55 protein-coding genes and 1 pseudogene (2 of these 56 running past the window's edge) are annotated in these 56344 nt (G+C 62.3%); 34 read left to right on the top strand and 22 right to left on the bottom strand.

Translation table 11 applies throughout. From position 1 onward, the window contains the following. The 4 genes from ACT3TS_RS08490 to ACT3TS_RS08475 all read left to right on the top strand — a co-directional run. Positions 1-677, top strand: partial view of an MFS transporter gene (locus ACT3TS_RS08490; RefSeq protein ID WP_444531074.1) — the 3' portion only. It extends 562 nt beyond the left edge of the window; 677 of the gene's 1239 nt are visible here — the last part of the coding sequence; its start codon lies off the left edge, out of view; its stop codon occupies positions 675-677. Continuing rightward, on the top strand, positions 670-1464 hold the full coding sequence (locus tag ACT3TS_RS08485; RefSeq protein ID WP_444531073.1) for an ABC transporter ATP-binding protein: 795 nt from the start codon (positions 670-672) through the stop codon (positions 1462-1464). Before ACT3TS_RS08490 ends, ACT3TS_RS08485 begins: the two co-directional genes overlap by 8 nt. Positions 1465-1807: 343 nt before the next feature. After that, positions 1808-2020, top strand: a complete 213-nt coding sequence (locus ACT3TS_RS08480) for a type II toxin-antitoxin system VapB family antitoxin (protein WP_444531072.1) — start codon at positions 1808-1810, stop codon at positions 2018-2020. Further along, positions 2017-2496, top strand: a complete 480-nt coding sequence (locus ACT3TS_RS08475; protein WP_444531071.1) for a PIN domain-containing protein — start codon at positions 2017-2019, stop codon at positions 2494-2496. Before ACT3TS_RS08480 ends, ACT3TS_RS08475 begins: the two co-directional genes overlap by 4 nt. Positions 2497-2690: 194 nt before the next feature. On the opposite strand, the gene ACT3TS_RS08470 is transcribed toward ACT3TS_RS08475, so the two are convergent. The 6 genes and pseudogenes from ACT3TS_RS08470 to ACT3TS_RS08445 form a co-directional block, all read right to left on the bottom strand. Beyond that, positions 2691-3761: an IS110 family transposase gene (locus ACT3TS_RS08470; RefSeq protein ID WP_444531070.1), complete on the bottom strand. Its 1071-nt coding sequence runs from the start codon at positions 3759-3761 to the stop codon at positions 2691-2693. Between the two features lie 305 nt (positions 3762-4066). Then, positions 4067-5232 (bottom strand): annotated as a pseudogene (locus ACT3TS_RS08465) (DDE-type integrase/transposase/recombinase); the annotation flags it as partial. 340 nt (positions 5233-5572) lie between these two features. After that, complete coding sequence (locus ACT3TS_RS08460; RefSeq protein ID WP_444531069.1) at positions 5573-6340, bottom strand: SCO1664 family protein; 768 nt, start codon at positions 6338-6340, stop codon at positions 5573-5575. After that, on the bottom strand, positions 6340-6903 hold the full coding sequence (locus ACT3TS_RS08455) for a DUF3090 domain-containing protein (RefSeq protein ID WP_444531068.1): 564 nt from the start codon (positions 6901-6903) through the stop codon (positions 6340-6342). The genes ACT3TS_RS08460 and ACT3TS_RS08455 overlap by 1 nt, the downstream gene beginning before the upstream one ends. A 24-nt stretch (positions 6904-6927) precedes the next feature. After that, complete coding sequence (locus tag ACT3TS_RS08450) at positions 6928-7620, bottom strand: histidine phosphatase family protein (RefSeq protein ID WP_444531067.1); 693 nt, start codon at positions 7618-7620, stop codon at positions 6928-6930. 503 nt (positions 7621-8123) lie between these two features. Further along, positions 8124-8813, bottom strand: coding sequence for a hypothetical protein (locus tag ACT3TS_RS08445; protein WP_444531066.1), 690 nt, complete (start codon positions 8811-8813; stop codon positions 8124-8126). 406 nt (positions 8814-9219) lie between these two features. On the opposite strand from ACT3TS_RS08445, the gene ACT3TS_RS08440 reads away from it, so the two are divergent. Beyond that, entirely contained in the window at positions 9220-12333 is a 3114-nt protein-coding gene (locus ACT3TS_RS08440; protein WP_444531065.1) for an AAA domain-containing protein, read from the top strand. Between the two features lie 171 nt (positions 12334-12504). On the opposite strand, the gene ACT3TS_RS08435 is transcribed toward ACT3TS_RS08440, so the two are convergent. Beyond that, positions 12505-12894, bottom strand: a complete 390-nt coding sequence (locus tag ACT3TS_RS08435) for a ribonuclease inhibitor (protein ID WP_444531078.1) — start codon at positions 12892-12894, stop codon at positions 12505-12507. Positions 12895-13016: 122 nt separating this feature from the next. On the opposite strand from ACT3TS_RS08435, the gene ACT3TS_RS08430 reads away from it, so the two are divergent. Together ACT3TS_RS08430 and ACT3TS_RS08425 are read left to right on the top strand one after the other, a co-directional pair. Then, complete coding sequence (locus tag ACT3TS_RS08430; RefSeq protein ID WP_444531064.1) at positions 13017-13940, top strand: alpha/beta hydrolase fold domain-containing protein; 924 nt, start codon at positions 13017-13019, stop codon at positions 13938-13940. 151 nt (positions 13941-14091) lie between these two features. Beyond that, positions 14092-14979, top strand: a complete 888-nt coding sequence (locus ACT3TS_RS08425; RefSeq protein ID WP_444531063.1) for a DUF808 domain-containing protein — start codon at positions 14092-14094, stop codon at positions 14977-14979. A 90-nt stretch (positions 14980-15069) separates the two neighbouring features. On the opposite strand, the gene ACT3TS_RS08420 is transcribed toward ACT3TS_RS08425, so the two are convergent. Continuing rightward, complete coding sequence (locus ACT3TS_RS08420; protein ID WP_444531062.1) at positions 15070-17181, bottom strand: FAD-dependent oxidoreductase; 2112 nt, start codon at positions 17179-17181, stop codon at positions 15070-15072. Between the two features lie 88 nt (positions 17182-17269). Further along, positions 17270-17674: a VOC family protein gene (locus ACT3TS_RS08415; RefSeq protein WP_444531061.1), complete on the bottom strand. Its 405-nt coding sequence runs from the start codon at positions 17672-17674 to the stop codon at positions 17270-17272. A 102-nt stretch (positions 17675-17776) separates the two neighbouring features. Between ACT3TS_RS08415 and ACT3TS_RS08410 the strand changes: the two genes are divergently transcribed. The 15 genes from ACT3TS_RS08410 (at position 17777) to ACT3TS_RS08340 (ending at position 34378) form a co-directional block, all read left to right on the top strand. Then, positions 17777-18313, top strand: a complete 537-nt coding sequence (locus tag ACT3TS_RS08410; protein WP_444531060.1) for a DinB family protein — start codon at positions 17777-17779, stop codon at positions 18311-18313. 286 nt (positions 18314-18599) lie between these two features. After that, positions 18600-20420, top strand: coding sequence for an ABC transporter substrate-binding protein (locus tag ACT3TS_RS08405; RefSeq protein WP_444531059.1), 1821 nt, complete (start codon positions 18600-18602; stop codon positions 20418-20420). 50 nt (positions 20421-20470) lie between these two features. Continuing rightward, positions 20471-21133 carry a hypothetical protein gene (locus ACT3TS_RS08400; RefSeq protein ID WP_444531058.1) on the top strand — a complete coding sequence of 221 codons (663 nt, stop codon included), beginning with the start codon at positions 20471-20473 and terminating at the stop codon, positions 21131-21133. A 34-nt stretch (positions 21134-21167) separates the two neighbouring features. Further along, positions 21168-21293, top strand: coding sequence for a hypothetical protein (locus ACT3TS_RS08395; protein WP_444531057.1), 126 nt, complete (start codon positions 21168-21170; stop codon positions 21291-21293). A gap of 45 nt (positions 21294-21338) precedes the next feature. Next, a complete protein-coding gene (locus tag ACT3TS_RS08390; RefSeq protein ID WP_444531056.1) occupies positions 21339-22298 on the top strand; it encodes an ABC transporter ATP-binding protein in 960 nt (319 codons plus the stop codon). Next, positions 22295-23050 (top strand): ABC transporter permease, encoded by a 756-nt coding sequence (locus ACT3TS_RS08385; protein WP_444531055.1) that lies wholly within the window; start codon positions 22295-22297, stop codon positions 23048-23050. The genes ACT3TS_RS08390 and ACT3TS_RS08385 overlap by 4 nt, the downstream gene beginning before the upstream one ends. After that, positions 22987-24135 carry a sensor histidine kinase gene (locus ACT3TS_RS08380; protein WP_444531054.1) on the top strand — a complete coding sequence of 383 codons (1149 nt, stop codon included), beginning with the start codon at positions 22987-22989 and terminating at the stop codon, positions 24133-24135. The genes ACT3TS_RS08385 and ACT3TS_RS08380 overlap by 64 nt, the downstream gene beginning before the upstream one ends. After that, the gene (locus ACT3TS_RS08375; protein ID WP_444531053.1) at positions 24129-24761 is read left to right on the top strand and encodes a response regulator transcription factor; all 633 of its coding nucleotides are present in this window, start codon (positions 24129-24131) and stop codon (positions 24759-24761) included. Before ACT3TS_RS08380 ends, ACT3TS_RS08375 begins: the two co-directional genes overlap by 7 nt. 315 nt (positions 24762-25076) lie before the next feature. After that, entirely contained in the window at positions 25077-26993 is a 1917-nt protein-coding gene (typA, locus tag ACT3TS_RS08370; protein ID WP_444531052.1) for a translational GTPase TypA, read from the top strand. A gap of 308 nt (positions 26994-27301) precedes the next feature. Beyond that, complete coding sequence (locus tag ACT3TS_RS08365) at positions 27302-28945, top strand: peptide ABC transporter substrate-binding protein (RefSeq protein WP_444531051.1); 1644 nt, start codon at positions 27302-27304, stop codon at positions 28943-28945. 213 nt (positions 28946-29158) lie between these two features. Beyond that, the gene (locus ACT3TS_RS08360; protein ID WP_444531050.1) at positions 29159-30085 is read left to right on the top strand and encodes an ABC transporter permease; all 927 of its coding nucleotides are present in this window, start codon (positions 29159-29161) and stop codon (positions 30083-30085) included. Then, positions 30078-31091: an ABC transporter permease gene (locus tag ACT3TS_RS08355; protein WP_444531049.1), complete on the top strand. Its 1014-nt coding sequence runs from the start codon at positions 30078-30080 to the stop codon at positions 31089-31091. Before ACT3TS_RS08360 ends, ACT3TS_RS08355 begins: the two co-directional genes overlap by 8 nt. Positions 31092-31097: 6 nt before the next feature. Further along, positions 31098-32879 (top strand): ABC transporter ATP-binding protein, encoded by a 1782-nt coding sequence (locus ACT3TS_RS08350; protein ID WP_444531048.1) that lies wholly within the window; start codon positions 31098-31100, stop codon positions 32877-32879. Between the two features lie 138 nt (positions 32880-33017). Then, entirely contained in the window at positions 33018-33953 is a 936-nt protein-coding gene (locus ACT3TS_RS08345) for a PIG-L family deacetylase (RefSeq protein ID WP_444531047.1), read from the top strand. Further along, positions 33950-34378, top strand: coding sequence for a hypothetical protein (locus ACT3TS_RS08340; protein ID WP_444531046.1), 429 nt, complete (start codon positions 33950-33952; stop codon positions 34376-34378). Before ACT3TS_RS08345 ends, ACT3TS_RS08340 begins: the two co-directional genes overlap by 4 nt. 72 nt (positions 34379-34450) lie before the next feature. On the opposite strand, the gene ACT3TS_RS08335 is transcribed toward ACT3TS_RS08340, so the two are convergent. After that, positions 34451-34684 carry a putative acetyltransferase gene (locus tag ACT3TS_RS08335; RefSeq protein ID WP_444531045.1) on the bottom strand — a complete coding sequence of 78 codons (234 nt, stop codon included), beginning with the start codon at positions 34682-34684 and terminating at the stop codon, positions 34451-34453. 106 nt (positions 34685-34790) lie between these two features. Between ACT3TS_RS08335 and fdxA the strand changes: the two genes are divergently transcribed. From fdxA to ACT3TS_RS08305, 6 genes are all read left to right on the top strand, one after another. After that, positions 34791-35114, top strand: coding sequence for a ferredoxin (gene fdxA, locus ACT3TS_RS08330; protein WP_444531044.1), 324 nt, complete (start codon positions 34791-34793; stop codon positions 35112-35114). Between the two features lie 10 nt (positions 35115-35124). Beyond that, on the top strand, positions 35125-36285 hold the full coding sequence (gene dapC, locus ACT3TS_RS08325; protein ID WP_444531043.1) for a succinyldiaminopimelate transaminase: 1161 nt from the start codon (positions 35125-35127) through the stop codon (positions 36283-36285). 214 nt (positions 36286-36499) lie between these two features. Next, positions 36500-37783 carry a citrate synthase gene (locus tag ACT3TS_RS08320; RefSeq protein ID WP_444531042.1) on the top strand — a complete coding sequence of 428 codons (1284 nt, stop codon included), beginning with the start codon at positions 36500-36502 and terminating at the stop codon, positions 37781-37783. Between the two features lie 167 nt (positions 37784-37950). Continuing rightward, a complete protein-coding gene (locus ACT3TS_RS08315; RefSeq protein ID WP_444531041.1) occupies positions 37951-38142 on the top strand; it encodes a hypothetical protein in 192 nt (63 codons plus the stop codon). Positions 38143-38223: 81 nt separating this feature from the next. Continuing rightward, complete coding sequence (locus ACT3TS_RS08310; RefSeq protein ID WP_444531040.1) at positions 38224-38847, top strand: TetR/AcrR family transcriptional regulator; 624 nt, start codon at positions 38224-38226, stop codon at positions 38845-38847. Positions 38848-39026: 179 nt separating this feature from the next. After that, positions 39027-39638, top strand: coding sequence for a hypothetical protein (locus ACT3TS_RS08305; RefSeq protein WP_444531039.1), 612 nt, complete (start codon positions 39027-39029; stop codon positions 39636-39638). 16 nt (positions 39639-39654) lie between these two features. Here the strand turns inward: ACT3TS_RS08305 and ACT3TS_RS08300 are convergent, their stop codons facing one another. The 6 genes from ACT3TS_RS08300 to ACT3TS_RS08275 form a co-directional block, all read right to left on the bottom strand. Next, complete coding sequence (locus ACT3TS_RS08300) at positions 39655-40545, bottom strand: hypothetical protein (RefSeq protein WP_444531038.1); 891 nt, start codon at positions 40543-40545, stop codon at positions 39655-39657. Between the two features lie 81 nt (positions 40546-40626). Continuing rightward, positions 40627-41616 carry a 2,3,4,5-tetrahydropyridine-2,6-dicarboxylate N-succinyltransferase gene (gene dapD, locus ACT3TS_RS08295; protein ID WP_444531037.1) on the bottom strand — a complete coding sequence of 330 codons (990 nt, stop codon included), beginning with the start codon at positions 41614-41616 and terminating at the stop codon, positions 40627-40629. 99 nt (positions 41617-41715) lie between these two features. Next, a complete protein-coding gene (locus tag ACT3TS_RS08290) occupies positions 41716-43314 on the bottom strand; it encodes a molybdopterin-dependent oxidoreductase (RefSeq protein ID WP_444531036.1) in 1599 nt (532 codons plus the stop codon). A gap of 107 nt (positions 43315-43421) precedes the next feature. After that, positions 43422-44237: an anti-sigma factor gene (locus ACT3TS_RS08285; RefSeq protein ID WP_444531035.1), complete on the bottom strand. Its 816-nt coding sequence runs from the start codon at positions 44235-44237 to the stop codon at positions 43422-43424. Continuing rightward, the gene (gene sigK, locus ACT3TS_RS08280; RefSeq protein ID WP_444531034.1) at positions 44237-44818 is read right to left on the bottom strand and encodes an ECF RNA polymerase sigma factor SigK; all 582 of its coding nucleotides are present in this window, start codon (positions 44816-44818) and stop codon (positions 44237-44239) included. The genes ACT3TS_RS08285 and sigK overlap by 1 nt, the downstream gene beginning before the upstream one ends. An 82-nt stretch (positions 44819-44900) precedes the next feature. Further along, entirely contained in the window at positions 44901-45593 is a 693-nt protein-coding gene (locus ACT3TS_RS08275) for a fasciclin domain-containing protein (protein ID WP_444531033.1), read from the bottom strand. A gap of 172 nt (positions 45594-45765) precedes the next feature. On the opposite strand from ACT3TS_RS08275, the gene dapE reads away from it, so the two are divergent. Then, positions 45766-46929, top strand: a complete 1164-nt coding sequence (gene dapE / locus ACT3TS_RS08270) for a succinyl-diaminopimelate desuccinylase (RefSeq protein WP_444531032.1) — start codon at positions 45766-45768, stop codon at positions 46927-46929. Positions 46930-47058: 129 nt separating this feature from the next. Here the strand turns inward: dapE and ACT3TS_RS08265 are convergent, their stop codons facing one another. The 5 genes from ACT3TS_RS08265 to ACT3TS_RS08245 all read right to left on the bottom strand — a co-directional run bounded on the left by ACT3TS_RS08265 (position 47059) and on the right by ACT3TS_RS08245 (position 51989). Beyond that, on the bottom strand, positions 47059-47901 hold the full coding sequence (locus ACT3TS_RS08265; protein ID WP_444531031.1) for an amino acid ABC transporter permease: 843 nt from the start codon (positions 47899-47901) through the stop codon (positions 47059-47061). Then, complete coding sequence (locus tag ACT3TS_RS08260; protein ID WP_444531030.1) at positions 47898-48548, bottom strand: amino acid ABC transporter permease; 651 nt, start codon at positions 48546-48548, stop codon at positions 47898-47900. The genes ACT3TS_RS08265 and ACT3TS_RS08260 overlap by 4 nt, the downstream gene beginning before the upstream one ends. 90 nt (positions 48549-48638) lie before the next feature. Then, positions 48639-49481, bottom strand: a complete 843-nt coding sequence (locus ACT3TS_RS08255; RefSeq protein ID WP_444531077.1) for a glutamate ABC transporter substrate-binding protein — start codon at positions 49479-49481, stop codon at positions 48639-48641. A 129-nt stretch (positions 49482-49610) separates the two neighbouring features. Then, positions 49611-50369 carry an amino acid ABC transporter ATP-binding protein gene (locus ACT3TS_RS08250; RefSeq protein WP_444531029.1) on the bottom strand — a complete coding sequence of 253 codons (759 nt, stop codon included), beginning with the start codon at positions 50367-50369 and terminating at the stop codon, positions 49611-49613. A gap of 1263 nt (positions 50370-51632) precedes the next feature. Continuing rightward, positions 51633-51989, bottom strand: coding sequence for a hypothetical protein (locus ACT3TS_RS08245; RefSeq protein WP_444531028.1), 357 nt, complete (start codon positions 51987-51989; stop codon positions 51633-51635). A 575-nt stretch (positions 51990-52564) separates the two neighbouring features. Between ACT3TS_RS08245 and ACT3TS_RS08240 the strand changes: the two genes are divergently transcribed. The 5 genes from ACT3TS_RS08240 to ACT3TS_RS08220 all read left to right on the top strand — a co-directional run bounded on the left by ACT3TS_RS08240 (position 52565) and on the right by ACT3TS_RS08220 (position 56033). Continuing rightward, positions 52565-53341, top strand: a complete 777-nt coding sequence (locus ACT3TS_RS08240; protein ID WP_444531027.1) for a TIGR00730 family Rossman fold protein — start codon at positions 52565-52567, stop codon at positions 53339-53341. A 60-nt stretch (positions 53342-53401) separates the two neighbouring features. Beyond that, a complete protein-coding gene (locus ACT3TS_RS08235; RefSeq protein WP_444531026.1) occupies positions 53402-53863 on the top strand; it encodes a DivIVA domain-containing protein in 462 nt (153 codons plus the stop codon). Beyond that, the gene (locus ACT3TS_RS08230) at positions 53811-54452 is read left to right on the top strand and encodes a DNA-3-methyladenine glycosylase I (RefSeq protein WP_444531025.1); all 642 of its coding nucleotides are present in this window, start codon (positions 53811-53813) and stop codon (positions 54450-54452) included. Before ACT3TS_RS08235 ends, ACT3TS_RS08230 begins: the two co-directional genes overlap by 53 nt. 7 nt (positions 54453-54459) lie before the next feature. Then, entirely contained in the window at positions 54460-55713 is a 1254-nt protein-coding gene (locus ACT3TS_RS08225) for a hypothetical protein (RefSeq protein ID WP_444531024.1), read from the top strand. Positions 55714-55865: 152 nt separating this feature from the next. Beyond that, entirely contained in the window at positions 55866-56033 is a 168-nt protein-coding gene (locus tag ACT3TS_RS08220) for a DUF3117 domain-containing protein (RefSeq protein ID WP_444531023.1), read from the top strand. Positions 56034-56193: 160 nt separating this feature from the next. Here ACT3TS_RS08220 and ACT3TS_RS08215 read toward each other — a convergent pair whose 3' ends face one another. After that, positions 56194-56344, bottom strand: the 3' end of a protein-coding gene (locus ACT3TS_RS08215) for an O-methyltransferase (RefSeq protein WP_444531022.1). Its footprint extends 482 nt past the window's final position; only the last 151 of its 633 coding nucleotides appear in the window; the start codon falls outside the window, past its right edge; it ends in the stop codon at positions 56194-56196.

The raw sequence follows: 56344 nt of genomic DNA, 5'->3' as shown, positions 1-56344 counted from the left end.
ACCTGTTCTCACGGACGGTACCCATCGAGCGAGCCACCGCAGCGGCCAGGACTTCCATTCCGGACGACTGGAGTGCTTTCATGTGGCTCACCGCGGTACTGGCCACCTGGTCGGTCGCCTACGTGGGTACGTCCACCTTCATCTCCCTGTACTCGATACAGCGGTTCGACGTGGCCCCAGGCTTCGCATCGATCGCGCTGTCTGTGTTCCCGGCGGCCGGCGCGGTGGGAACCCTCGCCGGAGGCTGGCTGGCCGACCGCTTCGGAAGGCTGCGCGTCGTCCGGACCGGATACCTGCTCGCGGCTGTCTCGACCATCGCGATCGTGCTCGCGCCGTCACCGGCGGTGGTCATCGTCGCGACGGCGGTCCTGGGCGCGAGCCTGTTCCTGCCGTTCGCTGCGCAGATCACATTGTCACACTCCTACTTGCCGAACAGAATCGGCATGGCCAGCGGCGTCACCTTGGGGCTTACCCTCTCGCTCGGAGGGTTGGTCAGCCCACTGCTGGGATCCATCGCGGACCAAACGAACATCCAGACGGTCTTCATAATCGTCGCTGCCCTCCTCGTGGTCGGCTTCGGGCTCTCGTTCTTCCTCAAGGAACGTCGGAGCTTATCTGCTGAGAGCCTTGAGCCGCAGGGCGAGACCCTTGAACTGGTAGAGAGTACTCATGGCTGACCGCGAGATCCTGCGCCTCGAAGGCGTTGACTTTGTGCGGGATTCCCTGCAGATCCTCAGCGACATCCACCTGACAGTACACGCGGGGGAGCGATGGGCGCTGATCGGGCCGAATGGAGCCGGAAAGAGCACCATTCTGAGCATGTGCGGCGCGGTGAAGCATCCCACCCGTGGCAGCGTCCACGTGCTCGGGCGCAAGCTTGGTCGCGTAGACATCCGAGAACTGCGTGAATCCATCGGACACGTTAATCCGCGCCACCCGCTCAACTCGCCGCTCACCGTCCGGCAGGTCATTCTCACTGGTGCAACGGGCACGACTGAGCTCATGCCGCGATGGGTTCCTGATGCGGCCATCCAAGCTCGTGCCGACGAGCTGATCGAGATGCTCGGACTTAATGGTCTTGAAACGGCGACCTGGTCGACGATGTCGCAGGGCGAACGTGGACGCGCTCTCATCGCACGCGCACTGTTGCCTGACCCTCCACTCCTGCTACTGGACGAGCCCTCCACGGGACTCGACGTAGCCGCGCGCGAGTTGTTCCTCACCACCGTCGACGAGCTGCACAGGGCTCGACCAGACCTCGCCACCATCCTGGTGACGCACCATCTCGAAGAGCTACCCACGACGACGACCCACGCGATGCTGATCAAGGACGGACAGGGATATGCATCGGGCCCGGCCCGAGAGGTGCTGACGACCGAGCTGGTAAGCGAATGCTTCGACCACCCGATCGAGGTCGAGCATCGTTCTGGTCGCTGGCAGGCTCGCGCGCTCGCGAGGAGCTGAATGATCCGGAGGTGCATGGGGGCCGACTCTGCGCAGCCAGAGGTTGCTCCGTGCCGGAACGCGGTGGAATTTAGATTTAATGTTTAGAACCGTTTCGGTCCAGATCGTAGGAAATACCCGGAATGCTTTGGCATCCGGGTATTTCTGTCCCTGCGATTGAGCGTAGCTCAACCAATGTTCCAAGAATGACGTAGATCAGCGGCAGTCCTCTCCCTGGAGCTCAAATGTAAGTGGCCTCCATCTTCTCGGGCGGGGTATTTTGTCTCGCATCGCTGTCTGCTCGAAGCAGTGACGCCCAGATTCCATTGTTATATAATCAGTTATATGGAGAAGGGAGTCCATTATGGCAGTCACAAGTGTCGACCTGGACCTGAAGTTGATCGAGCGTGCAAGGGTGCTCACCGGTGAGAGATCGAACCGCGCCGTCCTCGATCTCGCATTGCGCCGCCTTATCGCCTCGAAGCAAAAGGGTGTGATGGTTGACGGGATCTCCGCTTTGAAAGACCTGGAATCCGAACTTGGCGCGCCGGTTGTTGCTCCGGCCCAGGCCTCGTGACCGACTACCTGGTCGACAACTCCGTCTGGGCCCGGCTCGCGTCTGGTGATGCCCTCATCACTGCGAGACTGCGGCACATTGAGCGAGCACCGTCGGACCTCTTCGTAACCTGTCCTCCGCAGGTTCTGGAGTTCTGTCACAGCGCCCGGACTCCCGGTGAATACACACAGTACCGGGAGCAGATCTCTCTGGGATTCCCGTTGGAACATGCGCCCGACGAATCGCTGGTGCTCGACATTCAGAGCGCTCTGTGGAATTCGGGCCTTGTTCGTGCAGCGGGCTCGCTCGATATTCTCATCGCAGGTTACGCGATCGTGAACGAGGCGACTGTGCTGGCCGCAGACCATGATTTCGGCCATATTGCTGCAGTGAGCGATCTGAAATACGAGTACGTCGCGCCTCGGAATTTTTCAAGTCGGATGGTACCAACGGGAGTTAGGCGGCTTCTTTTTCTGTGTTTTCCCTGGGTTTGTTGATCCACGCCGGGCCGGGTAGATCGAGGATTTTAGGGTCTGTGTTTTGGGCGAAGCGAATCGGGTTTTTTGCTCGTGCCGCGGCGAGTGTTTCGGAGCGTTGCTTGGCTATGGCGCCGGCGAGCCCGTAGTGGACGTTGGCGGGTGTGTGGAAGCCAATCCCGGAGTGCTGGTGGTCGTGGACCCTTCTATGTTTGTCAAGCCGTGTTCAGGTCCTCGTTTTTTGAGTTGAAGATTCGGTAGACCCGCCGGGCGAGGTAACGTTTGAGACAGCGGCGAATTTCCTTGGTTGTTCGCCCTTCGACCTCTCGTTTCTGTACATATTTGCGAGTTTCCTCGTCATGGGTCATGCGCGTAACGGCGACGATATGCAGGGCCTTGTTCAGGCTCCTGTCACCGCCTCGGTTAAGCCGGTGCCGGACAGTGTTGCCTGAGGATGCCGGGATCGGGTTCACCCCGGCAAGGGACGCGAACGCCGCTTCCGAAGTGACTCGACCTTCGTGGGACCACACTGTCAGGCAAATGGCAGCAGTGACAGGTCCGAAGCCCTTCACGTCCAGGAGCGGGGCGGCTTTGCTGATCTTGACCAGCTCGGTAATCTTCTTGCTGTTATTGGCCAAGTCGGTATCGAGGTCAACAACGCGTTTGGCCAGGCTGAGCGCTTCCGCACGGGCGACAGAAAGCGAGAGTTCCTCCTCGCGGGCACGCCACCGGGACACCTCAATAATCTTCGCCCCGGTCAAGGCCTTGCGGGCGTCCAGACCGAGGCTGCTGACGCGCAGCAGCGCAGTCAGCGCATTCACTGCTCTGGTGCGTTCACCGGTCATGGCCTCCCGGGCAGTAACCAGGACTCGTAGCGCTGCCCGGACCCCTTCATCCAGCCGCGGCCGGCGCAAGTGCGACTGTTCCAAAGCGAGTACGGCCCGCCCGATCCGTTGCGCATCGAGGGTGTCGGACTTGCCGACTCCGTGGTTGGCGCGTGCGTTCATCCGTGCAGCCTCGGCGACCGGATAGCCCTCGGCTGCCACGGCGCCTGCGAGTATCGCCCCGTAGGAAGCGGCTCCTTCGATCGCCCAGAGAGTATCGAGGTCCGCGCCGGTACGCCGGGCCACCCACGCGATGGCACGGTTGATACCGGCACCTGTGGTTGGGAAGTCCTGTGTGTCCACCAGCTCGCCGGTGATGGCGGTGATGATGGCGTAGACATGGTTACGGGCATGGGTGTCAACCCCTACGACAAACGGGTGAGAATGCGCGACTATAGACATAGCGGTACCTGCATCTTTCCTCTTTGACGGGCATATGGTCAGGGCCGTTGTCGGCCGGTACCAGCCCGGGTAGAGGTCACTTCGGAACAACACTGTGACGAGCCACGCCCCACGGGGCGGACAACCTTCTGATCAAGTCACCGAGGTGGGCCGAGCAGGTGCCGGCCGAGCACCCCAAAGGATGGACAGGTCCCACAAAAGGCATCCAAGCGGAGCCAGTCAGTAGCTGAGTCACATCCACGGGGCGGAACGGCTAGTACCTACTCTGCCAGCTAGTCCCAGACCAGCTACAACCAATACTCACAGTTGTACCAGTCCGTGAACTCGCTGATGAAGGTCCTGGCATCGTGGAGTGAGGCGAAGCGTTCGGGAAATGTTGGCCCGAATTTCATGGTCTTGAACAAACTTTCGCTGTACGGATTATCGTTGCTGACACGGGGTCGGGAATGGGACTGGGTAACTTCTAAATCAGAGAGCAGCGCGGCAACGGTTTTCGATGTCATGGACGTCCCTCTGTCGGCGTGAAGCACGTGCGGGATGCCGTGGATACCAAACATTTCCTTCATCATTTCCACAGCGAGTTCACCGCTCTCGGTGGCGTGCACGTGAGCGCCAACGATGAACCTCGAATTGATATCCACAGCCATGTAGCAGTCGTAGTATTTACCCTTGATCGGTCCGGCCAGTTTCGTAATATCCCACGTGATCACGTGACCTGGCGCGGTGGCCACCAGCTCAGGCACGGCGCGGGGCGGATGCTTGGCCAGACGGCGGCGTTCCTTGACCTGCTGGTTCTCCTCCAGCACGCGGTACATCGTTGATACAGAGCCCAAATAGAGGCCTGCATCCAGGAGCTTGGCATAGACCTGCTGGGGTGGCAGATCGACGAACGCCGGCGAGTTCACCGCGGCCAGGATCTCGGCACGTTCCGCGGGGCTGAGCTTGTTCGGCGGGACCACCGGTTCCCAGTCCCGCGGCGGGGCCGGCTTCCTGTTCATGGTCGTCCGCGAGACACCGGCCAGGACGGCGGCGTCTCGCTGAGGAACACCCACTACGAGGAGTTCCTTGTAGGCGGCCATCAACGCTTCCCGGGCTTCGCCCCGCCCTCGTCCCTCTCGGAGAGATCCTCCAAGAGAGCGTGAAGTTTTCCCAGCACACCCAGAGCTGCCTCGGATGTTTTCAACCGGCCCTGCGTCACCTCTAACTGGCGACGCAAACGCGCAATCTCGGCCTGGTCCTTGGACAGCTTGCCGATGGAATCCCCGGCCTTCTTGCCCTCCAGGACACCGGCATCACGGAGGCGACGCCACTCGGTCATCTGCGAGGAATACAAGCCCTCACGGCGCAGGAACGCACCACCTTCATTGGAGAGAACAGCGGCCTCGTACTGGGCCAACAACTCAAGCTTCTGCGCGGGGGTGTACGACCTACGACGGGTCGGGCCACCGGCACGCGGTCCGGAACTACTCATGCCACCATCATGGCCTACCGAAGACAAAACTGGACTAGACATTATTACTGGTTTCCTGGTTCTCGCCCCACGCAATCAAACGGAGTTGCTCTTTCCCCGTGGTACCGTCCCAGCCTGACACGTAGGGCCTTGGCCGTGACGTCGGCGATATCGCTGCAGCCATACAAGCATGATGCCTCTCTGTGTCAGAACGTGGTGGAGTTCCGCTTCGGCGTCTGAATCCCGGGTCAGGGCCAGGTTGGCTGCCACAGGTTCGCCGAGCTGCTGGCGATCAGCAGGCAGCCATGTGCAGGAGATGGCTCAACATGACACAGACGTCGAGCCAGTAGCCGTAATTCCCTCAGAACAACGGCCAGGGCACCGCCGGCATCTCACCGCTCGGATCCGGAAACCGCCCGGCCAAGCGCAATTGGGTACAGCGCGCGGCGAGCGATGCGATTTCTTCGGCGCTGAGCAAGTCCGCCAGGTTTCGGCGCAGCTCACCCTGCAGTCCTTCGATGACACGATCAAGGCCAGCCTCTTCGTCGGAGGTCAGAACGTCTCCCCGCCATCCCCACAGCACCGTGCGCAGCTTGTGGTCACGGTGAAAGGTGAGCCCATGGTCCACGCCGTGCCGGTGTCCGTTCGTCATTGCAAGAATGTGGTCGCCCTTGCGGTCGGCGTTGTTGACGACGACGTCGAACACCGCCATGCGTCTGAGCGCCGTCGAGTCTTCGTGAACGAGGGCGACCATCCGGCCGTTCTCATCCTGCCCTTGAAGAACCTGTTTCCAGCCCGTCTCCGGCATCTGGTCCGTCGCGACGAGGGTCACGGCATCTTGGGTGGGATCCTGTTCCTGCCAGAGCTGCACCATTCCTTCGCCTAGCGGACCGTCGCGCAGCCAGGTGTGGGGCACGACGCCCCAGCCGAAGGTCTGCGAAACCAGATAGGCGGCCACCTCCCGGTGGGCCAGCGTTCCCTGGGGAAAATCCCACAGCGGACTTTCGCCGGCTATCGGCTTATAGACGACGGCCACATCGCCGATGCTGCCAAGAAATGTAGCGTTTGAAGCCGTCGTGATACGGCCGGTGAGTGTCAGCTCGGCGGTCACTAGGTCCGGTGTTGGCATCAGGCCTCTGGAAGAGTGCAGATGTGCCCGTCCGCGTCTATGGGGTAACCACAGAGAGGGCACGTCGGACGCCCGGCGCCCACGATCTCGCGGGTGCGCTTGGCGAATGCACGGGCGGTGCCGACCGGCATTCGAACCAGCAGCATTTCGGTCTCGTCGGCGCTCTCCTCATCAAGCGATTCGTCATCGTCGTCATCGTCGTCAGCATCGACAGCGGTGATGGGGTGGGCTTCAATGACGACCTGGGCCGTGGTTGGATCCCAGCCCAGGCTCATGGCGCCGGCGCGAAACTGCTCCTGGACGGCCTCGAGCTGGTCATTGTCGACAAGTTCGATGGGAGTACCCGTGGGAACGCTGAAGCGGTTGCCCTCGACGGTCATGAGTTGATCGAGAATTTCGTCGATATTCTCCGCGAGCAGAGCCGATTGCTGCTTCTCCAGGGCAATACTCACGATCTGCGTCCCTGTGCGCACCTGCAGGTAGAACGTGCGTGCCCCCGGAAGGCCAATGGTGCCAACGACGACCCGGTCGGGCCAGGAAAACTCGTGAACTAGTGTAGGCATGTCAATATTCTAGGCCCATGAGCTTCATGGCGTCTTTGACCCTGCCCCGCCGCCCACCGGCGCATCGCCAGAGTGGATGTGGTTCGACAGCCACGACAGATCGCCCGCGTCGGTATTGGTCGCGTAGACGCTTGGCCGACTGGCGCCATAGCGCACGATCGATACGGAGGCCGGGCCCACGTTAATACGCTGGAACAGGTCAAGGTGCATGCCGAGCGCGTCGGCGAGGACTGCCTTTATGATGTCACCGTGGCTCACCGCCACCCAAACGGCCCCTGGCCCGTACTCGGCTTCGAAGGCTGCATCGTGGCGTCGAATTGCTGCCACTGACCGAGACTGCATCGCTGCCATGGATTCGCCGCCGGGGAAGACGACGGCGGACGGTTGCGACTGCACAACGGGCCACAATTCCTCGGTCGCGAGATCACTGAGCATGCGGCCCTGCCACTGGCCGTAATCACACTCGGTGAGATCAGGTTCGACCGGCGCGTTTGGAGCGCCAGTCTGGCGATCGAGGATGAACTGGGCAGTCTGCTGACAACGCTCAAGGGGGCTCGACACCACCCCAACCAAGGGCACGGCCGCGAGCCGGTCTCCGGTCAGGGCCGCCTGGTCCCGCCCAATCTGGTCCAGGCTGACGCCGGCAGCCCGACCGGCCAGCAGTCCAGTCGCATTGGCTGTGGTGCGGCCGTGCCGCACGAGAATAACTGTTGCCATCCGCCCAGCCTAGTCACCCGCCGTCGACGAACCCTGCCCCGAAGCCGAGTGTCACCAACCTGATGTCCAATCTGAGCTAACCGGTTCAGATGTGGCTGCTTTAGGGGCGCCCAGAAGGCTATGGCATCTTGGGGTGTTTAGATTCTCGTGGGTTATCTGCTCGATCGGCCTGTTCCGGAATGAATGCCCGGCTACACAGGTCTGAGCCGATGGGGTTTATGATGTTGGCCTTTAGCGTCGATACGAGGGCATGAGCGGGACTCCCTGCAGAACAAGCTGAAAGCGGTTGAGGAGGAACCCTTTTTGGTTCCTGGAGCATGTTTTTACTCATTTGATTAATTACATGTGTAGTCCAACCGCTCGCGTCAGCGGATGCGTGTAGTCGTTCCTCACATCCATCAGCAAGGGTCTTTTGATGGGATTGAGCCCTGGTTAAAGTGTGACTTTGACAGCCCTGAATTTCACATGTTACGAAATACAGCCCGTGATGTTTAGTGCCATCACTACCTGTTCGACTGTTGAAGTATCCCCAAACTGGGCATTGGGGGTAAGCGCTCAAAGCGTGGGGGGACCGGCCAATCTGGAAATTGGTCTGACGTGCCACCAAATGCCGTGATGGTCTGATTGACGAGATCACAGCCCGCCTGAAGGAAGCCTTCCACGCCCAACATTCGCAATGAGTGCCCTTTTCTTATAGGCCAGAGAGCGCCCGACTCGTTAGTCGTCGTCAACGGGTCTGCGCCGTGGCCGAGGCGATCGCGCAGGGACTTCATATCGGATAAATAACACCGAATCTTCTCAGTTCCTTGGTAGGTGCGCCATTCGCAAAAGCTGCTGTTTTCTGCGGACTCTGTTGGGATCAGCGTTCTAACTTCCCAGTCTTTAGTGAAGAGCTTTACGTTGTGGACCGTCGTGAATTTATTTTGAATTTTGCCAATGTTTAGGGGTAGCGTGCGCGTGTTCGCTGAGTCATTGAGGGCCTCTTTGAAAAACCCTTCCAGCGGTGCATACACAAGCAGAAATGCACCCCACCGGAGTGAGTGCTGGCGCTTGCCCTGCAATGTTCCCCCATCAGGGAGCTTCGCATCGCGGAGTTCACTGTGCAGCGAGATCATGTCTGCAGGAATCTTCAGAAGCTTGGAAGTTTCGTTGCCAGCATCTATCACTCGGTCAAGGTGTGCGTTGACGTTCATGGTCCAATTCTGCCTGATCGCGCGAAGAAATCTGTTCGGACGCTCCGAGACATCTAATGGTGAGTCGACAGGTCATCTGAGGATCATTTTGGTATCTCTACAATGAGGTTGCAATCTCGTGCTGGCCGCTTGGTGCGAAGTGAGCCCAAACGGGCACCCCGCCCGGGCCGGCTCAAGATCAACGGAGAACTCAGGCGACAAATGTTGATTGCGGTTGAAAACATTCACACGTTGCGTCGTTCCACACCCCGGGGTGCCTGTCCACTGCTCAACCCGCTGCCGCCATTGGTCGGTTCAAAAGTGCATCTGACGGCCACTGTGTCACATCCGTCAGATGAGCGCTGCAGCCGGAGGGCTCCGGTAGTGTGACTGGCATCGGGGAACCAGCAATAACGAGGAGTTCGACATGGCGGACGCACACCAGATAACGGACTATTTTTCGCGGGTTCTCAGGCGCGGGCAGCTGGAAGAAGTGACTTTTAAGGACGATTCCCTCTTCGTGACGGCACAGCGTACACAGCTCACCACGGGCTCCATAAGTGTTGAAGATGCTTCGAAACTATTTGCCAACCACGACAAGGAAGCCAGCAGACGCAGCACTGCGCCGGGCGAGGATAAGCCGATCTCTGTGGTGGTGTCCCTGGTTTCGCTGAATCAAATGCCTCCCCGGGGCGGGACAATCCAAAACGGGCTGCTGCTCCTCGCTGCAAAGCTGTTTCGTGATGGTCATCTCGAACCTGAGTTGGAGACCGCCTCCTCTCCGTGGATACCGTCTGAGCGTCTGGTTTCGCCCTCGGTCAGCGGCAGCAGAGTCATGGTTGGTTCACTCACTGACTTCTGGCATTACTCGCGTTCCGAGCTCAGCGCGGGTGTATCCCAAACGGAGTCATTTGCTGAGGCAATGGAGCTGGGCACGCGGCTGTTCGAGGAGGTAGCGGCGGAGTCCCTTGAAGAGTACACACTGAAACAGCATGAGCGCGGCGAGTCGATCGAATACGAGCTGTGCCATATCCAAGAGCTCGACCGAATCAATGCAGTGGGCGGGCTTCTGGATGTCTACGATTTCCTGGGCCGGGAAAAGAAGCTGCCGGCCACTGTGGAGCGGATGGCCACCGGGTGGCTTGGCGCCAGGCCGCTCGAGACGCAAATCCACGAGGGCGATGGGCTGTATGAGGCTGCGAAGAAATCGTGTGGGTCTATGAGTGACGGATTTCCGTTGACAGATTCGCAGCGTCGCTCGGTGCATGCTTTCCTCGACGAATCCGGAAGTGAGATCACGGCCGTAAGCGGCCCTCCCGGCACGGGCAAGACGACGATGCTGCAAGCGATTGTGGCCAATCTTTATACTCGCCGCGCGTTGGAAGAGGACGCTCCGCCTGTCATCGTGGGCACCTCCACCAACAACCAGGCCGTAACCAATATCATCGCCTCGTTCGCCTCGGTGACGAAGGACGAGCCCGGACCGCTGGACTTCCGCTGGTTGCCTCAGGAGCGAAACGGTAGTGCATCCACTGATGAATCGTTGCGCTCGCTGGCGGTTTACTGCCCTGCGATGGGGAAAGCGGCCGAGGCGAAAACCAAGTACCTGATCGAGCAGAAGGACAAGAGCCACACGTACGCCGCCTACAGCAGTGAGTCCTACCTGGCGGGGGCGAAGGACCGCTTCGTAATCAGCGCACATGCCTACTTCGGGCGAGTCACCGACATTCCTCAGCTGCAGCAGTGGATCCATGACGCGCTGACGGAGCTGGACGGGCACCGCCTCGAACTAATCGAGACCATGAGCTCCGAGGGGCGGTCGAACGCCTATATTTCCCTCTGCAGCAACGTCGAGGACTCTGCGTATCTAAAGTCGATCAGCCAAGTAGCCGAACTCAAGGACTGCGAGAGCCTCGAACAGCTTGATCGGATGCTCGACGTGACCCTGCGGTATGCGGAATTCTGGTTGGCCGTGCACTATTTTGAAGCGCAATGGCTGCTCATCGATGACTTCATCGAAGCCGAAAACCGGTGGAAGACTACCTCGAACGTCATGGAGCGGTACTGGTGGCAGGCGGCGGCCCTTACGCCCTGCTTCGTGATGACCGTTTATCAGGTGCCGAAATACTTCAAGCTCTACTCGAAACCGGGGGAACCGAGCCGCTTCGACACCGGTCGCATCGATCTGCTGATCGTCGACGAAGCCGGCCAAGTGGATACTCCGCTGGGCTTGCCGAGCTTCGCACTCGCCTCCCGTGCGCTGGTGGTCGGCGACGAAAAGCAGCTGTCGCCAGTGTGGTCCATCGACGAGCAGACCGATAGCGAAGTAGCTCAGAGCGCCGGCATCTCGTCCAACGAATGGTCCGAGGACCTGCAAATGCGCGGTGTCGCGTGCTCGGCACAGTCAAGTCTGATGCGGGCGGCCAGCCACGCCTCGAGTTGGAGCTATGGAACGGGGGCGCCAGGACTGTTCCTCGCGGAGCACTTCCGGTGCCACCCGAACATCATCGAATTCTGCAACGCGCTGCTGTACGACGGGCTGTTGCATGCCAAACGTCCCGCCAGCTCATCAAGGCTCGACGGCGTGTCCCCCGCCTTTCTGTGGGTGGACGTGCCTGGATCAAATGACTCCCGGCAGGGTTCCAGCCGGAGGAATCAGCAGGAGGCCGAAGCTGTCGCTGCGTGGATCGTGGAGAACTACGCGCACTTCTTCGACATCTACCATTCCCAGGAGCCCGATCCGAACAAGCGGGTCGCTGAGGATGCCCTGATCGGCGTCGTGACGCCGTTCAGCGCCCAAGCCGGTTTGATCACCCAGGAACTGGAGAAAGCTGTGCGGGCAGCGGATGGGGCTGCGAGTCTGCCGGACCGGCTGTGGAAGAAGGTGACTGTGGGAACGGCACACCGATTGCAGGGGGCGGAGCGACCGATCGTCCTGTTCTCTGCCGCGTACGGGCAGAACAGCCCGCAGTCGGGGTTCATTGATGCGAATCCGGAGCTGATGAACGTGGCCGTCTCTCGTGCGAAGGATCTCTTCATCGTGTTCGCCGCTGCGAACCGGTGGAACAACGGAGCCGTATTTGGCCCGATGTCCAATTTCGCGCAGCGAACAGATGCGGTCTTCGCTCATCGTGAGCCCTGCACCGTCAGCCTGGAGAAAGGCAGTGTGGAGGAAGAAGGAATCCCTGCGCCTCCCACCGGGTCCGTGGATGAACCAGCCGTCGTGACAGCTTCGATAAAGACGGTGGAGCCCGGTGCCGCTGCGACGTCGTTGAGCATGGTGCTAAAGGGCTGGCGCGAGGCTGGTGAGCTTCGTGCGGAGGATGCCGACATGAACGCCCGGGCCCTGAATGCCCGGCTCGGTGAGGTAGGTGTCCTTGTCGGCGAGCCAGGCGCGTGGGAGCCATCGACGCTGGCCCGAGCTCTGGGCGTCGTGGTGGAGCAACGGCACAACGCACAGGGTGAGCAGTACGAGTCCATCAAGTACAAGTCCCAGATGCGGGGCTTGCTGCTTGGTCTCTACCGCGACGGGAAGATGTGAGTACGGCTTACCGCCCGCAGAGCCTCCCGGAAGAGAGCCTGTAGCGTCAGCTCTTCTGATTCACGCTGAGGCTCCGCCGCTCGATGGAGCAGAGGTTTCGGCTTCCTCCTCAGGAACGCGGGCGGGCTGGGAATGCCTTGGCGGCGGAATCACCCCGTGGCAGTCGCCGGATCAGCGCAGCTCGAGCTCGATGAGCGGGTGATCCGCAAAGACCTCCAGAATGAGCTCGAAATACGTCTTTCCGGCTCCGTTCCGCAGCTCGTCGAGATCCGACTGGATGCGTTGCTGATTAAAGGAAGTCGGTTGTGCCAACTTGTTCTGCAGCCACCGCTGTGTCTCGTCGAACCCGAGCGCATCACGGCTGAGGGCATGGTTGGTCCAGACAAACACAGCAGGATCACCATCCCGGATCTCACTGTCAACCCGGTAGAGGACGTCGTTTAACCCATCCAGGCTCGAGCCAAGACGCCAGTCCTCCTCGGCCATCAGCTCTCGGTTGAACTGCTCGTACAGGTCCGGGATGCCGTGCACCTCGGCGCCGTTGATTCGGTACTGCTTCATCACTCGGACTCCTTCCCTTCCCTGCTCATGACAATAAACCACGATGCGCACTTGCCCAGCACCGCATGGCAGCGCGCTGTATCCTGACCAAAATGCACTGCCGAGCGGCCGAGAGGAATCCCTTGCCGATACGTGTTCCCGAACCCCTGATTCCCGTGTTCCTGAAAGTGACCCGCGCCAACCGGGCGTTTGTGAGCGAGGCGGGCGCACAGCAGCGAATTCGCGAGCGCGCTTTGCGCCCTGAACCCTACGGTCCGCCGACGCGTCTGGAAGGTGTGAGTGTTGACCGCCGGTTGCCGAATCCACTCGGCTGGCCCGTGTATGACGTGGTGCCGGCGGACAGGGCCCAGCATGGCGAGGGGCAGGCGTCCGTGGTCGTGTATGTCCATGGCGGGGGCTGGGTCAATGAGATCCGCATCCAGCACTGGCAACTGACCGCTCGCGTGGCGCGGGAGTCACGGCAACGCGTCGTGGTGCCCATTTATCCACTCGTGCCCTTTGGGACGGCGCGCGAGGTGAGGGACGGCGTCGTCGAACTTGTCAGGGCAGAACTCGACGCCGGCAACGAGGTGCGGCTGGCAGGTGACTCGGCCGGCGGCCAGATTGCGCTCTCGGTGGCCCTGGAGCTTCGCAACCTGGGTATTGTGCTTCCCTCCACCCTGCTGCTTTCGCCAGCACTGGACCTGACCTGGAAGAACCCGCGGATCGACGCCGTGCAGCCCAGCGACCCATGGCTGGGGCGCCCCGGAGGGCGGGTGCTGGCGGAGGCTTGGCGGGGTGCCGACCCCATTGAAAGCCCCGTGGTCAGTCCGCTGTTCGGGGACATGGCCGGGCTTGGGCCGCTGACCGTCCTCACCGGCACCCGGGACATCCTGAACCCCGACGCGCAACTCCTGCGAACCAAGGTGCGAGCGGCCGGAGGCCAGATGGCGTGGCACGAGGCCGAAGGGCAATTGCATGTGTATGCGCTCCTTCCCACCGCGGCCGGGAAACAGGGCATGCGAACCATTGTGCAAAGCTTGCAGCCCACTGACGCCCTGCCATGATCCCCGGGCAGCCCGCCCGAATGCAGCAGCCCGCCTGCCCGGCTGCAGTGGCAATGTCGTCAGGCTTCGCCGGCACAGTCTAGGATGTTTTTTGCTTGGCTTTCGCTGAGGCGCCTTAACTACACTGACCGCAAGACCCAAGGAGCGCACCATGTCTGTTGGCCTGCTTGCCATCGTTGACGACATCCTGACCGCCGCGCTGAAGGCCTCTGCCAAATCGGCCGGCGTGGTCATCGATGACGCCGCCGTCACCCCGCAGTATGTTGCCGGGCTGACCCCCGCCCGCGAACTCCCGGTGGTGGCCAAGATCGCCCGCGGCTCGCTCATCAATAAATTTGTTTTCATCATTCCGTTGGCGCTGCTCCTGACCGCGTTTGCGCCGTGGGTGCTGCCGTACCTGCTGATTGTCGGCGGTGTTTATCTGTGCTTCGAAGGTGCAGAGAAGGTGGCCGAATGGTTTGGCCACGTTCATGCCCACAAGGAGGACGGGGCACGCGATGAGAAGGCGCTCGTTGCTGGTGCCGTGCGAACAGACTTGATTCTCTCCACCGAGATCATGCTCATCTCCCTGTCCAACCTCGACCCCGGGATGGGCTTCTGGATGCGGCTCGGTGCCCTCGTGGTGATCGCGCTGGTGATGACGGCGCTGGTTTATGGCGCGGTTGCGCTGTTGGTCAAGCTCGACGACGTCGGCATCAAGATGGAGTCCAGCGACAAGAGCGGCACGCGCAAATTCGGCACGGTAGTAGTCCGTTCCATGCCAACTGTTTTCCGTGTCATCGGCATTATCGGGACCGTGGCCATGCTCTGGGTTGGTGGCCACCTGGCCATCCTGAACCTGGGGGAGGTGGGCTGGCACTGGCCCGCTGACCTGTTGCACGGCGTGGAACACGCCATCGAACCGCTCGGTGCTGTTCTTACCTGGTTCGGCGGCACCCTGTTGTCAGCCGTGGCAGGACTCCTGATCGGCCTGATCGCCGTCGGCGTCATGCTTGCAGTCCAAAAGATGCGGCCAGGTCGGGAGCACGCAGAAGCGTAAGCTCGCCCGGCTCAGCTGAACAAGGCTCGACGGCGGCACCCGGCCAGGGTGCCGCCGTCGAGCTTTACCGGGTTAGGGCACTGTGACGGGCTACAGCTCGGTGACAACGTCCCACGAAGAGTGGATGGCACCGTGGATGTAATTCACTGCGCCGGCATCGCCAACCACGTCACAGCTGATGCCTGCTTCCTTGAGCGTCTCGGCCAGGGGAGCGGCCGCCGTCGTTCCGTCTGCATAGACCACCATGGCCGCCGGGGCGGAGAAGCTCTCCTCACCCTCGGTCCACTCGACCGACTTGGGCGTGATGCGCGTGATGGCAACGTTGCGGTGGATCTTCACCCCGTGGTCAAGGGAATCCTTCACAGCAGTCCAGCGCCGCGGCATGGCCAAGGGCAGGCCGAGCTGCTGCTTCTCATGCAGGAGCGTAACGTTGCGGCCGCGCTCTGCCAGGAACTCGGCGAGCTCCAAGCCAACCAAGGATCCGCCGATGACGACGACGTTCTTGCCCATGGGCAGCCAGTACTTGGTGAATTGACGGACGAACTCGGGGCTCTTGGTCAAGCCGGAGAGGCGTCCCATTTTACCAAGGTTGCTGAGGACGAAGCCAGCCTCCTGCGCGGTCGCCGTCCCGAGCATCATGGCCCGCAACGTGTCGCCGGTCTGCACGTTCGGCAAATCGCCGCCGGGAAAGTCCGGCTTGGGGCGGACAGCGCCGGTAGCCACAATGACGTGGTCGGCGTTCAACGCCCGGATCGTCTCGAGCGTGGCCGGCGTGTTCAGCTTGACCGCGATGCGCAGGCGCTTGATCTCGGCCTTGAACCAGCGCAGCAGGCGCTCGTTGTCAGGGGTGGTCATCGTGGAGAACCACATGGTCCCGCCCAAACGATCGGACTTGTCGATCACGGTGACCCGGTGGCCACGTTCGGTCAGGACGCGGGCACTCTCCAGGCCGGCGGGGCCGGCGCCAACCACCACCACGTGCTTGGAGGCGGAGGCCGGCTTGAGGGGGAGAAGCGCCTCGTTTCCCAGGGCAGGGTTGACGGCGCAGAACGGGGTGTCATCGAAGAAGTTCTCGGCAACGCACAGGTAGCAGTTGATGCAGGGGCGCACCTGGTCTGCCTTGCCCGCGCGGAGCTTGTTCGGCAACTCGGGATCCGCGAGCAGTTGGCGTCCCATGGCGGCGAAATCGACCTTGCCTTCGGCAATGGCCTTTTCGGAGATGTCCGGGAGCATGCGGCCGACGGCGATCACCGGGATCGTAAGGTGCTTCTTGATCTCCGCGGCGTTCTCCAGGTAAGCGCCCACCTTGCTGGGCAGCGGACCGTCCGTGAAATTGTCGAACGGGTTCCGCCCCCACCCGGTCACGTGGATCGCATCGGCGCCTGCCTGCTCGAACAGCGCGGAAGCCTCAATGGCCTCCTCGAGCGTGAGGCCGCCTTCCTGCCCGTATTCCTCGCCAGAGACGCGAACCAGGATGGCCAGGTTGTCGCCGACCCGCTCCTTGACGGCCTCGATGACCTCGCATGCCAGGCGTGCACGGTTGGCCAGCGTGCCGCCGTATTCGTCAGTGCGTTTGTTGTCCCGCTGGTTCAGGAACACCCCGAGGATGTAGCCGTGGGCCACATGGATCTCGATGGCGTCGCAGTCGGCCTTGGCGATGCGTTCGGCGGCGTCGGCCCAATCGGAGATGAGCCCGGAAATGTCATCGTCGGTCATTTCCTTGTACGTTGCCTGCTTCCCGGCGGTGGCTGCACCCATCCGGCGCAGCTCATCCGGGGTGCTGTCTGCCAGTGCTGACATGTTGTAGCTGTAGTCCGGCTTGTTGGGCGCCAGAACCGGGCGATCATTGGCGACGTCCACGCGGGCCACCTTGCCGTGGTGCGTGGACTGGATGCACAGCTTGCTGCCTGCCGCGTGGATGGCATCCGCCAGTGCCTTGAGCCCCGGGATGAACTTGTCGTCGGAGAGGCCCGGCTCCTTCATGGACGCCGCGCCAAACGGGAAGGCGATGGCGCACGCGCCGGTGATGATGAGGCCCGCCCCGCCGGCGGCGCGGGCCACGTAGTGGTCAATCTCGGACTGTTCGATCTCGCCGTGTTCCGAGACGTTCATGTCCATGGCCGGCAGGACGATGCGGTTTGACGTTTGCAGGGGACCGATGAGTCCGGGGCTCATCAGATGCGGGAATGTCTTTGTGTTCATAACTCAATAGTACTGTCTTGGCGACACTATTGTTTTACGGGCGGTCGCCGCATTCAACCGCGCACCTTCTCCGAGGCGGAAAACAGCTTCACCCCGCGGGCGTGGCCGGACCGCCTTCCGCGGTGGACCGGCCACGGAGGACGCAGAATTCGTTGCCTTCGGGATCTGCCATCACCACCCAGGTGGCGTCACCGCCCTGCCCGATATCCATCCGGGTGGCGCCCAGGGCCTCCAGACGGGCAACCTCTGCCGCCTGGTCGTCCGGGCGCAGGTCCAGGTGCAGCCGGTTTTTCACGGCCTTGTCCTCGGGCACCCGCAAAAACAAGATGTCCGGGAGAACCCCGGCTTCGGCGCTGCCGGGCGGCGGCAGCAGCGCCACCTCATCATCGTCGTCGTCCTCTTCGATCCGCCAGCCCAGCACCTCCGCCCAGAACTGCGCCATTTCGACAGGCATGGTGGAATCAATGGACAGATTTTCGATGCGCAAGACCATCCAGCCATTCTTCCCCCAACCGCGCCGATTTGAACAGGGCCCGGCCGGAATTGGGCGGCGAAATCAAGGCGCAGCCGGGCAAGGTGTGGAACTGTTGAGCCCATGGACACTGCCGAAGATCGCACGCCTGACCTTTCCGACAACCGCACCGGCCCGCCCTTCATGGCGGGGGAGCGGGAGTCGCTCGAAGCGTGGCTGGAGTTTTACCGCGAAACCCTGCCCCTGAAGGTCGGCGGACTGACGGCGGGACAGCTGTGCCAGGCCGCCGTGCCGCCGTCCCCCATGACGATCGCGGGGATCGTCCGGCACCTGACCGACGTCGAACGCTATTGGTTTTCCAACGTTGTGGCGGGGACCGATGAAGCGGCCCGGTACCGCTCGGAGGACCCCGATGCGGACTTCACCGAATACGACGTGTCCACAGCCCTTGCCGACGTGGCCGCCTACTCCCTGGAACTCGAACGCGTCCGCACGCACGCAGCCGGTGTGAGCGATCTCAACGCGCCGCTGCCCGGTCTTCGGCACGGCCGCCAGCTGAACCTGCGCTGGGTTTACACGCACATGCTGGAGGAGTACGCCCGGCATCTGGGGCATGCGGACCTGCTGCGCGAGCGCATCGACGGCAGCACCGGTTACTAATATCCGGGACTCTTGCAGGCCCTGAAGCACGACGCCGGACCCGCCGGCTGCCGCTGCAGGTCCGGCTCGCGCTGGTCGTCACCACCGCCTGCTGCCGCTGCAGTGCCGTGGCGCCGTCGCCCGCCACCGGCCGCGAGGGAAAGCTCACGTTCACAGCGAACCCCCATGGTCGGGACGGGGCCCGGCCGGATGGCTGCGGTACTGTAGCAGGCAGAACGATTCCCGGGACTGCGCGACGCCATTGACGTCCCGGATGACATGTTGAAGCGACGAACCTGGAGGTGGAATGCGGCCCGGACGCATTTCCAAAGTACTGGCTGCGGCCGCAGCACTGGCACTGGCCCTGACGGCCTGCACCAGCACCACACCGTCCCCCGACGAGACGGAGACGTCCACCGCAGCTGCAGCAGGCGGGAATGTCACGGTCCTCGAAGCTGCCCCGTTTACCTCGTTCAACGCCATGAGCGTCACCGGCGCCACGCAGACAAACACCCGGGTCGAATCCGCCACGCACTCGGGCTTCAACTCCGTTGGCAGTGACTTGAAGATTGTGAAGAACGAGAAATTTGGCAAGTATGAAAAGGTCAAGGACAAGCCGCTGACCATCAAATACACCATCAACAGCGGTGTGCAATGGTCTGACGGTGCGCCGGTGACCGCGGATGACCTGTTCCTGGAATGGGCCGCGGCGTCTGGTTATTTCAACGATTCAACGCTGGACAAGAACTTCGCTGTCACCACTGGGACCGCATATTTTCATGCGGCAGGGGACCACACCGGCCTGGCCCAGACGGAACTTCCCGTCATCAGTGATGACAGGACGTCCCTGACACTGACCTACACAACCCCGTTTTCCGACTGGGAAACCGCGCTTGGATCCACTGTCGGCATTCCCGCCCACATTGTGGCTGTTCGTTCGGGACTTGCGGACGCCGCTGCGCTGACCTCGCTGCTGCAGGACGTGCCGAAGGGGGATCCTGAAAAGCCTGTTTCCGCCAATCCAACGCTGCGCAAGGTGTCCGATTTTTGGAACACCGGCTTTGACACCAAAAGCATGCCCGATCCGTCCCTGGCCCTGTCCAACGGTCCATACCTGGTCAAGGGGATGACCGCCGGGAAGGAACTGGTCCTGACGCGCAACGCGGATTACGTGTGGGGCCAGGCACCCAAGCTTGACACCCTGACTGTGCACTACGAGAAGGATCCGGACAAGCAGGTGGCCGCCCTTGAGGCTGGAACGGCCGACGTCGTCTCCCCGGCCGTGACGCCTGAACGACGCAGCACCCTGGCGGGCCTGGAGCCCGAGGGTGTCCAGATCCAGCAGGGCCAGGGGCTGGGCTTTGACCAGGTGGTCTTGAACTTCAAGGGTGTCCTCTCGCCCCCGGATCTCCGTGAAGCTTTTCTGCACACAGTTCCCCGGCAGGCCATCGTTGACCAGGTTGCCAAGCCCCTTGACCCCGAGGCGCAGTTGCTGAACTCGTTCATGTTCCATCCGGCGCAGGTCCCGTACAAGGAATCTGCCGGCAGCAACGGCATCACCGAATTTTCCGCAGCCACGCCGGAGACGCCCGCAGCAGAGAATCCCGGCATGGACAAGGCCAAGGAACTGCTCGACGGCGCCCGGCCCACCGTGCGGATCCTGTACAACAAGGATGATCCGGACCGGGTCCTGGAGTATTCCTTGATTGCGGAGTCGGCCACCGCCGCTGGGTTCACCGTCACCGACGCCGGCCGCAACGCAGACCAGTGGCTTGACGCGCTGAAGGACGGTGCCTTCGACGTGGCCCTGTATGGCTGGACCGGCAACCCGACCGGTTCGGTCCAGGTGCCGCAGGTCTTTAAGACCGGGGCGGCCTCCAACCTCAACAACTTCTCCAACACCGTGGCGGACCAGCTCACCGAACAACTGGCGGTGGAGCCGGACGACGCCAAGCAAAATGCGTTGAAGATGCAGATCGACAAGCTGGTCATTGAAGCCGGTTACGGACTGCCGTTGTTCCAGCGAACGGCTCTCAGTGCCACGGGAAAACACGCCGCAGGGGTGGAATATTCGCCACTGGACATTGGCCCGTGGCACAGCGTTGCCCAGTGGTCGTACGTCAAATAGTCGCCCTGTCAGAGGTCGCACGAACCATCAACGTGAGGAATCCGAGAACCGTGAGCCCCGAAACAATCCCCGAAACAATCCCCGAAAGCGCCCTGCGCATCACCAGCCACGAAATTCTGGCTCTGCTCTCCTTCAACCCCGGCCCGGGGGCGGAGCTGAGCCGCAGCGTGCTGGCATTGGCCGATCTGCCGCAGGACAGCGACCTCGTGCGCGCAGGATTGACCACATTGCATATTCGGGACATGGCCGAAGCAGACGGTGACAGCATCAACCTACTTGACGGTGCGCTTGTGCTGTCGGTCATCGTCTCGACAGCAACCCAGTGGCTTGAGGTCACCCGGTTTGGCGCCAGTTCCTCCCTGCCCGTCCATGTGGTTGATTCCCCGCACGGAAAAGCAGCCATCTTTGCCCGCCCGCTGAGCCAGTATTTGTGCGTGCCGCTGCGTCCTGACATTGACGTCCTTGATTTCATGGCGCAAACAGTCAACAGCGCGGTCGCGGACGCCGAAGGCATGGCCGGCGGTCTGGTCGTTGTCCGGCAGCACCGCCAGGGTGCGGACATCACGGCAGTGAACGTCAAAGTCAACGCCGACGGCACCCGGGAATTGGCGGCCCCACCCGTGCAAAAGGACGGTCAGCTCACAGTCACCGAGATCCCTGTCGGCGAACAGCCGGGGGACTTGATTCGAGGACAGTTCTCCGCTTCCGCGTAGGCCGGGATCCTTGAAGCCGGCAGCATGGGTGACCATGGGGTCAACAACCGCGGTGTGCCTTGCTATCCACTTCGTGGGCGGCAGGAGTCCCGAGCTGCCTGCCGCCGTCGTACTCAAGAGCATGCTTGGCGATGTGGGCTCCGCCGCGGAACACCCATGACATTTTGCACTTCAGGTCTCCTGCCGGGTCGAGCAGACTGGAAGCATGCAAACCAAGACAAACAAATATTTGGCGGGCACCCCAACGTCGGAAGCAGCTCCCGCGCTGAAACTTGAGGCGGTCCGCAAGAGCTTCCGCACCGCCCAGGGGCCGCTGGAAGCTGTCGCCGGGATCGACCTGAGCGTGGGCACGGGTGAGATCGTGGCCTTTCTCGGACCCAACGGTGCCGGAAAAACCACCACGATCGACATGATGCTGGGGCTGACCGCGCCCACTTCCGGAACCGTCCGCGTGTTCGGCAAAAGTCCGCGCACAGCGGTTGAGGCCGGGGACGTCTCGGCCGTGCTGCAAACCGGAGGGTTGCTGCGGGATCTCACCGTGCGTGAAACCGTGACAGCCATCGCCGCCCTGCACGGGGCCCGGGAGCGGATCGATTCGGTCATGGAACGCACCGACATTACCGCGCTTGCCAAGCGAAAGGTTTCCAAATGTTCCGGCGGTGAACAGCAGCGGCTCAAATTTGCCCTGGCGCTGCTGCCCGATCCGCGCCTGCTGATCCTGGATGAACCAACCGCGGGCATGGACGTTGCGGCCCGGCACGCATTTTGGGACACCATGCGCCAGGACGCGTTGGAGGGACGCACGGTGCTGTTCGCCACCCATTACTTGGAAGAAGCACAGGACTTTGCCGAGCGCACAGTGCTCATCGGCTCCGGCAGGGTGCTGGTTGACGGGCCCACCGCGAAGCTTCGGGAAGCTACCGGCGGACGGGTTGTCAGTGCCACGCTCCCGGCAGGCCTGCCAACCGACCATGCGGTGGCAGCCCTCAAGGCATTGGACAAGATCACCTCGGTGCGGCTCACGGGGCAGCGGATCTTTGCGACGGGTCCCGGCTCAGATGCCGCTGCACGGCTGCTGCTGGGTGAACTGGCAGCCACCGACTTGGAAATCGTGGCCCCAACCTTGGACGCTGCCTTCATGGAATTGACCGGAGAGAGCTCATGAACCCCACCTATGTGCGCATTGAACTGTTCCGCCAAACCCGCGACGTCGGGAACCTCATGTTCACCATCGGCCTGCCAGCGGTGATGTACCTCCTCTTTGGGAACATGTTCGGCAGCGGGGACCAGCCCGCCGGGAGCGGCAATGTGAAGTTTTACATCATGGCCTCCATGGCGGCTTATGGGGCGGCCGTGGCCACCACGGCGATTGCCGGCACGGCCGCCACCGAATCGCTGTTGGGCTGGGGCCGGCAGATCGCCTTGACACCGATGAAACCGACAGGGTTCATCGCGGCCAAGGTCAGCGTGGCGATCATTGTTGCTGCTGTCGCGGCAGCGGTGGTGTTTGTGGTCGGGGCGGCCACCGGCGCCCAGGCCGACAGCTGGCTGATCTGGGCACTGAGCTACCTCATTGCCGTTGCCGGATCGGTCGTCTTCGCGCTCTACGGCATGGGTGTGGGGATGGGGTTCAAGTCAGAGACAGCCATCAGCGTGGCCAGCGGCACCATGGTGTTCTTCGCGTTCTTCGGCAATGTGTTCCTGCCATTGAGTGGGACCCTGCTGGAGATTGCCCGGTTTACGCCGATGTACGGGTTTGCGGGGCTGGTGCGCTGGCCCCTCCTGCAAGGGGAAGCTGTCAACCCCGGGGATCCCGCCGATTCAATCTGGATGCTGTTGGCTAACCTTGTTGTATGGGCACTCCTCTTCGCGGCACTGGCACTGTGGGCACTGCGGCGCTCGCAGGCCCGGCGGTGACCAAGGGCGCCAGGCCCAAGGATTCCTTCTGGTCGCGTTGTGGCTGGCTGCTGGCGGCGGCCTGGATCGTCTTTTTGATCTTCCCGATCCTCACAGTCGCCGAATCCACACTCCCCATGCCGGCACGGGTGGCGGGCTACGGGCTGATCGCCGCCTTCGGAGTGGTGTATCTCTGGACGTTTTACAACTTCGGCAGCCAACTCGGAGTCAACGCCACAGGCCAGGCCCGGGCCTGGATCCCGTTCGCTGTGCTGCTGCTCATCGTCGTGGCCAGCGCCCCGCTTCTTGGCGCCGACGCCATCAGCTTCGCGCCCTTCCTGGTCAGCTTCGCCGCCTATCTGCTCTCGGTGCGATCCATGTGGATCACCAACATTGTGATCCTCGGGGGCAGCGTCATCTTTGCTGTCGCAGCGGGCCTGGGCAGCTATGTGTTCCTGTTGGGCCTGTTGATGGTCCTTATTGTGGTCAATGCGGTGAACACCACGCTGATCCGCAGGAGCACGGCATCGGAGGACCTGCGGCTGGAAAATCTCATGCTCACCGAACAGGAGCGCATGGCCAGGGATGTGCACGATGCGCTGGGTCATTCGCTCACAGCGGTGGGACTCAAGGCTCAACTTGCCGAACGCCTGCTGGATACCGACATCGAGGCCGCCAGGAGCGAGCTGCAACAAATCAACACATTAACCGTTGAAGCCCTGGATTCCATCCGTGCCACCGTGGGCGGGCTGCGCCGCACAACGCTGGGGGAGGAGCTGTCCCTGGTGCGTGCCGCACTCGACGACGCCGGCGTCAAGACAGTTCTCGTAGGCAATGTCCAGGAAAATGACCCCGCCCACTCCACCGCCCTGGCCTGGATATTGCGGGAGGCTGTGACCAACGTGCTGCGTCACGCCCACGCCACCACGTGTTGGATCCGGAGCGGTGACGGGGCCCTGAGCATAGAGGACGACGGCGACTCCCTCGCCGGAGCCCGGGAGGGGCATGGCATGCGCGGGATGCGGGAACGTGCCCGGCTGCACGGGGCACGCTGCGAGATGGGCCCGTCCGAACACGGCGGAACGAAGGTGGAGATTTCATGGTGACTCCTGTCGACGCAGCCGCCCCCATCCGTGTGCTGCTGGCCGACGACCAGGCGCTGGTGCGGGGCGCGCTCGCGGCCCTGCTGGACCTGGAGCCGGACATCACGGTCGTGGCCCAGACCGGGAACGGCTCCGAGGTGCTGCCGCTGGCCCGGGAGCACGGGGCCCAGGTGGCATTGCTGGACATCCAAATGCCTGTCATGGACGGGCTGCAGGCGGCCTCGCTGCTGCGCTCCAGTCTCCCCGAATGCAAGGTGTTGATGGTGACCACCTTCGACAGGCCGGGATATCTGCGGGCTGCTTTCGACGCCGGTGCCAGCGGATTCCTGGTCAAGGACACGCCGTCCGCCGAGCTGGCAGCGGCGGTGCGCCGGGTGCATGCCGGAGACCGGGTGGTGGATCCGAAGCTGGCTGCACAATCACTGGGGCAGGGCGCCAACCCGCTGACGGAGCGCGAATGCCAGGTGCTGTCCCGTGCCCAGTCCGGCACACCTGTCGCGCAGATAGCCACCGCACTGTTCCTGAGCGTCGGCACCGTGCGCAATCACCTGTCCAGCGCCATTGGCAAGACTGGGGCGGCAAATCGGATCGAGGCTGCGCACGTGGCCCATGGGCAGGGCTGGATCTGAGGGCGGCGTCCAAGGGCTGGCTCTCCGTGCAACGCACCCAAAGCACGACGGCGGCAGGTGAGTTTCGTCACGAAACGCAGCTTCCGCCGTCGTACTTTAAGCGCTAAAAACCGCCGGCGCAGGCACCAGTGCAGCAACAAGGGGAGCCCGGATGGCAAAAAAAGTGCCAATCATGGGATAAAGTGACTAGGCCGTATTTGTCGATACGACTAGAATGGTGTTATCTGCCGATTCTTCACGGCCAAACATCAATGTGACTTTCTGCTTTGCCCTTCCGGGCCTGCAGCCGGGCCCAACTGAAACGAGTCTTCACGCATGAGCGATCTTTCTCTCAACACTGCCTCGCGCAATGACCTGCGCAACGTCGCCATTGTGGCGCACGTTGACCATGGCAAGACCACCCTGGTCGACGCCATGCTCAAGCAAACGCACTCATTTGCCTCACACGGCGACGTTGCTGAGCGCGTCATGGACTCCGGCGACCTGGAGCGCGAAAAGGGCATCACCATCCTGGCCAAGAACACCACGGTGGCTTACAACGGGCCCTCCGCCAACGGCACCGTCATGACGATCAACGTCATCGACACCCCCGGCCACGCCGACTTCGGTGGCGAAGTTGAGCGCGGACTTTCCATGGTCGACGGCGTCGTGCTCCTCGTTGATGCTTCCGAGGGCCCGCTGCCGCAGACCCGTTTCGTGCTGCGCAAGGCGCTTGCCGCGAAGCTCCCCGTAATCCTGTTGGTCAACAAGACCGACCGTCCCGATGCCCGCATCGAAGAAGTTGTTGCCGAGTCCATGGACCTGCTTCTGGGTCTTGCCTCCGACATGGCCGATGAAGTGCCGGACCTGGACCTCGACGCCGTTTTGAACGTTCCCGTTGTATACGCTTCCGGCAAGTTGGGCCGCGCCTCCTTGACGCAGCCCGGCAACGGTGAAGCACCGGACAACGAGGACCTGGAGCCGTTGTTCCAGACCATCCTCGAGCACATCCCGGCCCCCACCTACAACCCTGAGGGTGTCCTGCAGGCACACGTCACCAACCTTGACGCATCCCCGTTCCTGGGTCGCCTTGCCCTGCTGCGCATCTTCAATGGCACCCTGCACAAGGGTCAGACCGTTGCCTGGTGCCGTCAGGACGGCACCACCAAGTCCGTCAAGATTACCGAACTGCTGGCCACCAAGGCACTGACCCGCGTGCCTGCCGAGTCGGCTGGCCCCGGCGAGATCGTTGCTGTTGCCGGCATCGAGGACATCACCATTGGTGAAACCCTCACCGACATCGACGACCCGCAGCCGTTGCCGCTGATCACGGTTGACCCGCCGGCCATCTCCATGACCATCGGTATCAACACGTCCCCGATCGCCGGCCGCGTCAAGGGCCACAAGGTCACGGCACGACAGGTCAAGGACCGCCTCGAAAAGGAACTCGTCGGTAACGTTTCCTTGAACGTTCTTCCCACCGAGCGTCCCGACGCCTGGGAAGTTCAGGGCCGTGGTGAATTGGCACTGTCGATCCTCGTGGAGCAGATGCGTCGCGAAGGCTTCGAACTGACCGTGGGCAAGCCCCAGGTTGTCACCAAGCAGATCGACGGCAAGACGCACGAGCCGATGGAGCACATGACCATTGACGTACCCGAAGAATACTTGGGCGGCGTGACTCAGCTGATGGCTTCCCGCAAGGGCCGCATGACCAACATGGCCAACCATGGCACCGGCTGGTGCCGCATGGAATTCATCGTTCCGGCCCGTGGCTTGATCGGGTTCCGCACCCGCTTTATGACCGACACCCGCGGTGCCGGTATCGCTGCCTCGCTGGCCGAGGGCTACGAGCCCTGGGCCGGCCCGATCGAATACCGCAACAACGGTTCGATCGTGGCTGACCGCTCAGGCGTCGTCACCCCGTTCGCAATGATCAAGCTCCAGGAGCGCATGAACTTCTTCGTGCAGCCCACCTCCGAGGTATACGAGGGCATGATCGTTGGCGAGAACTCGCGCGCCGACGACATGGATGTGAACATCACGAAGGAAAAGCAGCTCACCAACATGCGTGCAGCTTCCTCGGACACCTTCGAGAACATGACCCCGCCGCGCAACCTGACCCTGGAAGAATCCTTGGAATTCGCTCGCGAAGACGAGTGCGTCGAGGTCACCCCGGAGGCAATCCGCATCCGCAAGCTGATCCTGAACGCCGGAGACCGCGCCAAGGCTTTCCGCAGCCGCGCCAAGGCATAGTCCCCGCGCCTCCCCATAAATCGCTGACGCGATTTTGGGCCCCCTCGGGCGTGTGGGCCCACCCACGCCTTTAGTTTCATAGCCTCATCACAGCAGCCCGTCCCGGTTTTCACCGGGGCGGGCTGCTGTGTCTAAAGTCTCATCTCGGTAAAGATCTGCCCAGAAGGGCCCTTGTTTACTTCCAAGTAACATTTGGTGGCTAGGATTATGGGGTATGAGTTGGAACACCTTCGGATTCAACGATGAACCCGGATACCTTGCAGCACTGGTGCTTCCGCTCCAAACCAATAAAACATCAAGGAGGCGGAATGCGTTTCACACGCACTTCCAAGGCACTGGGAATCATGGCCGTTCTGGCCATGTCCCTCACCGCATGTGGTGGCGGATCGGGTGACGGCGGCAACGACGGCAACGCTGCCGGCGACACCACCAAGGTCATCACGGCCAACAACACCGAGCCGCAGAACGGCTTGTTGCCGGCAAACACCAACGAAGTCGGTGGCGGCAAGGTCATGGACCTGATCTTCACCGGTCTGGTCAGCTACGACGTCACCGGCAAGTCGGTGAATGAACTGGCCGAGTCCATCGAGACCAAGGATTCCCAGAACTACACCATCAAGATCAAAACCGGCCAGACCTTCAGCGATGGCACACCCGTCACCACAAAGAACTTTGTTGATGCCTGGAACTTTGGTGCTGCCGCCAAGAACGCACAGCTGAACAGCTACTTCTTCGAGTCCATCAAGGGCTACGACAAGGTTTCCGCTGAAGGATCCACTGAAGACAAGATGGAAGGCCTGAAGGTTGTCGACGACACCACCTTCACGGTAGAGCTGGCACAGCCCGAGTCCGACTTCCCGCTGCGTCTTGGCTACACGGCGTTCTACCCGCTGCCCGAGTCCGCTTATGCAGACCCGAAGGCATTCGGCCAGAACCCGGTCGGCAACGGTCCGTACAAGCTGGCCGATGGCGGCTGGAAGCATGATGTTTCCATCGAGTTGGTCCCCAACGACAAGTACAAAGGCCCGCGCGAAGCCAAAAACGGCGGCGTGACGTTCACCATCTTCTCCAGCCCCGACGCAGCCTACACCAGCGTGCAGTCGGACACTCTGGACGTTTTGGACCAGGTACCCCCGAGTGGTCTGCAGAACTTCAAGACAGACTTCGAAGGCCGCAACGTCAACCAGCTTTATGCTGGCAACGCGACCATGACCATCCCGTCCTACCTGCCCGAGTTCCAGGGTGAAGCTGGCACGTTGCGTCGTCAAGCCATCTCCATGGCCATTGACCGCCAGCAGATCATCGATAAGATCTTCTACGGCAACAAGGAGGTCGTGAAGGAGTTCACCTCATCGGTTCTGGACGGTTACAGCGACTCCATCCCGGGCAACGAGGTTCTGACCTTCGATGCCGCCAAGGCCAAGGAACTCTGGACCAAGGCCGACGCAATCGAGCCGTGGCCGGCCGACAAGGTCTTCACCATCACCTCAAACATCGATGGTGCTGGCAACAAGGAATACATCACTGCCATGGCCAACCAGATTGCCACCAATCTGGGCATCAAGGCTGAGCTGAACCCGGTAAGCTCGTTCAAGGAAATGCGCGAACTGGTCAACACCAAGAAGCTCACCGGCGCGTCGCGCGCCGGCTGGCAGGCTGACTACCCGTCGCTGTACAACTTCCTCGGTCCGCTGTACGGCACCGGCGCAGGGTCCAACGACGGCGATTACTCCAGCGAAGCGTTCGACGCGAAACTGAAGGAAGGCCTGTCCGCCACCAGCGTTGAAGCCGGCAACAAGATCTTCAACGAGGCACAGGAAATCCTGCTGAAGGACCTGCCGGTTGTACCCTTGTGGTACCAGGCAGTCCAGGGCGTGTGGAGCAACAACGTCAACACGGTTGAGTTTGGCTGGAACGGCGTCCCGCTGTACTACGCAGTCACTGCCAAGTAACGATTTTCACAGCTGTGGCATCAAAGGGGGAACCCGGCCTCACCGCCGGGTTCCCCCTTTGTGTCATGTTGCACCCAGTCCGGCTCGGCAGTTGGGCCGCTTATGCCCAACATGCCGTAGCCTGATGCTATCGGTGCCCTGTACCGACAACTATTGAACAGGTAATTTCATGAACGATTTGTGCTTACGGGCACTGGGCGTGGTGACTCTCTGATGGTCATGTTCACGCTCCGCCGCTTCCTGCAGCTGATTCCCGTCTTCTTCGGGGCAACGCTGCTCGTTTACTTCCTAGTCTTTGCCACACCAGGCGATCCCATCGCCGCGCTTTCCGGCGGCAAGCCCATGGCTCCGGCCGTCGAGGCGGCCCTCCGCGCCCAGTACAACTTGGACCAGCCATTCTGGGTCCAGTACTTTCTTTATCTGAAGAATCTCGTTACTTTGAACCTTGGCCAAACATTCTCCGGGCAGGAAGTGGCGGCCGTCATTGGCCGCGCCTACCCGGTGACTGCACGCCTGGCCATCATGGCCCTGGCGTTCGAAGCCGTTTTCGGTATACTATTCGGCGTTATTGCCGGGCTGCGCAAGGGCAAGCTGTTTGACAGCACCGTCCTTGTTGCGTCCTTGATTGTCATCGCCGTGCCCACGTTTGTGCTTGGCTTCGTCCTCCAGCTGGTGGTCGGCGTCAAGCTGGGCTGGGCCCGCCCCACCGTCAGCGGCGGGGCACCGTGGAACGAACTCATCCTGCCGGCGCTGGTCCTGGGTCTCGTGTCCCTTGCCTATGTCATCCGGCTCACCAGGGCCTCCATTAGCGAAAATATGAACGCCGACTATGTCCGCACGGCAACGGCCAAGGGCTTGAGCCGCCGTCGCGTGGTGGTGGTCCATATCCTGCGCAACTCATTGATCCCCGTGGTGACGTTCCTAGGTGCTGACTTGGGCGCCCTTATGGGCGGCGCCATTGTCACCGAAGGAATTTTCAACGTCCCTGGGGTTGGCAACCTCCTATACCAGGCCATCCTCAAGGGAGAGAGTGCCACCGTTGTGGCCGTCGTTAGCGTTCTGGTCATAGTGTTTGTTGCTGCCAACCTCGTTGTGGACCTTTTGTACGCACTGCTCGATCCGAGGATTCGCTATGTCTGAAAACTTGACACCTGAAACTGAACCGAGGAAGTCAGTGGCTTCGGCCCCGCGCCTCGGCAAAAAGTCCACCCGCGTGATTGAACACTTCGTGGCGCCGCTGGAGGAAACGCCACTGGCAGCCGTTGACAAAGTTGAGGAAGGCGGGGCGCCGCTGAGCCTGTGGGCGGAGGCCTGGCGCAATCTGCGCAAGCAGCCGCTGTTTATTATTTCCGCACTGTTGATCGTGCTGGTGGCGGTGGTGGCAATTTTCCCGCAATGGTTCGCCAGCGTTGACCCGACCAGCTGCACCTTGGACGACTCTGCCGAGGGTGCACGCTCCGGGCACCCGCTTGGCTTCACGCTGCAAGGCTGCGACGTCTATGCCCGCATGATCTATGGCACGCGTGCATCTCTCATGGTGGGTATATTTACCACCACTGGTGTGCTGATCATCGGCGGCATCATGGGTGCCTTGGCCGGTTACTACGGAGGCTGGCTTGACGCCATCCTGGCACGCCTTGGTGATGTATTCTTCGCTTTGCCTCTGATCCTTGGTGCCATTGTCATCAACCAGTTGCCCGCCTTCCGTGATAACAGGAGCGTTTGGACGGTTGTTGTGGCGCTGGTGCTCTTTGGCTGGCCGCAAATTGCCCGCATTACGCGCGGAGCCGTGCTGGAAAACCGCAACGCTGACTTTGTCACGGCGGCCAAGGCGCTGGGGCTTTCCCGCTTTAGCGCGCTGGTGAAACATGTGCTGCCGAACTCGCTGGCGCCCATCATCGTGGTGGCCAGCATTTCCCTCGGCACGTTCATCGTGGCCGAGGCGACGTTGTCGTTCCTGGGCATTGGTCTGCCCTTCTCGGTCATGTCGTGGGGCAATGACATCTCGGCGGCCCAACCGCAGGTGCGCAACAACCCCGGCGTGCTGCTCTGGCCCGCCGTCGCGCTGTCCATCACCGTTTTGAGTTTCATCATGCTCGGTGATGCACTGCGCGACGCCCTCGACCCCAAAGCAAGGAAGCGGTGATTTCTGATGTCAACCATTGAATTCGGAAAGTCTGACGCTCGGAAACCAGCCAGCGCGGACGATGCACCGCTGCTGGAAATCAAGGACCTGGCCATCACCTTCGATACCCAGGGTGGTCCGGTCAACGCGGTGCGCAATGCGCACCTGACCATCATGCCCGGCGAAACAGTTGCCATTGTGGGCGAGTCCGGTTCGGGCAAGTCCACCACAGCACTGGCAGCCATTGGCCTCCTGCCCAGCAACGGCCGCGTCAGCGGCGGGCAGATCATGTTTGACGGCGAAGACATCACGAAAGCCAGCTCCAAGCGGATCGTGGAACTGCGCGGTAACTCCATCGGCATGATTCCGCAGGATCCCATGTCGAACCTGAACCCGGTCTGGAAAATTGGTTTCCAAGTCAAGGAAACGCTCAAGGCCAACGGTTTGGCTGGAGCGAATTCCAAGGCACGGGTGGCGGAGGTATTGGCGGAAGCCGGCCTGCCCGATGCCGAGGCGAGGGCCAAGCAGTACCCGCACGAGTTCTCCGGCGGCATGCGCCAGCGCGCGCTTATTGCCATCGGCTTGGCCTGCCGTCCGCGCCTGCTCATTGCCGACGAACCAACGTCGGCTCTGGACGTCACAGTGCAGGGCCAGATTCTGGACCACCTGGACCGGATGACGACGGAGCTGGGCACCGCCGTGCTGTTGATCACCCACGACCTCGGCCTTGCTGCCGAGCGTGCAGAGAAACTGGTGGTGATGTACAAGGGGCAGGTGGTTGAATCGGGTCCCGCTTTGGAGATTCTGCGCAACCCGAGGCACCCGTACACGCAGCGCTTGGTGAACTCCGCCCCGTCGCTGGCGTCCAAGCGGTTGCAGTCGGACAAGGCAAAGGAAGCCCTGGCGGCCGCAGCTGCGGCCACCACGGTGGAAGTCACCGAACCGGTCGACGTCCGCAAGGCAGCCCTGGCTGCCGAAGCGGCAGGCAGCATCAACCTGCACAAGCCGGCCGGCCGTGGCGACACGCTCCTGGAAATCAAGAACCTCACCAAGGTCTTCAAACTTCGTGGCTCGCTGGGCAAGTCCAGCGACTTCAAGGCCGTGGACGATGTCTCGTTCAGCGTGAAACGTGGATCCACCATGGCAATCGTGGGCGAGTCCGGTTCCGGAAAGTCAACTGTGGCCCAGATGGCGTTGAGCCTCCTGCCGCCCACCGAGGGCAGCATCAAGTTTGACGGCGTGGAAGTGAACACGCTCAAGGGCAAAGCGCTCTTTGACTTCCGCCGGCGCGTGCAGCCGATCTTCCAGGACCCCTACGGTTCGCTGGACCCGATGTTCAACATCTACCGGACCATCGAAGAACCGTTGAAGATCCACAAGATCGGTGACGCCAAGTCGCGGGAAAAAAAGGTGCGCGAATTGTTGGATCAGGTCTCCATGCCTGCCTCGACGATGCAGCGTTTCCCCAATGAGCTCTCCGGCGGCCAGCGTCAGCGCATCGCCATTGCCCGGGCCTTGGCTTTGAACCCGGACGTCATCATCTGTGACGAGGCTGTCTCGGCGCTGGACGTCCTGGTGCAGGCGCAGGTGCTAAACCTGCTCAATGAGTTGCAGGAAGATCTGGGGCTGACCTACTTGTTCATCACCCACGACCTGGCGGTGGTCCGTCAGATCGCCGACGATGTGTGCGTGATGCAAAAGGGGCGGCTCGTGGAGCAGGCAACCACCGACGAGGTCTTCAGCAACCCGCAGCAGCGTTACACGCAGGACCTGCTCAACGCCATTCCGGGAGCATCGCTTCTGGTTTAGCGCAACAGGTACTGTGCAAAGCGTTTGCGCAGCAAAGGCCGGCACGCACGGAGATTGTTCCGGGCGTGCCGGCCTTTGCTGTGCGCCGCGGGTCTGCCCCTTGTGGAGGGTCCTGCGGGGGCGGGTAGATTGGACACCATGAATACACCTGCTTTGCTGCCTGGAACCGGGCCGGACACCACCATCCTGTTTGTGCATGCGCACCCGGACGACGAGACAATTGTCACCGGCGCAACCATGGCTGCGGCCGCTTCGGCGGGCGCCAACGTTGTTTTGCTCACGTGCACCCGTGGAGAGCTGGGCGAGGTCATCCCGCCCGAGCTGGCCCATCTGGAAGTCAACCAGGAGGAGCTTGCTGCGGGAGAGCCAACTGCGGAAGAGACGGGTGCAGGGCTGGCGCTTGTGCGGGAACACGAGCTGGCCGAGGCACTGGCCGCGCTGGGCGTGCACGCACACATGTGGCTGGGGCAGGGGCTCACGGCCCCCGCCGGCGGCGAAGTGGTCTTCCGGGACTCCGGAATGCAGTGGGACGCAGAAGGCCGCGCGACAGCTGCCGCCGAGGTCCTGCCCGGATCTTTTTCACAGGCACCGCTGATGGAGACGGCTGACCTGCTTGCAGCAGCCATTCGGGACCTGCGCCCGGACGCCGTGGTCACCTATGCCGCCGACGGCGGCTACGGACACCCGGACCACGTGCGAACACACCAACTCACCATGGCCGCGCTGCGTCTCGCCACAGCAGCGGGGCCGGCAGGGCCGGCGGGATCCGCTGCCGTGGTGACCGGTTGGAAGGTCCCGAACGTCTACGCCATCGTCAGCGACCGCCCCGAGCGCCCCCACGACCCAGGCACGACACGGATTGCCGTGGAGGGCGACCTTGCTGCCAAGACCGCAGCCATGAGGGCCCACCGCACCCAAATTACTGTTGCGGGTCAGCGATATGCACTCTCCGACGACGTCTGGAGGGACATCACCGCCGTCGAGGAATTCACCGTCGTGGACCCGGCCCAGATTTACCCGACGCCCGCCGACACGACGCCGGCTGACCCGGCGCCCGGGGCCGCGAACTCATGACGGAACCGGCCCAGCCGCCGCCGGGGCCCAAGCCCCGTTTCTCGTTCCCAACGCCCCGGCGCTGGGCAGTTCTTGCCGCCGCAGTCGGTGCAGGCGTGGGCGCCGGGCTCTTGGGGACGTCATTGCACGGCCACGCCTGGTTCCTGAACGGTTCAGATGTGATTGTTCCCTACGGTGCCGTGCTGGCCCTGGTGCTGCTGGCGGCCGTGGGCATGTTCGTCGGGCTGTGGAGCAGGAGCTCCTGGATAGTCGTCTGGTGCGGCGCCGCAGCCTATGCCACCGCGGGGCTGCTGTCCCTGCAATTGGGTGCCTTTGGGATGATCTTCGACAACATGCAGGGGAGGGTGTGGCTGTACGGGATCGCGTTCGTGACCCCACTGACTGCCTGGCTGGCCTGGGCCGTCCTCCGCTCCCAACGGAAATAACCCCAACCTCAATTTTCCCATCGGAACCAGCACCGGAACCAGCACCGGAACCAGCACCGGAACCCACCCAGGTTAAGCCGGGGTGCGCCGCGCACGCCGCGGCGGAGGCGGGGGGACAGCCTTGGCGAGCTGGACGTCGTCGTACTTTATTCTCACCGGACCGGTCCGGGTGCTGATGGTGCAGCCTTGGCCATCGCGGGCTGTGAGGTCGCCGAGCGCGTCGGTCAGGCCGCCGTCAATCCGGTGGCGGACCACCATGCGGGTGCCCAAGGGAAGTTGCGCGAGTCGGTCCAGTGCACTGTTCACCTCTTCATACTAAGTCTCGTCGATGTGCGGGTGGGGCGGCGGTGGGGGATAATGGTTGCACCGGCCCGATCTGTGCCGGAAGAATTTGTGAGGAAGGTTGGGGTTCGTGACGTACGTAATTGCGCAGCCGTGCGTGGATGTCAAGGACAAGGCATGTGTTGAGGAGTGCCCTGTTGACTGTATCTACGAGGGTGAACGCTCGCTCTACATCCACCCCGACGAGTGTGTTGACTGTGGTGCCTGTGAACCGGTGTGCCCGGTGGAGGCCATCTACTACGAGGATGACACCCCGGACGAGTGGGCCGAATACTACAAGGCAAATGTTGAGTTCTTTGACGTGCTGGGGTCCCCGGGCGGTGCTGCCAAGGTCGGCAACACGCACACCGACCACCCCATCATTGCCGTGCTTCCGCCGCAGAACCAGGACTGATTCGCACCCCATGACAACGGCCCCGCAGCACGCCTCCGGCAGGCCCTTCGGCCTGCAGCTTCCCGACTACCCGTGGGATGCGCTGGCACCCTATCTGGCCACCGCCGCCAAGCACCCGGACGGGCCGGTGAACCTGTCCATCGGCACGCCCGTGGACCCCACGCCGGCACTGGTCCAGGACGCCCTGAAGGCGGCTGCGGACGCGCCGGGCTATCCCACCACGCACGGCACCCTGGCCCTGCGCCAGGCGGTTGTCGACTGGTTTGCCCGGCGCCGCAACGTGCACGGTCTCTCGCCGGCCGATGTCATGCCCACTGTCGGCTCGAAGGAGCTCGTGGCTTGGCTGCCGCTGCTGTTGGGGCTTGGTGCCGGCGACGTGGTGGTGCGGCCGTCCGTTGCCTACCCCACCTACGACATGGGCGCTGTTTTTGCCGGAGCCACTTCCGTTGCCGCGGATTCCCTGGCCGAGCTCGACGCCGAGACGCTCGCCAGGGTGCGCCTGGTGTGGGTCAACTCGCCGGGCAACCCCACCGGGATCGTGCGCGGTGTTTCCGAACTCCGGGAGCTGGTTGCGGCGGCGCGGGAGATCGGCGCCGTCGTGGCTTCGGACGAGTGCTATGGCGAGCTGGGCTGGGGCCAATGGGATCCTGAAAATGGCGGCGAGGCCGTGCCCAGTGTGCTTGACCCCCGTGTCAGCGGCGGCTCAAACGAGGGCCTGCTGGCCATTTACTCCTTGAGCAAGCAATCCAACCTGGCCGGCTACCGGGCCGCCTTTGTGGCCGGCGACTCCGCCATCGTGGCGAACCTTGTCAACAGTCGCAAGCACGCCGGCATGATCGTGCCGCACCCCGTCCAGGAAGCCATGCGGGTGGCGCTGGGTGACGACGCCCATGTGAGCGCCCAAAAGGCGTTGTACCGGCGCCGGCGCAGCCAGCTGGTTGGTGCGCTGGAGGCGTTTGGGCTCACCATCCACCATTCAGAGGCCGGGCTGTACCTGTGGTGCACCGCAGGCGAAGACACCTGGACCACCATTGGCCGGCTTGCCGAGCTGGGCATTGTGGCGGGGCCGGGCACTTTTTACGGTGAAGCCGGGAACGGTTTTATCCGTGTGGCGTTGACCGGCAGCGACGAGCGCATTGCGGCCGCGGCCCGCCGGCTCAACGAAAAATAGCGGCATTTTGGCGGAATCTGCGGTTTATGCGGGTTCAGGATTAGTGTTGAAGGGCTACTAAGCGGTAGTTTCGTAGTTAGCCGTCTAGGCCACCGGACGCTTAATGTGCTGAGTTTTTCTCGGGTATTACCTCAACGTGAGCGGGTGCCCGCGGACGGAAACCAGCATTGAACTAACGAAAGCCTTTCGCAGGCTACCTCATGAAGGGGACTCCATGACTGATTCCACGAGCGCATCGCTGCGCTACGACGGCGGAGAACTTGAACTCCCACGGCTTGACGCTGTGGAAGGCAACGCCGGCTACGACGTGTCCAAGTTGTTGAAGACGACCGGTGCCGTCACGTACGACCCCGGCTTCGTCAACACGGCTGCCACGTCGTCCGCCATCACCTACATCGACGGTGACGAGGGCATCCTGCGCTACCGCGGATACCCCATCGAGGAACTGGCGGAGCACTCCAGCTTCCTGGAAGTTTCCTACCTGTTGATCTACGGGAACCTGCCCACCGCGGCAGAGCTGGACAAGTTTGACCAGCGCATCCGCCGCCACACCATGCTGCACGAAGACCTCAAGGGCTTCTTCGGCGGCTTCCCGCGCGACGCGCACCCCATGCCGGTGCTGTCCTCGGCTGTCTCGGCGCTGTCCACGTTCTACCAGGACTCGCTGGATCCGTTCGACGACGAGCAGGTTGAGATGGCCACCATCCGCCTGATGGCCAAGCTGCCCGTGCTGGCCGCCTACGCCCACAAGAAGTCCATCGGCCAGCCCATGCTGTACCCGGACAACTCCATGGGCCTGGTCGAAAACTTCCTGCGCCTGAGCTTTGGCCTGCCGGCCGAGCCCTACGAGATGGACCCGGTAGTGGTCAAGGCCCTTGACCTGCTGCTGATCCTGCACGCAGACCACGAGCAGAACTGCTCCACCTCCACCGTCCGCCTGGTGGGTTCCGCCAACGCCAACATGTTTGCCTCCGTCTCTGCCGGCATCAACGCACTCTTTGGCCCGCTGCACGGCGGCGCGAACGAGGCCGTGCTGAACATGCTCCGCCAGATCCAGGCCAGCGGCGAGCCCGTTGAGAAGTTCGTTGAGCGCGTCAAGAACAAGGAAGACGGCGTGAAGCTCATGGGCTTCGGGCACCGCGTCTACAAGAATTACGACCCGCGCGCCAAGATCGTCAAGGCCACGGCCCACGAGATCCTGGAGAAGCTCGGCGGCAACGACGAACTCCTCGACATCGCCATGCGCCTGGAAGAAGTTGCGTTGACGGATGATTACTTTATCTCCCGCAAGCTCTACCCGAACGTGGACTTCTACACGGGCCTGATCTACAAGGCCATGGGCTTCCCCGAAAAGATGTTCACCGTCTTGTTCGCCATCGGCCGCCTGCCGGGCTGGATTGCCCAGTGGCGCGAAATGATGAAGGACCCGGAGACCAAGATCGGCCGTCCCCGCCAGCTGTACATCGGCGAGCCGGAGCGCATGTACCCTTCGCGGTAATCCCCAGCTCCTCCCACCCCTCGCGCGCTCGGGGCGGGCCCTAGGAACTGGGGGCCCAGTTTGCCGGACCTGGCAAGCGTGGGCTCATAGTACGACGGCGGCGGGAGGCTTCCCTTGGGGAGCCGCCCGCCGCTTTTCTCATGCAACCCTGGCACGAAAGTAAAACTATGAAAATGTCGACACTGCTGCTGCACACCTTTTCCATGGCCTTCCCCATTGTCGTGGTGGTGCTGGGCATCCTGCTGCTGGTCGGCAAAACAGTGTTCCTGCCGTTCTTCATCGGCTCGCTTGTCATCATGCTGGTCTTGCTGGTGCTGCTGTACCTGGACAAAAAGAAGAATGCCGCCGCCGGCAACTAACTTTGCCCTTCTCTCCGGGACTTCGGTGGCCGGTGCACCGGCAATTGAGCATTTGTGAGACATCTGTGCTAAAAAAGATGTGTGCCCAAAATTGTAGATGTCGACGATCGCCGTGAGCTCGTCGCAGACGCTGTCTTTGAAGTCATTGCAGAACGCAGCCTGACACAAGCCTCGCTACGGAATGTGGCTATGGCTGCTGGCCTGGCACTCGGTTCGGTGCGGCATTATTTTGACAACCAGGGCGAACTGATGGTTTTTGCCTTCCGGGTAAACTCCGAGCGGATCCACGTGCGCGCATTGGACAAGTTGGAAGCGCTGGAGGAAGAGCCGCTTCCCACGGACACCAGCGGGCTGATTGAAAAATGTGCCCTGGTCCTGGAAGAACTGCTGCCCCTTGATGAGGCCCGCCGTGCCGATGCGGTGGTCCACATGGAATTCATGCTCGACGCCCGGACCAACGCAGGCCTCGCCGAGGCGGCACAGGACGACTACAGGGCAACCGGGGCGGTTGTCGGCCGTGTGGTGCTGCAGCTGATGGGAAGTCCCCTGGCGGCTGAATCGCTGGTTCCCGTGGATGAAGCCGAGCGGCTGATCGGGCTGTTGGACGGATTGAGCCTGCGCATGGTGCTGCAGCCGGACTGGTCAGCACCCGAACAAGGCCGGGCAACGCTGCGCCGCCACCTGCATTCCCTCCTGACCGCTTAACCCAGCCTCTTAACCCAAACCTCCAAGCCAAACGCTCTCGCAGCAATGGTGGGTTTTTAGCAAACGCTCGCGCAGCAATGGGAAGCGCGTTGGGATTTCCCGTGCTCAGTTCCCTGCTTCAGAGTAATCTTGGAAGTGGGATTGCCGCACCAACACTGCGGCGGCTGGAGGCGAAGGCAATGCATCACACCGGTGGCCCAGGGTGGCGAATCACCATGGATACGTGCGGACCCATGCTCATGGCACTTTACCTTCGGGACGTGTCGGGCCTTGTGGGGGCCGGCAGCCCCGCACTTTCGCACGTGGCACCCGCTGTTACGGCGGCAGACCACACCATGCTGACCTCAGGGGTGGGCGGCACCGGCGCGCTGCGTGACCAGTGGGAGGTCTGGTGGACCAGGCTGTTGCGCGGCTTTCCCGAGAACCCACAAGACATCAGCCCTCCTGATTTTCCCGAGCTGGCCGGCATGCCTGCACTGCAGCGGGTTGCCCACGCCCATTACGGGGCGGCGCTGACCTGGTCACGGGAGCAGTCGCAGCTGTATGCCATGATGGCGGCCCAGCGGGAAACTTTGGGCGGGCATAAAATCCTGGCCGATTTGGTGCAAAACCGGGAAATGGAATTGGGCCGCAGTGCCAGGGACTTCACGTTGACCATTGTGGAGGTTCCCTTGTCCGAGCAACGGGCGTGGTTTATTGAACCCAACCGCTTGATCATGAGTTCGCATTTGCTCGATGACCAGGAGATTTTCCGCAGTTATGTGCAGCCGGTGGTGGAACTGCTGGTTTAGCACCCGGCGGTGGTCCTCAGCCGTCGGCTGGTGCGGCCGCCAACACGATTGCGAGCTGTCCCTCAACTGTGGATTCAATTGGCTGCCAGCCCACGTTGTGGCCGTCGGCATTGGCGTTTCGATCCCATTTATGGCCTGCGTAGCTGACTTCAACAACACCGAGCTGGTTCGCGTGGGCCAGGGCCCAGTGGGCCAGCATCCAGCCATAGGCGTCATTGACCTCTAAGTGCAGGCTGGTGCCGGCTTCGCCTGTGGTGGTTGTGGCGTCCAACTGGGCCAGCGGGCCCATTGCCGCCTGGGCTGCTGCGCCGACAGCTTCGGGCGTGCTGCTTGCCGTGGCTGGTGGGAGGGTGCAGTTCAAACCCTGCGGAGTCTGCCCCGTCAGGGCGGAAGCGAACGCGCGCGACAGCGGCTCATGCTGGGCGTAAGTGTGGGGGAAACCCGAACGTTGGACAATTTGCGCCGCGTCATTGATGGGCAGGTCCGCGTAGTTGGGCACTTCTGCCAGTGCGTCGTAAAACGCGTTGGCGGAATACACCGGATCCATGATTTCCTCCACGCTGCCCCAGTCCTGCGACGGCCGCTGTTGGAACAGGCCCACCGAGTCCAGGTCGCCGTAGCTGATGTTGCGCAGCTTGGACTCCTGCATTGCCGTGGCGAGGGCAATGGATGCCGCGCGGGCAGGCATGCCCCGCTGCATGGCAAGGCCGGAGATCAGCGCGGCATTTTCTGTTTGCTCCAGGGCCAATCTGTAACTGTTCTCGCCAACGGTGGCGCTGCAGCCCAGCGACAGGCCGGGCGCAAAAGTGTCCTTGAAGGTGTTGGACAGCCACACACGGCCGCCAATGAGGAGTCCGGCGGTGACTGCCAGAACTGTGATCCAGCCGATGACCGCCCGGCTCCTCACGGTGTGCCGCACCGTGGTGTGGGGCCGAATGCTTCGTCGCCATGGCAGTGCACCTCCGGAGCGGCGCCCCGGGGTCGCGGGTCAGTTGGCATGCAGGCTGTCATTGAGTTCGACGGCGGTTCCCTTGCGCGGGAGCACCTCGACGCCGCCCGAGGTGGAATTGCGGCGGAACAGCAGGTTTGGCACGCCGGAGAGTTCGCTGGCCTTGACGATCACCGTGGTGTCCTCGCCGTCGTCGTTCTTGGGGCCCAGGACCCGCACCCGGGTGCCGGCCGTGACATACAGTCCTGCCTCAACCACCGAGTCGTCGCCGATGCTGATGCCCACGCCCGAGTTCGCGCCCAGCAGCACCCTTTCGCCGAGGACGATGCGGGTCCTGCCGCCACCGGAGAGGGTGCCCATGATGGAGGCGCCGCCGCCAACGTCGGTGCCGTTGCCCACCACGACGCCGGCGGAGATGCGGCCCTCGACCATTGAGATGCCCAGCGTGCCTGCGTTGAAGTTCACGAACCCTTCATGCATGACGGTGGTCCCCTCGGCCAGATGGGCGCCGAGCCGGACCCTGTCGGCGTCGGCAACGCGCACGCCGGCGGGGACCACATAGTCGACCATGCGCGGGAACTTGTCCACTGAATAAACAGTCACCGGCCCGCGGCGGCGCAGCCGGGCCCGGGCCAGTTCAAAGCCGTCCACCGGGGCGGGGCCAAAGTTGGTCCACACCACATTGCTGAGTTTCCCAAAGATTCCCTCAAGGTTGATGCTGTTGGGGGTCACCAGACGGTGCGAGAGGAGGTGCAGGCGAAGGTAGGCGTCGACGGCGTCAGCCGGTTCGGCATCGAGGTTTATTTGGGCAAACACCACGTTTTGGTGCACGTCGCGGTCGGTGTCCGTGCCGGCCTCGGCCAGCGCGGTGAGCTCGGCGCTGGCATCCGGGGCGCTGCCCAGCTCAGCGGCGGCGATGCCCAATTCGGGGGCGGGGAACCACACGTCCAGCACATCGCCGGAGCCGGCGATGGTGGCAAGGCCGAAGCCGTGGGCGGAACGGTTGCTCGGGGCTGCTGTGTCAGTCATGGGTCCAGTTTATCGGCAAGGCCGGTCGGCATTGTGCCACGCAACCGGGCCACACCGCCGGCCAGTCCGGTGGGCCAAAAAACTGTGACGGCCATGCCTCTAGGTCACGGTGAATGTGATTGAGTGCCAGCCGGAGGAACCGTCGGGAGCCGGCGGGGCCTGTTCCTCGATCTGCCGCTCATTGTCCGCGTCATAGGCGCGCACCCGCACCTGGTGGGTTCCGGTAGTGGCCCCGTCCCAGATGAACGACCACTGCCGCCACGTGTCCACCGACGCTTCCGCGGCCAGCTCGGCCAGCTGCCAGTCGCCGTCGTCCAGCTGGACCTCCACCTTGGAAATTCCCTTCGTTTGAGCCCAGGCGCTGCCGCCGATGGCCACTGTTCCGGCCGGCACCCGGGCCAGGGCCCGCGGCACCTCAACCCTGGATGCCGTCTTGATGGGGCCGTGCGAGGACCAGCCGCGGGACGTCCAGTACCCGGCCTTCTCGGCAAACGTTGTCACTTCCAGGTCAACGACCCATTTGGTGGCCGAGACGTAGCCGTACAGCCCGGGCACCACCATGCGGACCGGAAAACCGTGTTCCAGCGGCAGCGGCTCGCCGTTCATGCCCACGGCAAGGATGGCGTCGCGACTGTCCTGCAGGATGGGCAGGGGAGTGGAGGCGCTGAAACCGTCACTGCTGGTGGACAGGACCATGTCGGCGCCCGCCGTGGGTTTGGCCCGGGCCAGGACCTCGCGCAGCGGGTAGCCGAGCCATTTTGCATTGCCGGCCAAGTTTCCACCCACCACATTGGAAACGCAGGTCAGCGTCACATACGACTCTATGAGATCCTCCGCCAGCAGCTCGTCAAAGCCCAGAGTGAACTCCTCCTCGACCATGCCGTGCACGCGCAGTTCCCACGTCGAGGGTTCAATCACGGGCACATGCAGGGCCGTGTCGATCCGGTAAAAATCGGTGTTGGGCGTGACAAAGGGCGTGACACCCTCCACCGGGGCCTGCACACCGGCGGGCAGCGGGGCGGCCCTGGTCTTGGCGGCCGGGAGCTTCAGGGCCTGGCGGACGGCAATTGCCGTGTTGCGTGCGGTCGAGAGCATCGTCCCGCCAAAACCAAGGACGACGGCGGCCCCTGCCACGGCTGCCGACCTCACCAAAAACGTGCGCCGGCTGGGCACTGCGCCCGCTGTCGTCGTCGGGCTCTCAGCTGTGCCAGTCGCGGGTGGCCCTGCTGCCCCCGAGGGGCCGGTGGCCGGGGTGAGGAAGCGCAACGCCCACAATCCCGCTGCGGCGCCGAGAAGAAGGGGGAACAGGTCAAGGGGGCCTGCTCCCGCGCGGGTGATGATGCACAGTGCCATGACCACGGCGAAGCCCAGCACCATGGCGGCGCCGGCCCGGAAGTTTCTTCGGCCAACCACGCCCGCAACGGCCGCCAACACCGCAGCGGCAACGACCAGGGAAATGAGCAGCACCAACTTGTCGTTCGTGCCGAAGGTGGCGATTGCGAAGTCCTTGAGCCAGGCCGGGGTGAAGTCGATGAAGGTGGAACCCACCGACGTCAGCGGGGACGCAGCGGGCCCAAAAAATGCCGCCAGCAGTTCGGCGGTGGCGAAAAGCACGCCTGCGGAGATTACCCCGGCCAAGGCGCCCATGCCCAGTCCTCGTCTGCCCTGCTTACTAGTCGCCGTGCTGAGCTTGCCCATGGGGGCTCCTTTGAACTTTTGTTGGCTACCGCAAAACTGGCGGTAGAAGTATGTGATGGTACTTCGGAGCCAGGCGTCCGCTGGATTGCCCCCGCGGGCAGAAAGTTCTAGATCTTCTGCACCAGAATCGGTGTAGTGGTCGGCTGTTCCGAGCCTCCGGCAGGTTCCACGGTGATGCCTACATGGGTTGCGCCGTCCACCTTGCCGTCGAGGACTTGCATGGCGGAGGCCTGGACGCTGTCCATCAGCCCGGCCGAGACTGCGCCGGCGTCAGAAATGAACCACAGCTCGTAAGTTTTATCCTCGGGGAGTGGCGGCATGTCATTGGCCAAGACGGCGGCCTTGTTGACCTCGATGGACGAAGCAACTGTCACCGTGCCGCCGTCGGGCAACGGTGTTGTGGCAATTTGAGCGTCCGGCGAGCTCATGATGGTCAGCATGGCTTCTTGCTGGGCCTGCGCAGCAGCCAGCTGTTGGTTGACCGAATCTTCCGAGGAGCTCTGCCCGATGACCCATCCGCCGACGCCGACGCCGCCGAGAAGCGCCAGGGCGGCCGCAGCGCTGAGCGCAGGTACCCAGCGGTTTCCCTTGGGGGCTCCCTGACGGCTGCCTTTGGTGCGGTTTACCTGGTGGCTGCCCGAAGTCCTGCTGTTGCCCGCAGCCGTGGAAATGTCGCGCACGACGTCGGATGCCGGAAGCTGGCTGGTGTCGCGAATTGCCGCCATGATGTTGGCTTTCAAAGCCGGGGGAGGCGTCTCGGCGGGTGTTGCGCTGGCCAGAAGTGCAGCGGTCTCACTGAGGCTGCGCACTTCTTCCAGGGTTTGCGGATCGGTCAGGGCATGACGTTCAAAGTGGCTTCGTTCCTTGTTGTCCAAGGCGTTCAAAGCGTAGGCACCGGTGAGCAAATGCAGCTGATTTTCCATTACGCCACCCCTAACCTATCCCTGAGTCTGATCATGCCATCGCGAATTCTTGTTTTAACTGTACCGACCGGGATTTTCAACAACTCCGCCACTTCTTGGTGGGTATATCCACCGTAGTAGGCCAAGCTGATGGCTTCACGCTGCGGGGCGGTGAGTGTCTCCAACGCTTGGCGGACACGTTCGGCTTCCATCTGTGTTTCCACGGTGTTGGCGACGTCGTCGTAGCTGTCCTGGTATTCCTTGATTCCCTGGCGTAGGTCCCGGTCGGCGCTGGCTTGGCTTGCCCTTACCCTGTCCACTGCCCGGCGGTGGGCAATGACCAAAATCCACGAGATGGCCTTGCCCCGGTCTGCGTCAAAACGGGTAGCTTGGGCCCAAACGTCAACGAAGACCTCTTGGGTGACTTCCTCGCTTTGAGCCGGGTCCCGGACCACGCGGCGCACCAACCCGTAGACCCTTGGGGCCACTGCGTCGTAAAGTTCTTCGAAGGCCGCCTCGTCGCCCAGGGCGACGAGGCGGATCAGGTCCTCATGGGTTGGTGGTGCCAAGGGCTCCACGGACCGCAACCAGGGTAAACGCATAATGTCTACCTTGCCACGGCCCGTGCCCATGAACCCCGTTCCTTCGCTTCGTGTTGCTACTTGTCCTGAAAACCGGCTGTAGTTACTTCGCCGGGGGCATCAGGACCGTGTCGACGAGGTAGACGGTGGCGTTGGCTGTCTTGACGCCGCCGCAGATGACCTTGGAGTCGTTGACCATCAAGTCGTCGCCGCTTCCGGTGACCTTCAGCGTGCTGCCCTCAGCTGTGGTGTGCTCTCCGTCAATGTCGCTGGGAGCCAACTGGCCGGGAACCACGTGGTAGGTCAGGATGGACGTGAGGGTCTTGGAATCGGTTTTCAGGCCCTCGATGGTGTCTGCGGGGATCTTGGCAAAGGCCTCGTCCACTGGGGCGAAGACGGTGAATTCGCCTGAATTCAAGGTGTCCACCAAATTGACGTCCTTGTTCAGTTCGCCGGAGACAGCGGCCGTCAGGGTCTTCAGGAGCGGGTTGTTCGAGGCGGCAGTGGTGACCGGGTCCGCGGCCATGCCGGCAACGGAGCCTGCGCCACTGGGCACGGCTGCGGCGTAAGCGGCACATCCTGAACCGACCAAGTCAGCGGCCGGGTCCATGGCTGCACTGGATTCCGGAGCTGAGGAGGTCATGGGTGCTGCCGAGCTCGCCATCGGTGCATCCGAGCTTGCCGCGGGTGTTGTTTCGGCGCCGCTGCAGGACGTCAGTCCCAATGCTGCGATGGCCAGGAAGCCGAGGCCGAGGCTGAGGCTCTTACGCGTTCGGGTCTTCTGGGTAACGTTCATGATGATTCTCCGTAGTCTGAAGCGGAAGGATTCCGTCGTGCTTCCCGTACCGCGTCTCATGTCCTGATCTGCGGGGTGGGCTGTCAGGTAGTACTTCGGAGCCCCGGGTGAAGCGGATTGGAAACAGTCAAAAAATTCTTTTGGAGGTAGTCTGCACCGGTAAACTGTCCCAATGACCAACCTCGCCAGCACCGCCGATTCCCACTCCCAGACCATCTCGCACGGGTGCCCGGGGCCAACTGGCCAAGGGAAGAAGGCTGCCGTGGTGCTGGATGTGAAAGCCGACGTTGCCGGGCTGACGGCCGCGCTGATGGACATTGAAAGTGTGTCGGGCAATGAGGCAGCACTGGCCGACGCCGTCGAGCTGGCCCTTGCCGGGCTGCCGCACCTGCAGGTGACCCGCAACGGCGATGCCATTGTGGCCAGAACGTCGCTGGGCCGGGCCGAACGGGTGATTCTTGCGGGCCATTTGGACACCGTGCCGCTGCCCACCACGCCGGGGTCGCGCGGGACCGTGCCCAGTTCCTGGGAGGGTGAGGTGCTGTACGGCAGGGGCGCCACGGACATGAAGGGCGGCGTGGCCGTGCAACTGGCGCTCGCGGCCACGCTGCTTGAACCCACCAGGGACCTGACATTCGTTTTTTACGATCACGAGGAAGTGGCCGCGGCGAAGAGCGGGCTGGGCCGTTTGGTGCGGGAGAACCGGGAACTGCTGGATGCTGACTTTGGCATCCTGCTTGAGCCCACGAACGGGACGGTGGAGGGCGGCTGCAACGGCACGATCCGTTTTGAGGCCACCACGCGCGGGCTTACCGCCCACTCGGCCAGGGCGTGGATGGGGGAGAACGCCATTCACGCGGCCGCCCCGATTTTGGCCCGCCTTGCCGCGCATGCGCCGGCCACCGTCACGGTTGAGGGGCTGGACTACAGGGAGTCGTTGAACGCCGTGCGGATTCATGGCGGCACCGCGGGCAACGTGATCCCGGACCAGTGCGTGGTCGAGATCAACTACAGGTTCGCCCCCGACAAGACCCCCGCCCAGGCCGAAGCGCACGTTCGGGAACTGCTGGCCGGCTCTGACCTGGTGTGCACGGATTCCTCAGCCGGTGCCAGACCCGGACTGAACGCACCGGCGGCGGCCACGTTCGTTGCGGCTGTGGGTCGTGCGCCGCTGCCGAAATACGGGTGGACGGACGTTGCCAGGCTCAGCGAAATGGGGATCCCGGCGGTCAACTTCGGCCCGGGCGACGCACTGCTGGCCCACAGTGACAACGAACACGTCCGCGCGGAAGACATTCGCGAGTGCCTGGCGGCGCTGACCCGCTGGCTCAGCTGAGCAGTTTGGACACCCCTTAAACAAGTGGCCCGCAGTTGTGGTCGTAAAATCGCCTCAAAAAGGCGATTTTACGACCACAACTGCGGGCCACTTTGTGTTGTTTGGTGCTTGTGTGGGTGGCAGTGGGGATTAGCCGAGCTGGCCCACCTTGGTCTTGACGACCTTCACACGTGAGGACATCTTGGACTCCACCAGCTTGGCGATGCCTGACAGGATCAAGCACAGCCCCACATAGATCACTGCGGTGACCATGAGAGCCGGCACCACCGGGGAACCGTATTTGCCCTGGCCACCGAGGAAGTTGGCGTAGTACAGAACCTCGTTGTAGGTGATCAGGAAGCCAAGCGCGGTGTCCTTCAAGATGACGACGAGCTGGGAAATGATCACCGGCAGCATCGAGCGAACGGCCTGCGGCAGCAGGATGATGCGCAGCACTTGGCCTTTGGACATGCCGATCGCATACCCCGCCTCGCGCTGGCCCTTGGGCAGCGACTCAATGCCGGCACGGAACACTTCAGCCAGCACGGAACCGTTGTACAGAATCAAGCCCACCACGACGGCGACGAAGGGTGTGATGCCCTTGAAACCGACCGACGGCAGCCCGTAGTACATGATCATCATCAAGATCAGCAGCGGTACTGCACGGAAGAGCTCGGTGAACCAGTAGCACGGAATCCGGAGCCATCTGGCATCCGAGAGGCGTCCAAATGCGAGCAGGATGCCCAGGACAAGACTGCCGACGGCGGCCACGCCGAAGGCGCTCAGGGTCGCCCCAATGGCCTCGACAAACTTTTCCTGGACACGTGGGAAGGTAAAGATCTCCCATTTTTCCGCCGTAAACTGGCCGGATTCGTAAAACCTGAACAAGATGAAGGCAATGATGCCGACAACCACAATGGCCGTGACGACGTTCAGATATACGTTGCGTGTGCGGGCCTTGGGGCCGGGCACGTCAAAAAGGACTGAGCTCATCGCGCCACCCTCCACTTCTTCTCAAGGTAGCGTTGCAGCGGTGTCAGGATGCCCAGCACCATCACCACAAAGATTAAGGCGACCCACAGCAGTCCGGGCAGCAGCGGCTCGCCGCGTTCGCTGAGGTAGGCGCGGATGGCGCCGGACTCAAATACGGAGAAGCCGGCAGCGACCGTGGTGTTTTTCAACAGGGCGATGAACACGCTGAACAGGGGCGGCACCACCGAACGAAAGGCCTGTGGCAGCACGATCAACGTCAACGTCTGCAGGAAAGGCAAGCCAATGGCACGGGCGGCCTCGGACTGGCCGACGGAGACGGTGTTGATGCCGGAGCGGATGGCCTCGGAAACATACGTTGCCGTGTAGAGCGAGAGACCGACGATTGCCGCAACGATGAAATCGATGCTGGGCAACCCTAATTTCGGGTAGCCCAGGGCAAAGAAGGCCAGGATCAGGGTTAGCGGGGTGTTGCGGACGGCGTTGACGTAGAGGGTGCCCGCCGCGCGCATCGCCGGTGCGGGCGAGACTCGCATGCCGGCAACGATGGTGCCAAGGATCAAGGAAAAAACCGCGGAAAAGGCAAACAAGATTCCGGTGTTCTTGAATCCCGTGAGGAACAGATCGCTGTTGTCAATAAGTACATTCACAGGGCAGTGTCGCTTTCAGTGAATTCGAGAGGACGAAGTGGTGGTGTTGCATCGGCCAGGGCTGATGCAACACCACCACTGAGGGGTCTGTTAGTACTGGTCAACCTTGGGCTGTTCAACCTTGGTGCCGGACTTACCCAGAGTGGAGTCGTAAATCTTCGTCCAAGTCGCGTTGCCGTCTGTCAGCGTGGTGTTCAGGAAGGTGCGCAGGGCGGTGTCGCCCTTGGGCAGGCCGATTCCGTATTTCTCCACAGTGAACGGCTCACCAACAACCTTCAGATTGTCGGGGTCCTCCGAGGCGAAGCCCAACAGGATGGCCTGGTCGGTGGTCACCGCGTCCATGTCGCCATTCTTGAGTGATTCAACGCACTTGGAGTAGAGGTCGAACTCTTTGGGGTCGGCCTTCGGGAAATTCTCCCGAATGTTCTGGATGGGCGTTGAGCCGGTGGCGGAGCACACCGTCTTGCCGTCCAGGTCCTTTTCACTCTTGATGTCGGTGTTGTCCTTGGAGACAAGCAGGCCCTGGCCCGTGATGAAGTACGGTCCGGCAAAGTCGACAATGGCCTTGCGCTTGTCCGTGATGGAGTAGGTGCCCACGTAGAGGTCAACGTCGCCATTGGCCAGTGCCGTCTCGCGGTTGGCCGAGGGGATGGCCTTGAACTCGATCTTGTCCTTGGCCACGCCCAGCGAGGCCGCCATCCAGGTGGCAATTTCAATGTCGAAGCCGCTACGCTCGCCGGTGGCAGCATCGAGGTAGCCCAGGCCGGGCTGGTCTTCCTTCACACCGATGCGGATGGCACCGGAGGACTTGATCTTGTCAAAGGTGGGGCTGCCGGTCAGCGCCACATCCTTGGCAACTTCAAATGCGGGGGCGTCGCCGGCTGCGGGTTCGCCGCCGCCGCCAGCCGTGTCGCCGCCGCCACAGCCTGTCATGGCCAGGGCAGCTGCTGTGAGGACAGCCGCTACGCCGAGGCTTTTCCTGCTAAAGAACTTTTTCAAGGGGGATTCCTTTCATAAACGGCCACGATGGCCGGTGCAGCCGGGAGATTTGGAAGTAGTTTGTTATCCGTTGGTGAGGATCTTGGACAGGAAGTCCTTGGCCCGCGGTGTCTGCGGATTGGTGAAGAATTCATCGGGTGTGGCTTCTTCAACAATCTGCCCGTCAGCCATGAAAATGACCCTGTCCGCAGCTTTGCGGGCAAAGCCCATCTCGTGGGTGACAACCACCATGGTCATGCCGTCCTTGGCCAGTTCAACCATGACGTCCAGGACCTCATTGATCATTTCCGGGTCAAGGGCGCTGGTGGGCTCATCGAAAAGCATGACCTTTGGCTTCATTGCCAAGGCCCGTGCAATTGCGACTCGCTGCTGCTGCCCGCCGGAAAGCTGGGCAGGCAGCTTGGCCGCCTGATGACCCACCCCAACGCGTTCCAACAAGCTCAAGGCGAGTTTGTCGGCGTCGGACTTGGACATGCCCTTGACCTTGATGGGGCCAAGGGTGACGTTTTCCAGGATGGTTTTGTGCGCAAACAAATTAAAGGACTGGAAAACCATGCCCACGTCGGCACGCAGATTTGCCAGCTGCTTGCCTTCCTTTGGCAGTTCCTTGCCATCAATGGTGATGGACCCGGTGTCGATGGTTTCCAGTCTGTTGATGGTGCGGCACAGGGTTGATTTGCCCGAACCCGAAGGACCGATGACCACCAGCACCTCGCCCTTGGCCACTTGCAGATTGATTTCCTGCAGCACGTGGAGTGGGCCGTAGTGTTTGTTGACGGCCTTAAGCTCCACGAGCGCAGGGGCGTGTGCGGAATTTGTCATGCACTGAATCTACAGACATTTCCACGGGGCGGTAAAGCTTTGAGCCATGTCGGCCGGGATCGTAACGCGAAAGAGACAATGTGAGGCAGGCCACCGGGGGTTTCACGTAGCCTTAGGGAGTCTCCTGCCGCCACCAGGCACCCATCCGATAGGACCCCGCGGCGGGAAGATCCTTGTCCAGGATGTCGCATCATCACAGATCGTGCCGGGGAAGAACGCGGCGAAACCGAACGGATTCTTCTTTGAGACGGGTTCCGAGAACACGGTTGCGATCGAAGCCCCCAGCCGGATATGGTCCGGCTTTTGCCAAGTCAGTCAAGGACCAAGCGCCCGGCACAATCATCTGCTATGACCCGTTCCATGTAGTCTAGATGGCCGCCAACGCGCTGGAAGCATCCCGTCTGGCCACGGACCGGGGGGGCTGCCTGACCAGGACATCGCGAAGAAGGGAACCCGATGGATGCTGCTGAAAAACGTCCAGCACCTCACCGGGAAGCAACAAATCACCCTCGCGGGGCTCGAACAAACCGTCGTGCTGCTCAGGGAAGCCTTCCAGCTCAAGTAGTTTCTAGGGGACCCCGATGGCTATCGTCGTGAATTCTCACCCATTTGTTGTAGATGTAGAAACACAATCCCCGTAAGCATGTCTACGGCATCACCACCTCCGTGACCAGTGAGCTGGTGGGCGCCTACGACTTCCAGTCCCCGCGGGGCGATACCCGCAGGTGCCGTGGCAGCCTAGTGCTAGCAGTTGCCGAGGCCTCACGGATGGACGCGCTCGCCCGCCAAAGATGTGGCAAGTTCGACATCCTCGATGAGTAATGGAACGGATGGACCATATTCGTTTCGGAGCAGTCGTGTTCGCGTCGGCCGCCGCTGGATGAGGGCGGGGCCTCGGGAAGTGCTACGGGTCCTGATTGCTGCTCGCACAGCCATGCCTGGTGAACGCACCAGAACCATCAACGCACCCACCGCGGTGTTGCGCGTCGACAGCCTCGGTCCGGACGCCCACCAGTACAGAAACGAGGGGTTCAAGGCCGAATAGCCAACGAAATTCGCCCCTTGCGTCTCAGTCGCTCCCTCGCCCGGCGGGTCCGTTGAATATCTGACACAAAACGAGAGCATGAATATGGGTTGAGGAACATAGTAGGATCCCAGACAGGTTTTGATCTAGTTCACCAGGTCACTAATTATCTCGCCATTTCCGGAATCATCATGCGGCAGACAAATTCGCCCGCATGCGCGTCGGGATGGCCTAAGAAATTACGTATTGATCGTTGTCAGTCCCGCGTAGTCCAAGCTCCAGTTTGCCTTGCAATCAGCCCTTGAGATATTTCCGGGAGTAGCGTAATTACCGTATAAAAATTCGGTCTTCTTTCCGCCGAAAAGTGGAGTCTGAATGCAGACAGCTATTACTGCAAATGCTCCTCCGCCGCTGTCGCACACGGCATATGCGGTAGATCCTGAACCCCAATATTTGCACGATGTTGGATAGGCTGCCTGTGCAGCTGGTGCCGAAACAATCGAACCGGCAGTAACGAGTCCAACAGTGAAAAGCACCGCGGTCATCTTTGACAAAATATTCTTCAAAATTCCCCCAAATATCGGGTTACCACGCATGCCGTGGCCCCTCCATAAAAGCACGGATAGTGCAATTTTACAATGATCGGGGAAGAATCATCCGAATGTGAAAATTCAAGGTGCATAAAATCTCTCGAATTGCACCTGACTTTCTGCCTGATGGGCTCGGTTGTGACGTTCTGGTCGCCGGTCTTTGTAGCCGTTGTCGACGACGGATTCCACGTCGGCCACAGTAGGGCCCGGTCTTGCTTCTGATGAGAGGCGGACGGTCGGTGGTTGTAGTTAACGACGGACTCGGCGCCGAGATCCGCTGCAGTCCTTTGATCAAAGCTGCATGTCCGGTGCTTCGGAGGACAGATACAGGCTCGTTTGGCGGGGGCGGGTGTTTCCCGGCGACTTCGAAGAGTCTGCGCCGCAGTTTCCTTGGTTCCCAGAGGAAGACCTTGGTGTTGGCGAAGCAGGCCATTTGGGTCCCGGTCATGATTTCTGCTGTCATCTTGACATCAGAGTCACATTGGCAGTGAGGGGCTTATTTGGGCCATGTCGGCCGGGATCGTAACGCGAAAGAGACAATGTGAGGCAGGCCACCGGGGCTTTCACGTAGCCTTAGGGGCATGAGCGCACCTACAGGATCCAGCCGACCACTCCGCCCGCAACTTCGACGGTTCGGCATCTGGCGAAAAAACGGCGCAGGCAACGACACCGCCGACGCCCGGCTTTTGGAGACCCCGCCCAGCAGCGACTTCACGCACACCGATCCATGGCGGGTCATGCGGATTCAAAGCGAATTCGTGCAGGGCTTTGACGCGCTGGCCGAAATCGGCCCGGCCATCAGTGTGTTTGGCTCGGCCCGGACCAAGCGCGATTCCCCGTACTACGCCGCCGGCGTCGACGTGGGGAGGCTGCTGGTGGAAGCCGGGGTTGCCGTCATCACCGGCGGCGGACCCGGTTCAATGGAGGCGGCAAATCGCGGCGCCGCCGAGGCCGGGGGCCTGTGGATCGGCCTGGGCATTGAACTGCCCTTTGAGCAGGGCATGAACGAATGGGTTGGCCTCGGCGTCGACTTCCGCTACTTCTTTGCCCGCAAGACGATGTTTGTGAAATACGCCCAGGGCTTTGTTGTGCTGCCCGGCGGGCTCGGCACCCTGGACGAACTTTTTGAGGCCATGGTCCTGGTGCAGACAAGCAAGGTCAGCCAGTTCCCGATCGTGCTGGTCGACAGCACATTCTGGGGCCCGCTGCTCGACTGGATCAAGGACGTCATGGTGGTCCAGGGCCTCGTCTCGCCCGGCGACCTGGACATCATCTCCCTCGTGGACACGGCGGAAGAGGCCGTGGAACTGGTCATGGCCGGCAAGGCCGGTGCCCGGGTTGCCGCCGGTGAGGGCTGAACCGGCAACAGTTGAGGTCATCCGGGGCCATTTCCGCCGCGCATCTGGCACGATGGTCTAGTGACTTATTTCCTGATCTTCCTTGCGGTCGTGGTGGCTGCCGCGGCGGCCCTCTACGTCGTGGGGCTGAACAAGCCGCAGGCGGATGCGCCCGTGTATGACGACGCTCTCGCGCGGCCCGTGGCAAACCTGCCGCCGGTGCTGCTGCCTGACACCCCGGCGCCCGCCGACGTCGACCGGCTGCGGTTCTCCCTTGGCCTGCGCGGCTACCGGATGGACCAGGTTGACGAGGTCCTTGACCGCCTGCGCGACGAGCTGGCCGCCAAGGACCTGCACATTGCCGGGCTGGAGGCCGGTACTTCCCCTGCGGTTACCGGTTACCAAGGGAAGCCCGACGCCGGGCAGCAGCCTGGCGCTGCCCCGGAGACTGCCGCTGTGGAGACGAGCACCGCCGAGCGGACCATCGTGAATGTCAGTACCGGCGAGAACCCGGCGACGGACGCGGAGCCCCGTGGGCAATGATGGCAGAACCCGCTGCGCATGGGCCGGGATTGAAAGCGACGAACAGTACCAGCGCTATCACGACACAGAATGGGGCAGGCCCGTTGCAGGGGAAAGCGAATTGTTCGAACGGCTGAGCCTCGAGGCTTTCCAGTCGGGCCTGAGCTGGATCACGATCCTGCGAAAGCGCGAGGCCTTCAGGAAGGCGTTCTGCAACTTTGACCCGGCCATCGTGGCCACGTTTGGCCCCCGGGACTTTGACCGGCTGATGGGCGATGCCGCCATTGTGCGCAACAGGCTCAAGATCAATGCCACCATCGGCAACGCCCGGGCGTTGCTTGCCCTGCCGTCCGAAACAACGTTGGCCTCGTTGCTTGCGGACCATGCCCCGTCCGTGCCCCGCCTGCCCGGGGAGGCTGTGCCCGGCAAAACTGCTGAATCCCAGCAACTCGCGAAAACCCTGAAGAAGCATGGCTTTTCCTTCGTCGGTCCCACCACCGCCTACGCCATGATGCAAGCCGTCGGCGTCGTCAACGACCACCAGCCGGGCTGCTGGCTGGCCCCAGGCTCGGACCCGGCACCTGGCTCGGACCCGTCCGGGACGGAATAGCCCGGCCATGAAAGATTGGGCCATGAAGGCGCCGGCCGAAAGGGACACCACTACCATCAACGACGCCATCTACGCCGGGGTGCGCCGCTTTCTGGCGCCTTTGCGGCGGGCCCCCTGGTGGTTGAAAGTCACCCTGCTTTATGTGGCAGCCCGGCTGGTTTCCACGGCGATCCTGCTCGGGGCGGCCTGGCATGCCGAGGAGTCGCCGTGGGGCGGGCGCCAGCCCGACTACCTGACGTTCATCGACAGGTGGGACGCGGGCTGGTACGAAAGAATTTTTGATGGCGGCTACCCGACAACAATTCCGCGCAATGACGACGGCACGGCCCAACCCAACCAATGGGCGTTTTATCCCTTGTTCCCGTTGCTGGCGCGTGCGCTCAGCGGGCTGACGGGACTTGGCTGGCCTGCGGCCGGCGCCATTGTGGCCACGGCCGCCGGACTCGCTGCTGCTTTGATGATCTACAAGCTGTTCAGGAACTTTGCCACACCGCGGACAGCACTGTGGGGTGTGGCCTTCTTCGCCATGTTCCCGGTGTCGCCCGTTCTGCAGGTGCCGTACGCGGAATCGCTGGGAATCTTCCTCCTCGCCGCTGCCCTGCACCTGCTCATCAAGGGCAGGTACTGGGCCGCGTCGCCGACGGTGCTGCTGCTGTCGCTCTCGCGCCCGGCAGGGGTGCCGTTCGCCGCCGTCGTGCTTGTTCATCTTTTGCTGCGCTGGAGCCACCGCAAACGCGAGCCCTTCCCGGCACGCGAGCTTGCCGGCGGTTCTGTGCTGCTGTTTGTCAGCGTCGTGTCGGCGTTCGTCTGGATGCTCATTGCCTGGTGGCTGACGGGGGAGCGGAGCGCGTATACGGACACCGAGACGGCGTGGCGCGGCACCGGGCTGGTGTTGTTCAAGCCCTGGTTTGACGCGGGCGTGGAGCTCGCCGGCCCGCTGTGGGGCCCCGTCCTGCCGGTGCTGCTTGTGGTGTTGGCGGCGCTGTATCTCAATTCCAGGGCCGTGCGCCGGATTGGGCTCGAACTGCGGATCTGGTGCGCCATGTACCTGCTGTACCTGTTGGCGGTGCTGCACCCGCAGTCGAGCACGTTCAGGATGCTGCTGCCCCTGTTTCCCCTGGCACTGGCGGCCGCCTTCATTTCAACCTCCCGTGCCTACCGCTGGAGCGTGCTGGTGATGTTCACGCTGCTGCAGATTGTGTGGGTCGTGTGGCTGTGGCAGTTCGCCGCGATCAGCACCGGACAGGCGTGGCCGCCGTAATGAACCGCGCGGCAGTTGTCAATGGGCCGTGCGCCGATTAGCACCCGGGCGTTGAAATACGGAATAATAGTTTGTGAGCAATACAACATCAAACGCCATGCTGGGGAAAGCCCAGGCGGGGCGGGTATGCACTACGAAAAGGGGAACTCCTGATGGCGGCCATGAAACCTAGAACCGGTGACGGTCCAATGGAAGTGACTAAAGAAGGTCGGAGCTTGATTCTGCGGCTGCCGCTGGAAGGCGGCGGACGGCTCGTCGTGGAGATGAACGCCGATGAGGCAGTCAGCCTCAAGGAATGCCTTGTAGGCGCAACCGAATAACGCCAGCCGGATAAGTTTCACAAGGAACCGGGCCGCAACTGGCTGGTTCACAAAGAACTGGCGGGGCAGCACACGCTGCCCCGCCAGTTCTTTTTGTTTTCTGCTTTCGGGTGTTTAGCGCTCCGCGCAGCTGGCCCGCCCCGGTCGCTTCAGCGTGCGGTCAGCGCTTGACTGCCAGCAGCAGGCCGTCGCCGGTGGACAGCATGGCGCTGACGAGGGAGTCGTGTTCGCGGACCAGCTTGCCAACCCGGCGCAACACCACCGTGCTGCTTTCGCGGATGGCGGGGTCCGAGACCCGGTCCTTGTCCAGG

The organism is Specibacter sp. AOP5-B1-6 (assembly GCF_052376555.1).
Classification (GTDB): domain Bacteria; phylum Actinomycetota; class Actinomycetes; order Actinomycetales; family Micrococcaceae; genus Specibacter.
The sequence above is the reverse complement of the archived record's forward strand: the minus strand, read 5'-3'. Positions and strand labels throughout refer to the sequence as shown.

What these genes read in the sequence shown, in the direction of transcription:
- ACT3TS_RS08485 (WP_444531073.1), top strand. Translation starts at nt 670, where the DNA reads ATGGCTGACCGCGAGATCCTGCGCCTCGAAGGCGTTGACTTTGTGCGG.
- ACT3TS_RS08480 (WP_444531072.1), top strand. Translation starts at nt 1,808, where the DNA reads ATGGCAGTCACAAGTGTCGACCTGGACCTGAAGTTGATCGAGCGTGCA.
- ACT3TS_RS08470 (WP_444531070.1), bottom strand. Translation starts at nt 3,761, where the DNA reads ATGTCTATAGTCGCGCATTCTCACCCGTTTGTCGTAGGGGTTGACACC.
- ACT3TS_RS08460 (WP_444531069.1), bottom strand. Translation starts at nt 6,340, where the DNA reads ATGCCAACACCGGACCTAGTGACCGCCGAGCTGACACTCACCGGCCGT.
- ACT3TS_RS08455 (WP_444531068.1), bottom strand. Translation starts at nt 6,903, where the DNA reads ATGCCTACACTAGTTCACGAGTTTTCCTGGCCCGACCGGGTCGTCGTT.
- ACT3TS_RS08450 (WP_444531067.1), bottom strand. Translation starts at nt 7,620, where the DNA reads ATGGCAACAGTTATTCTCGTGCGGCACGGCCGCACCACAGCCAATGCG.
- ACT3TS_RS08445 (WP_444531066.1), bottom strand. Translation starts at nt 8,813, where the DNA reads ATGAACGTCAACGCACACCTTGACCGAGTGATAGATGCTGGCAACGAA.
- ACT3TS_RS08440 (WP_444531065.1), top strand. Translation starts at nt 9,220, where the DNA reads ATGGCGGACGCACACCAGATAACGGACTATTTTTCGCGGGTTCTCAGG.
- ACT3TS_RS08435 (WP_444531078.1), bottom strand. Translation starts at nt 12,894, where the DNA reads ATGAAGCAGTACCGAATCAACGGCGCCGAGGTGCACGGCATCCCGGAC.
- ACT3TS_RS08425 (WP_444531063.1), top strand. Translation starts at nt 14,092, where the DNA reads ATGTCTGTTGGCCTGCTTGCCATCGTTGACGACATCCTGACCGCCGCG.
- ACT3TS_RS08420 (WP_444531062.1), bottom strand. Translation starts at nt 17,181, where the DNA reads ATGAACACAAAGACATTCCCGCATCTGATGAGCCCCGGACTCATCGGT.
- ACT3TS_RS08415 (WP_444531061.1), bottom strand. Translation starts at nt 17,674, where the DNA reads ATGGTCTTGCGCATCGAAAATCTGTCCATTGATTCCACCATGCCTGTC.
- ACT3TS_RS08410 (WP_444531060.1), top strand. Translation starts at nt 17,777, where the DNA reads ATGGACACTGCCGAAGATCGCACGCCTGACCTTTCCGACAACCGCACC.
- ACT3TS_RS08405 (WP_444531059.1), top strand. Translation starts at nt 18,600, where the DNA reads ATGCGGCCCGGACGCATTTCCAAAGTACTGGCTGCGGCCGCAGCACTG.
- ACT3TS_RS08395 (WP_444531057.1), top strand. Translation starts at nt 21,168, where the DNA reads ATGGGGTCAACAACCGCGGTGTGCCTTGCTATCCACTTCGTGGGCGGC.
- ACT3TS_RS08390 (WP_444531056.1), top strand. Translation starts at nt 21,339, where the DNA reads ATGCAAACCAAGACAAACAAATATTTGGCGGGCACCCCAACGTCGGAA.
- ACT3TS_RS08385 (WP_444531055.1), top strand. Translation starts at nt 22,295, where the DNA reads ATGAACCCCACCTATGTGCGCATTGAACTGTTCCGCCAAACCCGCGAC.
- ACT3TS_RS08380 (WP_444531054.1), top strand. Translation starts at nt 22,987, where the DNA reads ATGGGCACTCCTCTTCGCGGCACTGGCACTGTGGGCACTGCGGCGCTC.
- ACT3TS_RS08375 (WP_444531053.1), top strand. Translation starts at nt 24,129, where the DNA reads ATGGTGACTCCTGTCGACGCAGCCGCCCCCATCCGTGTGCTGCTGGCC.
- typA (WP_444531052.1), top strand. Translation starts at nt 25,077, where the DNA reads ATGAGCGATCTTTCTCTCAACACTGCCTCGCGCAATGACCTGCGCAAC.
- ACT3TS_RS08365 (WP_444531051.1), top strand. Translation starts at nt 27,302, where the DNA reads ATGCGTTTCACACGCACTTCCAAGGCACTGGGAATCATGGCCGTTCTG.
- ACT3TS_RS08360 (WP_444531050.1), top strand. Translation starts at nt 29,159, where the DNA reads ATGGTCATGTTCACGCTCCGCCGCTTCCTGCAGCTGATTCCCGTCTTC.
- ACT3TS_RS08355 (WP_444531049.1), top strand. Translation starts at nt 30,078, where the DNA reads ATGTCTGAAAACTTGACACCTGAAACTGAACCGAGGAAGTCAGTGGCT.
- ACT3TS_RS08350 (WP_444531048.1), top strand. Translation starts at nt 31,098, where the DNA reads ATGTCAACCATTGAATTCGGAAAGTCTGACGCTCGGAAACCAGCCAGC.
- ACT3TS_RS08345 (WP_444531047.1), top strand. Translation starts at nt 33,018, where the DNA reads ATGAATACACCTGCTTTGCTGCCTGGAACCGGGCCGGACACCACCATC.
- ACT3TS_RS08340 (WP_444531046.1), top strand. Translation starts at nt 33,950, where the DNA reads ATGACGGAACCGGCCCAGCCGCCGCCGGGGCCCAAGCCCCGTTTCTCG.
- dapC (WP_444531043.1), top strand. Translation starts at nt 35,125, where the DNA reads ATGACAACGGCCCCGCAGCACGCCTCCGGCAGGCCCTTCGGCCTGCAG.
- ACT3TS_RS08320 (WP_444531042.1), top strand. Translation starts at nt 36,500, where the DNA reads ATGACTGATTCCACGAGCGCATCGCTGCGCTACGACGGCGGAGAACTT.
- ACT3TS_RS08315 (WP_444531041.1), top strand. Translation starts at nt 37,951, where the DNA reads ATGAAAATGTCGACACTGCTGCTGCACACCTTTTCCATGGCCTTCCCC.
- ACT3TS_RS08305 (WP_444531039.1), top strand. Translation starts at nt 39,027, where the DNA reads ATGCATCACACCGGTGGCCCAGGGTGGCGAATCACCATGGATACGTGC.
- dapD (WP_444531037.1), bottom strand. Translation starts at nt 41,616, where the DNA reads ATGACTGACACAGCAGCCCCGAGCAACCGTTCCGCCCACGGCTTCGGC.
- ACT3TS_RS08290 (WP_444531036.1), bottom strand. Translation starts at nt 43,314, where the DNA reads ATGGGCAAGCTCAGCACGGCGACTAGTAAGCAGGGCAGACGAGGACTG.
- ACT3TS_RS08285 (WP_444531035.1), bottom strand. Translation starts at nt 44,237, where the DNA reads ATGGAAAATCAGCTGCATTTGCTCACCGGTGCCTACGCTTTGAACGCC.
- sigK (WP_444531034.1), bottom strand. Translation starts at nt 44,818, where the DNA reads ATGCGTTTACCCTGGTTGCGGTCCGTGGAGCCCTTGGCACCACCAACC.
- ACT3TS_RS08275 (WP_444531033.1), bottom strand. Translation starts at nt 45,593, where the DNA reads ATGAACGTTACCCAGAAGACCCGAACGCGTAAGAGCCTCAGCCTCGGC.
- dapE (WP_444531032.1), top strand. Translation starts at nt 45,766, where the DNA reads ATGACCAACCTCGCCAGCACCGCCGATTCCCACTCCCAGACCATCTCG.
- ACT3TS_RS08265 (WP_444531031.1), bottom strand. Translation starts at nt 47,901, where the DNA reads ATGAGCTCAGTCCTTTTTGACGTGCCCGGCCCCAAGGCCCGCACACGC.
- ACT3TS_RS08255 (WP_444531077.1), bottom strand. Translation starts at nt 49,481, where the DNA reads ATGACAGGCTGTGGCGGCGGCGACACGGCTGGCGGCGGCGGCGAACCC.
- ACT3TS_RS08250 (WP_444531029.1), bottom strand. Translation starts at nt 50,369, where the DNA reads ATGACAAATTCCGCACACGCCCCTGCGCTCGTGGAGCTTAAGGCCGTC.
- ACT3TS_RS08245 (WP_444531028.1), bottom strand. Translation starts at nt 51,989, where the DNA reads ATGCGTGGTAACCCGATATTTGGGGGAATTTTGAAGAATATTTTGTCA.
- ACT3TS_RS08240 (WP_444531027.1), top strand. Translation starts at nt 52,565, where the DNA reads ATGAGCGCACCTACAGGATCCAGCCGACCACTCCGCCCGCAACTTCGA.
- ACT3TS_RS08230 (WP_444531025.1), top strand. Translation starts at nt 53,811, where the DNA reads ATGTCAGTACCGGCGAGAACCCGGCGACGGACGCGGAGCCCCGTGGGC.
- ACT3TS_RS08225 (WP_444531024.1), top strand. Translation starts at nt 54,460, where the DNA reads ATGAAAGATTGGGCCATGAAGGCGCCGGCCGAAAGGGACACCACTACC.
- ACT3TS_RS08220 (WP_444531023.1), top strand. Translation starts at nt 55,866, where the DNA reads ATGGCGGCCATGAAACCTAGAACCGGTGACGGTCCAATGGAAGTGACT.